This window comes from Burkholderia sp. AcTa6-5, assembly GCF_017815075.1.
Lineage (GTDB): Bacteria > Pseudomonadota > Gammaproteobacteria > Burkholderiales > Burkholderiaceae > Burkholderia > Burkholderia sola.
This window is the reverse complement of the sequence record NZ_JAGIQE010000024.1, coordinates 1-55,265: the sequence shown is the minus strand read 5'-3', so window position 1 is coordinate 55,265 and position 55,265 is coordinate 1. Positions and strand designations below refer to the sequence as shown.

58 protein-coding genes (1 of these 58 running past the window's edge) are annotated in these 55,265 nt (G+C 67.1%); 35 read left to right on the top strand and 23 right to left on the bottom strand.

Annotation, left to right across the window (positions count from 1 at the left end; translation table 11 throughout):
* From bamA to J8I33_RS26895, 8 genes are all read left to right on the top strand, one after another.
* Window positions 1–1,009, top strand: partial view of an outer membrane protein assembly factor BamA gene (gene bamA, locus J8I33_RS26930; RefSeq protein WP_050012897.1) — the 3' portion only. The gene continues 1,301 nt to the left of window position 1, outside the view; the window shows 1,009 of its 2,310 coding nt (coding positions 1,302–2,310); its start codon lies beyond the left edge, outside the window; the stop codon is at window positions 1,007–1,009.
* 64 nt (window positions 1,010–1,073) lie between these two features.
* The gene (locus J8I33_RS26925) at window positions 1,074–1,571 is read left to right on the top strand and encodes an OmpH family outer membrane protein (protein WP_048248617.1); all 498 of its coding nucleotides are present in this window, start codon (window positions 1,074–1,076) and stop codon (window positions 1,569–1,571) included.
* Window positions 1,572–1,587: 16 nt separating this feature from the next.
* Window positions 1,588–2,667 carry a UDP-3-O-(3-hydroxymyristoyl)glucosamine N-acyltransferase gene (gene lpxD / locus J8I33_RS26920; protein ID WP_124637760.1) on the top strand — a complete coding sequence of 360 codons (1,080 nt, stop codon included), beginning with the start codon at window positions 1,588–1,590 and terminating at the stop codon, window positions 2,665–2,667.
* A 129-nt stretch (window positions 2,668–2,796) separates the two neighbouring features.
* Complete coding sequence (fabZ, locus tag J8I33_RS26915) at window positions 2,797–3,264, top strand: 3-hydroxyacyl-ACP dehydratase FabZ (RefSeq protein ID WP_006495559.1); 468 nt, start codon at window positions 2,797–2,799, stop codon at window positions 3,262–3,264.
* Between the two features lie 67 nt (window positions 3,265–3,331).
* A complete protein-coding gene (lpxA, locus tag J8I33_RS26910) occupies window positions 3,332–4,120 on the top strand; it encodes an acyl-ACP--UDP-N-acetylglucosamine O-acyltransferase (RefSeq protein WP_050012895.1) in 789 nt (262 codons plus the stop codon).
* 3 nt (window positions 4,121–4,123) lie between these two features.
* Window positions 4,124–5,293 (top strand): lipid-A-disaccharide synthase, encoded by a 1,170-nt coding sequence (gene lpxB / locus J8I33_RS26905; protein WP_050012894.1) that lies wholly within the window; start codon window positions 4,124–4,126, stop codon window positions 5,291–5,293.
* The gene (gene rnhB / locus J8I33_RS26900; protein ID WP_050012893.1) at window positions 5,290–5,943 is read left to right on the top strand and encodes a ribonuclease HII; all 654 of its coding nucleotides are present in this window, start codon (window positions 5,290–5,292) and stop codon (window positions 5,941–5,943) included. Before lpxB ends, rnhB begins: the two co-directional genes overlap by 4 nt.
* Before the next feature lie 185 nt (window positions 5,944–6,128).
* Window positions 6,129–6,914: an RNA methyltransferase gene (locus tag J8I33_RS26895; protein WP_050012892.1), complete on the top strand. Its 786-nt coding sequence runs from the start codon at window positions 6,129–6,131 to the stop codon at window positions 6,912–6,914.
* A gap of 100 nt (window positions 6,915–7,014) precedes the next feature.
* Here the strand turns inward: J8I33_RS26895 and J8I33_RS26890 are convergent, their stop codons facing one another.
* The gene (locus J8I33_RS26890; RefSeq protein WP_006483812.1) at window positions 7,015–7,830 is read right to left on the bottom strand and encodes a pyruvate, water dikinase regulatory protein; all 816 of its coding nucleotides are present in this window, start codon (window positions 7,828–7,830) and stop codon (window positions 7,015–7,017) included.
* Between the two features lie 375 nt (window positions 7,831–8,205).
* Between J8I33_RS26890 and ppsA the strand changes: the two genes are divergently transcribed.
* The 3 genes from ppsA to J8I33_RS26875 all read left to right on the top strand — a co-directional run bounded on the left by ppsA (window position 8,206) and on the right by J8I33_RS26875 (window position 12,216).
* Complete coding sequence (gene ppsA / locus J8I33_RS26885) at window positions 8,206–10,605, top strand: phosphoenolpyruvate synthase (protein WP_050012891.1); 2,400 nt, start codon at window positions 8,206–8,208, stop codon at window positions 10,603–10,605.
* Between the two features lie 207 nt (window positions 10,606–10,812).
* Complete coding sequence (locus J8I33_RS26880) at window positions 10,813–11,247, top strand: NfeD family protein (protein WP_089488565.1); 435 nt, start codon at window positions 10,813–10,815, stop codon at window positions 11,245–11,247.
* Between the two features lie 33 nt (window positions 11,248–11,280).
* Window positions 11,281–12,216: an SPFH domain-containing protein gene (locus tag J8I33_RS26875; protein ID WP_050012889.1), complete on the top strand. Its 936-nt coding sequence runs from the start codon at window positions 11,281–11,283 to the stop codon at window positions 12,214–12,216.
* A gap of 151 nt (window positions 12,217–12,367) precedes the next feature.
* On the opposite strand, the gene smpB is transcribed toward J8I33_RS26875, so the two are convergent.
* Entirely contained in the window at window positions 12,368–12,814 is a 447-nt protein-coding gene (smpB, locus tag J8I33_RS26870) for an SsrA-binding protein SmpB (protein WP_050012888.1), read from the bottom strand.
* 99 nt (window positions 12,815–12,913) lie between these two features.
* Here smpB and J8I33_RS26865 point away from each other — a divergent pair, with 99 nt between their 5' ends.
* Together J8I33_RS26865 and J8I33_RS26860 are read left to right on the top strand one after the other, a co-directional pair.
* Window positions 12,914–13,351 carry a type II toxin-antitoxin system RatA family toxin gene (locus tag J8I33_RS26865; protein WP_006478512.1) on the top strand — a complete coding sequence of 146 codons (438 nt, stop codon included), beginning with the start codon at window positions 12,914–12,916 and terminating at the stop codon, window positions 13,349–13,351.
* 4 nt (window positions 13,352–13,355) lie between these two features.
* Entirely contained in the window at window positions 13,356–13,679 is a 324-nt protein-coding gene (locus J8I33_RS26860; protein ID WP_209939447.1) for an RnfH family protein, read from the top strand.
* Between the two features lie 42 nt (window positions 13,680–13,721).
* Here the strand turns inward: J8I33_RS26860 and J8I33_RS26855 are convergent, their stop codons facing one another.
* From J8I33_RS26855 to J8I33_RS26845, 3 genes are all read right to left on the bottom strand, one after another.
* Window positions 13,722–14,687: a DMT family transporter gene (locus J8I33_RS26855; RefSeq protein WP_124630805.1), complete on the bottom strand. Its 966-nt coding sequence runs from the start codon at window positions 14,685–14,687 to the stop codon at window positions 13,722–13,724.
* 112 nt (window positions 14,688–14,799) lie between these two features.
* Window positions 14,800–15,486: a glutamine cyclotransferase gene (locus J8I33_RS26850; protein WP_050013032.1), complete on the bottom strand. Its 687-nt coding sequence runs from the start codon at window positions 15,484–15,486 to the stop codon at window positions 14,800–14,802.
* 31 nt (window positions 15,487–15,517) lie between these two features.
* Complete coding sequence (locus J8I33_RS26845; protein ID WP_124680818.1) at window positions 15,518–16,738, bottom strand: HTH domain-containing protein; 1,221 nt, start codon at window positions 16,736–16,738, stop codon at window positions 15,518–15,520.
* A gap of 114 nt (window positions 16,739–16,852) precedes the next feature.
* On the opposite strand from J8I33_RS26845, the gene J8I33_RS26840 reads away from it, so the two are divergent.
* From J8I33_RS26840 to guaA, 5 genes are all read left to right on the top strand, one after another.
* Entirely contained in the window at window positions 16,853–17,617 is a 765-nt protein-coding gene (locus J8I33_RS26840; RefSeq protein ID WP_124637757.1) for a DUF899 domain-containing protein, read from the top strand.
* 28 nt (window positions 17,618–17,645) lie between these two features.
* Entirely contained in the window at window positions 17,646–18,512 is an 867-nt protein-coding gene (locus J8I33_RS26835; RefSeq protein WP_209939446.1) for a DUF2182 domain-containing protein, read from the top strand.
* Between the two features lie 279 nt (window positions 18,513–18,791).
* Window positions 18,792–20,252, top strand: coding sequence for an IMP dehydrogenase (gene guaB, locus J8I33_RS26830; RefSeq protein ID WP_050012882.1), 1,461 nt, complete (start codon window positions 18,792–18,794; stop codon window positions 20,250–20,252).
* Window positions 20,253–20,258: 6 nt separating this feature from the next.
* Complete coding sequence (locus tag J8I33_RS26825; RefSeq protein WP_089488562.1) at window positions 20,259–20,858, top strand: hypothetical protein; 600 nt, start codon at window positions 20,259–20,261, stop codon at window positions 20,856–20,858.
* A 107-nt stretch (window positions 20,859–20,965) separates the two neighbouring features.
* Window positions 20,966–22,585 (top strand): glutamine-hydrolyzing GMP synthase, encoded by a 1,620-nt coding sequence (guaA, locus tag J8I33_RS26820; RefSeq protein ID WP_050012880.1) that lies wholly within the window; start codon window positions 20,966–20,968, stop codon window positions 22,583–22,585.
* A gap of 215 nt (window positions 22,586–22,800) precedes the next feature.
* On the opposite strand, the gene J8I33_RS26815 is transcribed toward guaA, so the two are convergent.
* Complete coding sequence (locus tag J8I33_RS26815) at window positions 22,801–23,418, bottom strand: 3'-5' exonuclease (RefSeq protein WP_209927789.1); 618 nt, start codon at window positions 23,416–23,418, stop codon at window positions 22,801–22,803.
* 152 nt (window positions 23,419–23,570) lie between these two features.
* Between J8I33_RS26815 and J8I33_RS26810 the strand changes: the two genes are divergently transcribed.
* Window positions 23,571–24,158: a 2'-5' RNA ligase family protein gene (locus tag J8I33_RS26810; protein WP_348636027.1), complete on the top strand. Its 588-nt coding sequence runs from the start codon at window positions 23,571–23,573 to the stop codon at window positions 24,156–24,158.
* Between the two features lie 3 nt (window positions 24,159–24,161).
* Here the strand turns inward: J8I33_RS26810 and J8I33_RS26805 are convergent, their stop codons facing one another.
* The 8 genes from J8I33_RS26805 to J8I33_RS26770 all read right to left on the bottom strand — a co-directional run bounded on the left by J8I33_RS26805 (window position 24,162) and on the right by J8I33_RS26770 (window position 30,393).
* Window positions 24,162–24,611, bottom strand: coding sequence for an acetyltransferase (locus J8I33_RS26805; RefSeq protein ID WP_209939445.1), 450 nt, complete (start codon window positions 24,609–24,611; stop codon window positions 24,162–24,164).
* A 92-nt stretch (window positions 24,612–24,703) separates the two neighbouring features.
* Complete coding sequence (locus tag J8I33_RS26800) at window positions 24,704–25,177, bottom strand: NUDIX hydrolase (RefSeq protein WP_185624964.1); 474 nt, start codon at window positions 25,175–25,177, stop codon at window positions 24,704–24,706.
* A 49-nt stretch (window positions 25,178–25,226) separates the two neighbouring features.
* On the bottom strand, window positions 25,227–26,264 hold the full coding sequence (locus J8I33_RS26795; RefSeq protein ID WP_348636026.1) for an NAD(P)-dependent oxidoreductase: 1,038 nt from the start codon (window positions 26,262–26,264) through the stop codon (window positions 25,227–25,229).
* Window positions 26,218–26,496, bottom strand: coding sequence for a gamma-butyrobetaine hydroxylase-like domain-containing protein (locus J8I33_RS26790; protein WP_050013327.1), 279 nt, complete (start codon window positions 26,494–26,496; stop codon window positions 26,218–26,220). Before J8I33_RS26790 ends, J8I33_RS26795 begins: the two co-directional genes overlap by 47 nt.
* Window positions 26,493–27,497: a HEAT repeat domain-containing protein gene (locus J8I33_RS26785; RefSeq protein WP_124651537.1), complete on the bottom strand. Its 1,005-nt coding sequence runs from the start codon at window positions 27,495–27,497 to the stop codon at window positions 26,493–26,495. The genes J8I33_RS26790 and J8I33_RS26785 overlap by 4 nt, the downstream gene beginning before the upstream one ends.
* 132 nt (window positions 27,498–27,629) lie before the next feature.
* Window positions 27,630–27,875, bottom strand: a complete 246-nt coding sequence (locus tag J8I33_RS26780) for a ferredoxin family protein (RefSeq protein WP_050013325.1) — start codon at window positions 27,873–27,875, stop codon at window positions 27,630–27,632.
* Between the two features lie 11 nt (window positions 27,876–27,886).
* Window positions 27,887–29,626 carry a fumarate reductase/succinate dehydrogenase flavoprotein subunit gene (locus J8I33_RS26775; RefSeq protein ID WP_209927776.1) on the bottom strand — a complete coding sequence of 580 codons (1,740 nt, stop codon included), beginning with the start codon at window positions 29,624–29,626 and terminating at the stop codon, window positions 27,887–27,889.
* Window positions 29,623–30,393: a GntR family transcriptional regulator gene (locus J8I33_RS26770; protein WP_209939444.1), complete on the bottom strand. Its 771-nt coding sequence runs from the start codon at window positions 30,391–30,393 to the stop codon at window positions 29,623–29,625. Before J8I33_RS26770 ends, J8I33_RS26775 begins: the two co-directional genes overlap by 4 nt.
* Before the next feature lie 297 nt (window positions 30,394–30,690).
* Between J8I33_RS26770 and J8I33_RS26765 the strand changes: the two genes are divergently transcribed.
* The 13 genes from J8I33_RS26765 to J8I33_RS26705 all read left to right on the top strand — a co-directional run bounded on the left by J8I33_RS26765 (window position 30,691) and on the right by J8I33_RS26705 (window position 41,980).
* A complete protein-coding gene (locus tag J8I33_RS26765) occupies window positions 30,691–31,914 on the top strand; it encodes an MFS transporter (protein ID WP_209939451.1) in 1,224 nt (407 codons plus the stop codon).
* A 279-nt stretch (window positions 31,915–32,193) separates the two neighbouring features.
* Window positions 32,194–32,595 (top strand): DnaJ family domain-containing protein, encoded by a 402-nt coding sequence (locus tag J8I33_RS26760; protein WP_027784729.1) that lies wholly within the window; start codon window positions 32,194–32,196, stop codon window positions 32,593–32,595.
* Window positions 32,592–33,188 (top strand): tRNA adenosine(34) deaminase TadA, encoded by a 597-nt coding sequence (gene tadA / locus J8I33_RS26755; RefSeq protein WP_050013321.1) that lies wholly within the window; start codon window positions 32,592–32,594, stop codon window positions 33,186–33,188. The genes J8I33_RS26760 and tadA overlap by 4 nt, the downstream gene beginning before the upstream one ends.
* A 110-nt stretch (window positions 33,189–33,298) precedes the next feature.
* A complete protein-coding gene (gene ldcA / locus J8I33_RS26750; protein WP_124554628.1) occupies window positions 33,299–34,237 on the top strand; it encodes a muramoyltetrapeptide carboxypeptidase in 939 nt (312 codons plus the stop codon).
* A gap of 307 nt (window positions 34,238–34,544) precedes the next feature.
* Window positions 34,545–35,249, top strand: coding sequence for a GntR family transcriptional regulator (locus J8I33_RS26745; RefSeq protein WP_124637744.1), 705 nt, complete (start codon window positions 34,545–34,547; stop codon window positions 35,247–35,249).
* A 149-nt stretch (window positions 35,250–35,398) separates the two neighbouring features.
* Window positions 35,399–36,883: an NCS1 family nucleobase:cation symporter-1 gene (locus J8I33_RS26740; RefSeq protein WP_209939443.1), complete on the top strand. Its 1,485-nt coding sequence runs from the start codon at window positions 35,399–35,401 to the stop codon at window positions 36,881–36,883.
* Window positions 36,884–36,893: 10 nt separating this feature from the next.
* Window positions 36,894–37,685 carry an aspartate/glutamate racemase family protein gene (locus J8I33_RS26735; protein WP_209939442.1) on the top strand — a complete coding sequence of 264 codons (792 nt, stop codon included), beginning with the start codon at window positions 36,894–36,896 and terminating at the stop codon, window positions 37,683–37,685.
* A gap of 147 nt (window positions 37,686–37,832) precedes the next feature.
* Complete coding sequence (puuE, locus tag J8I33_RS26730; protein ID WP_050013317.1) at window positions 37,833–38,786, top strand: allantoinase PuuE; 954 nt, start codon at window positions 37,833–37,835, stop codon at window positions 38,784–38,786.
* Entirely contained in the window at window positions 38,783–39,304 is a 522-nt protein-coding gene (uraD, locus tag J8I33_RS26725; protein ID WP_050013316.1) for a 2-oxo-4-hydroxy-4-carboxy-5-ureidoimidazoline decarboxylase, read from the top strand. Before puuE ends, uraD begins: the two co-directional genes overlap by 4 nt.
* Before the next feature lie 75 nt (window positions 39,305–39,379).
* On the top strand, window positions 39,380–40,393 hold the full coding sequence (gene alc / locus J8I33_RS26720) for an allantoicase (RefSeq protein ID WP_089467694.1): 1,014 nt from the start codon (window positions 39,380–39,382) through the stop codon (window positions 40,391–40,393).
* Window positions 40,390–40,902 (top strand): ureidoglycolate lyase, encoded by a 513-nt coding sequence (locus tag J8I33_RS26715; protein WP_124630795.1) that lies wholly within the window; start codon window positions 40,390–40,392, stop codon window positions 40,900–40,902. Before alc ends, J8I33_RS26715 begins: the two co-directional genes overlap by 4 nt.
* A gap of 148 nt (window positions 40,903–41,050) precedes the next feature.
* Window positions 41,051–41,419: a Rid family hydrolase gene (locus tag J8I33_RS26710; protein WP_245172427.1), complete on the top strand. Its 369-nt coding sequence runs from the start codon at window positions 41,051–41,053 to the stop codon at window positions 41,417–41,419.
* 150 nt (window positions 41,420–41,569) lie between these two features.
* Complete coding sequence (locus J8I33_RS26705) at window positions 41,570–41,980, top strand: ACT domain-containing protein (protein WP_050013311.1); 411 nt, start codon at window positions 41,570–41,572, stop codon at window positions 41,978–41,980.
* Between the two features lie 108 nt (window positions 41,981–42,088).
* Here the strand turns inward: J8I33_RS26705 and J8I33_RS26700 are convergent, their stop codons facing one another.
* Entirely contained in the window at window positions 42,089–43,282 is a 1,194-nt protein-coding gene (locus tag J8I33_RS26700; RefSeq protein ID WP_124637739.1) for a urate hydroxylase PuuD, read from the bottom strand.
* A gap of 53 nt (window positions 43,283–43,335) precedes the next feature.
* Window positions 43,336–43,689 carry a hydroxyisourate hydrolase gene (gene uraH, locus J8I33_RS26695; RefSeq protein WP_089435183.1) on the bottom strand — a complete coding sequence of 118 codons (354 nt, stop codon included), beginning with the start codon at window positions 43,687–43,689 and terminating at the stop codon, window positions 43,336–43,338.
* Window positions 43,690–44,194: 505 nt separating this feature from the next.
* Between uraH and J8I33_RS26690 the strand changes: the two genes are divergently transcribed.
* Window positions 44,195–45,607, top strand: coding sequence for an 8-oxoguanine deaminase (locus J8I33_RS26690; RefSeq protein ID WP_209939441.1), 1,413 nt, complete (start codon window positions 44,195–44,197; stop codon window positions 45,605–45,607).
* A gap of 101 nt (window positions 45,608–45,708) precedes the next feature.
* Here J8I33_RS26690 and J8I33_RS26685 read toward each other — a convergent pair whose 3' ends face one another.
* Together J8I33_RS26685 and J8I33_RS26680 are read right to left on the bottom strand one after the other, a co-directional pair.
* Entirely contained in the window at window positions 45,709–46,638 is a 930-nt protein-coding gene (locus tag J8I33_RS26685; RefSeq protein WP_006478550.1) for a LysR substrate-binding domain-containing protein, read from the bottom strand.
* Window positions 46,639–46,859: 221 nt separating this feature from the next.
* Window positions 46,860–47,069, bottom strand: a complete 210-nt coding sequence (locus tag J8I33_RS26680; RefSeq protein WP_011549586.1) for a dodecin — start codon at window positions 47,067–47,069, stop codon at window positions 46,860–46,862.
* 146 nt (window positions 47,070–47,215) lie between these two features.
* On the opposite strand from J8I33_RS26680, the gene J8I33_RS26675 reads away from it, so the two are divergent.
* Window positions 47,216–48,109, top strand: coding sequence for an NAD(P)-dependent oxidoreductase (locus J8I33_RS26675; protein WP_124630793.1), 894 nt, complete (start codon window positions 47,216–47,218; stop codon window positions 48,107–48,109).
* Window positions 48,110–48,175: 66 nt separating this feature from the next.
* Here the strand turns inward: J8I33_RS26675 and J8I33_RS26670 are convergent, their stop codons facing one another.
* From J8I33_RS26670 to J8I33_RS26655, 4 genes are all read right to left on the bottom strand, one after another.
* Window positions 48,176–48,622 carry a hypothetical protein gene (locus tag J8I33_RS26670; RefSeq protein WP_006488003.1) on the bottom strand — a complete coding sequence of 149 codons (447 nt, stop codon included), beginning with the start codon at window positions 48,620–48,622 and terminating at the stop codon, window positions 48,176–48,178.
* A gap of 333 nt (window positions 48,623–48,955) precedes the next feature.
* The gene (gene mscL / locus J8I33_RS26665) at window positions 48,956–49,387 is read right to left on the bottom strand and encodes a large conductance mechanosensitive channel protein MscL (protein ID WP_050013307.1); all 432 of its coding nucleotides are present in this window, start codon (window positions 49,385–49,387) and stop codon (window positions 48,956–48,958) included.
* Window positions 49,388–49,628: 241 nt separating this feature from the next.
* Window positions 49,629–50,810, bottom strand: coding sequence for a tetratricopeptide repeat protein (locus J8I33_RS26660; protein WP_050013306.1), 1,182 nt, complete (start codon window positions 50,808–50,810; stop codon window positions 49,629–49,631).
* A gap of 90 nt (window positions 50,811–50,900) precedes the next feature.
* Window positions 50,901–51,581 carry a PspA/IM30 family protein gene (locus J8I33_RS26655; protein ID WP_050013305.1) on the bottom strand — a complete coding sequence of 227 codons (681 nt, stop codon included), beginning with the start codon at window positions 51,579–51,581 and terminating at the stop codon, window positions 50,901–50,903.
* A 453-nt stretch (window positions 51,582–52,034) separates the two neighbouring features.
* On the opposite strand from J8I33_RS26655, the gene J8I33_RS26650 reads away from it, so the two are divergent.
* Window positions 52,035–54,557: a penicillin-binding protein 1A gene (locus tag J8I33_RS26650; RefSeq protein WP_050013304.1), complete on the top strand. Its 2,523-nt coding sequence runs from the start codon at window positions 52,035–52,037 to the stop codon at window positions 54,555–54,557.
* Window positions 54,558–54,640: 83 nt separating this feature from the next.
* Here J8I33_RS26650 and J8I33_RS26645 read toward each other — a convergent pair whose 3' ends face one another.
* Window positions 54,641–55,174, bottom strand: a complete 534-nt coding sequence (locus J8I33_RS26645; protein ID WP_124637735.1) for a DUF3574 domain-containing protein — start codon at window positions 55,172–55,174, stop codon at window positions 54,641–54,643.
* Window positions 55,175–55,265: the final 91 nt, after the last annotated feature.

Below are 55,265 nucleotides of genomic sequence, written 5' to 3'. Positions count from 1 at the left end.
GCTGGGTGCCGGCTTCTCGTCGACGGACAAGGTCGTGCTGTCGGCCGGCGTGTCGCAGGACAACGTGTTCGGCTCCGGCACGAGCCTGTCGGTGAACGTCAACACCGCGAAGAGCTACCGCACGCTGACCGTCACGCAGGTCGACCCGTACTTCACGGTCGACGGCATCAAGCGGATCACGGACGTCTTCTACCGCACGTACCAGCCGCTCTACTATTCGACGAGTTCGAGCTTCCGGATCATCAGCGCGGGCGGCAACCTGAAGTTCGGCATTCCGTTCTCGGAAGTCGACACCGTTTACTTCGGCGCGGGCTTCGAGCAGAACCGCCTCGACGTCGATTCGAACACGCCGCAGAGCTACCAGGATTACGTGAACGAGTTCGGCCGCGTATCGAACACGGTGCCGCTGACGGTCGCATGGTCGCGCGACGCGCGTGACAGCGCGCTGATTCCGAGCCGCGGCTACTTCACGCAGGCGAACATGGAGTACGGCGTGCCGGTAGGCAAGATCCAGTACTACAAGGCCGACCTGCAGGCGCAGTACTACTATTCGTTCTCGCGCGGCTTCATCCTGGGCCTGAACCTGCAAGGCGGCTACGGTAACGGTATCGGCAACCCGTACCCGATCTTCAAGAACTACTACGCGGGCGGTATCGGCTCCGTGCGGGGCTACGAGCCGAGCTCGCTGGGCCCGCGTGACACGAAGACGAACGACCCGATCGGCGGCTCGAAGATGCTGGTCGGCAACATCGAGCTGACGTTCCCGCTGCCGGGCACCGGCTACGACCGCACGCTGCGCGTGTTCACGTTCCTCGACGGCGGTAACGTATGGGGCAACGCGCCGGGCGGCACGAGTACGGGCGCCAACGGCCTGCGCTACGGCTACGGTGTGGGTCTCGCGTGGATCTCGCCGATCGGCCCGCTGAAGCTGAGCCTCGGCTTCCCGCTGCAGAAGCATGAAGGCGACCAGTACCAGAAATTCCAGTTCCAGATCGGGACGGCGTTCTGACCGAACGCATGACAACAGCAACGAGAGGGTAATTTTGCTAACCGGTAAGTTTTCGAAACGAGTGATGTGCGCGCTGACCGTTGCGCTGGCCTTGGGCGCGGCAACGGTGCACGCACAGGACGTCGCCCGCATCGCGGCGGTCAATTCGGATCGGATCCTGCGCGAGTCGGCGCCCGCGAAGGCGGCGCAGACGAAGCTCGAAGCCGAGTTCGCGAAGCGTGACAAGGATCTGCAGGACCTCGCGGCGCGCCTGAAGTCGATGTCCGATTCGCTCGACAAGAACGGCACGTCGCTGTCGGCGGCCGATCGTGCGCAGAAGCAGCGCGATCTCGCGCAGCTCGACACCGACTTCCAGCGCAAGCAGCGCGAGTTCCGCGAAGACCTGAACCAGCGTCGCAACGAAGAGCTGGCGGCTGTGCTGGAACGGGCGAACAAGGTCATCAAGCAGATCGCCGAGCAGCAGAATTACGACCTGATCGTGCAGGAAGCCGTGTACGTCAGCCCGCGCATCGACATCACCGACAAGGTGCTCAAGGCGCTCGCGTCCGGCTCGACGAACTGAACGGAGCAGACGACGAATGGCATTGACGCTTGAGGCACTCGTAAAGCGGTTCGGCGGCGAGATCGCCGGCGACGCCCAGTGCACGGTCAGCGGCCTCGCGCCGCTCGACCAGGCCGGCCCTCAGCAGCTCGCGTTCCTCGCGAACCCGAAGTACCTGTCGCAGGTCGAGACGACCCGCGCCGGCGCGGTGCTGATCGCGCCGAAGGATCTGGAAAAGCTGGGCGCGGCCGCTGGTGGTCGCAACTTCATCGTGACGCCGAATCCGTACGCGTACTTCGCGCGCGTTGCGCAGATGTTCATCGATCTCGCCACGCCGCCGCGCGCGGCCGGCGTGCATCCGAGCGCGACGATCGATCCGGCCGCGCAGGTCGCCGCGACCGCGGTGATCGGCCCGCACGTGACGGTCGAGGCCGGCGCGGTGATCGAGGACGGCGTGCAGCTCGACGCGAACGTCTTCGTCGGCCGCGGCACGACGATCGGCGCCGGCTCGCATTTCTATCCGAACGCATCGGTGTACCACGGCTGCAAGATCGGCCCGCGCGCGATCGTCCATGCGGGCGCCGTGATCGGCTCCGACGGCTTCGGCTTCGCACCGGATTTCGTCGGCGACGGCGACGCGCGCACCGGAAGCTGGGTCAAGATCCCGCAGGTCGGCGGCGTGACGATCGGCCCGGACGTCGAAATCGGCGCGAACACGACGATCGATCGCGGCGCGATGGCGGATACCGTCATCGAGGAATGCGTGAAGATCGACAACCAGGTGCAGATCGGCCACAACTGCCGGATCGGCGCGTACACGGTGATCGCCGGCAGCGCCGGCATCGCCGGCAGCACGACGATCGGCCGCCACTGCATGATCGGCGGCGCGGCCGGGATCGCCGGCCACGTGACGCTCGGCGACTATGTGATCATCACCGCGAAGTCGGGCGTATCGAAGTCGCTGCCGAAGGCCGGCATCTATACCAGCGCGTTCCCGGCCGTCGACCACGGCGAATGGAACAAGAGCGCCGCGCTCGTGCGCAACCTCGACAAGCTGCGCGAGCGCATCAAGGCGCTCGAAGCCGCGCTCGCCGCCCAGGGCGGCGCGGGCGCCTGAGCGCGTCATGCGAGACCACGAACCGGGCACGGCCAGCGCAACCGGCCCGGTTTGCCAGACTGGGCCGCGCGGCGGCCCGCTTCAGCCTTTGCATCACCACCGCGCAGCCTCTGCGTGAGACGAACCATCATGAGCACTGAAAAAATCAATCTCGACATCCACAAGATCCTCACGCTGCTGCCGCATCGCTACCCGATTCTGCTCGTCGACCGCGTGCTCGAACTCGAGCCGCACAAAGGGATCAAAGCGCTGAAGAACGTGTCGATCAACGAGCCGTTCTTCCAGGGGCATTTCCCGAAGCGGCCGGTGATGCCGGGCGTGCTGATTCTCGAGGCGCTCGCCCAGGCCGCGGCGCTGCTGACGTTCGCGGAAGAGCAGCCGAAGGATCCGGAGAACACGCTGTATTACTTCGTCGGGATCGACGGCGCGCGCTTCAAGCGGGTGGTCGAGCCGGGCGACCAGCTGATCCTGAACGTGACGTTCGAGCGCTACATCCGCGGCATCTGGAAGTTCAAGGCGGTGGCGGAAGTGGACGGCAAGGTGGCGGCGGAAGCCGAACTGATGTGCACGGTCAAGACGGCCGACGCGGCGCCCTGAGCGACGCGGCACGCATGGATAACATAACGCGAGCAACGCGACACATCATATCGAGAGGCAACGGCGCATGACCAGGATTCATCCTACCGCGATCGTCGAGCCGGGCGCGCAGATCGACGAATCGGTCGAGATCGGCCCGTACGCGATCGTCGGCCCGCACGTCACGATTGGCGCGCGCACGACGATCGGCTCGCACAGCGTGATCGAGGGCCATACGACGCTCGGCGAGGACAACCGCATCGGCCATTACGCGTCGGTCGGCGGCCGTCCGCAGGACATGAAGTACAAGGACGAGCCGACGAAGCTCGTGATCGGTAACCGCAACACGATCCGCGAATTCACGACGATCCACACGGGCACCGTGCAGGACGTCGGCGTGACGACGCTCGGCGACGACAACTGGATCATGGCCTACGTGCACATCGGTCATGACTGCCGCGTCGGCAACAACGTGATCCTGTCGAGCAACGCGCAGATGGCCGGCCACGTCGAGATCGGCGATTTCGCGATCGTCGGCGGCATGTCGGGCGTGCACCAGTTCGTGCGCATCGGCGCGCATTCGATGCTGGGCGGCGCGTCGGCGCTCGTGCAGGACATCCCGCCGTTCGTGATCGCGGCGGGCAACAAGGCCGAGCCGCACGGGATCAACGTCGAAGGGCTGCGCCGGCGCGGCTTCTCGGCCGACGCGATCTCGGCGCTGCGCAGCGCGTACCGCTTGCTGTACAAGAACGGCCTGTCGCTCGAGGAAGCGAAGGTGCAACTGCGCGAGCTCGCGGAAGCGGGCGGTGACGGCGATGCACCGGTGAAGGCGCTCGTCGAGTTCATCGACGCGTCGCAACGCGGCATCATCCGCTAAGCGATGCCGCTCACCACCCATCAGCTCCGGCTCGCGATGGTGGCCGGCGAGCCGTCGGGCGACCTGCTCGCGGCGTCGCTGCTCGGCGGGCTGCGCGAGCGGCTGCCCGACGCGGCCCAGTATTACGGGATCGGCGGCCCGCGCATGATCGCGCAGGGCTTCGACTCGCACTGGCAGATGGACAAGCTGACCGTGCGCGGCTATGTCGAGGCGCTGGGCCAGATTCCCGAGATCCTGCGGATTCGCGGCGAACTGAAGCGCCAGCTGCTCGTCGAGCGGCCGGACGCGTTCATCGGCGTCGATGCACCCGATTTCAACTTCAGCGTCGAACAGGCGGCGCGCGACGCGGGCATTCCGTCGATCCACTTCGTATGCCCGTCGATCTGGGCGTGGCGCGGCGGCCGGATCAAGAAGATCGCGAAGTCCGTCGATCACATGCTGTGCCTGTTCCCGTTCGAACCGGCGATCCTCGACAAGGCCGGCGTCGCATCGACCTACGTCGGTCATCCGCTGGCCGACGACATTCCGCTCGAACCCGACACGCACGGCGCGCGCATCGCGCTGGGTCTGCCGGCCGACGGCCCCGTGATCGCGGTGCTGCCGGGCAGCCGGCGCTCGGAGATCGCGCTGATCGGCCCGACGTTCTTCGCGGCGATGGCGCTGATGCAGCAGCGCGAGCCCGGCGTGCGATTCGTGATGCCGGCCGCGACGCCCGCGCTGCGCGAACTGCTGCAGCCGCTCGTCGACGCCCATCCGCAGCTCGCGCTGACGATCACCGACGGCCGTTCGCAGGTCGCGATGACGGCCGCCGACGCGATCCTCGTGAAGAGCGGCACCGTCACGCTGGAAGCCGCGCTGCTGAAGAAGCCGATGGTGATCTCGTACAAGGTGCCCTGGCTGACCGGGCAGATCATGCGCCGGCAGGGCTACCTCCCGTATGTCGGCCTGCCGAACATCCTGGCGGGGCGCTTCGTCGTGCCGGAGCTGCTGCAGCATTTCGCGACGCCCGAGGCGCTCGCCGATGCGACGCTCACGCAACTGCGCGACGACGCGAACCGCCGTACGCTGACCGAAGTGTTTACCGAAATGCATCTGTCGCTGCGGCAGAACACGGCCGCGAAGGCGGCCGAGGCCGTCGTGCGCGTGCTCGAACAACGCAAGGGGCGCGCATGACGGCAGTCCGTGCACCGCGCCGCCGCGCGACCAGCGACGTGCAGGGCGGTTTCGATTTCAGCCGCCCGGACGAGATCGTCTGCGGCGTCGACGAAGCCGGCCGCGGCCCGCTCGCGGGGCCGGTGGTGGCCGCCGCGGTGATTCTCGATCCGGCGCAGCCGATCGACGGGCTCGACGATTCGAAAGCGCTGTCCGCGAAAAAGCGCGACATGCTGTACGACCTGATCGTCGCGCGTTCGCGCGCGTACTGCGTCGCGTCGGCGAGCGTCGACGAGATCGATACGCTGAACATCCTGCATGCGACGATGCTCGCGATGAAGCGGGCGGTCGAAGGGCTGTCGGTGCTGCCGACGCTCGCGCAGATCGACGGCAACCGTTGCCCGACGTTGATGGTGCGTGCCGAGGCGATCGTCAGCGGCGACGCGCTCGTGCCGAGCATCTCGGCCGCGTCGATCCTCGCGAAGGTCACGCGCGACCGGATGCTGGTCGACCTGCATGAGCGCTTTCCCGTGTATGGCTTCAACGTGCATGCCGGGTACGGCACGCCGAAACATCTTGCCGCGCTGCGCGAGCACGGCCCGTGCGAAGTGCATCGGCGTTCGTTTGCCCCCGTGCGCGAGGCGCTCGACCTGAGGGCCTGTTCCCGCTAATAACGGGCCCTTCTGGCGACCAGCCCCTGGAAAGGGATTTTTTAGTTTCGGGAACGTGTCTTGCCGGCCGCATTGCGGCGTCGCGCGTCACTTGTTTGGCTCGGGCAAACGGCGCTCCTTGCTTCTTGCACTGCGACCGGCGAGGCACGTTCGCAAGCCCGTTATTAGCGGGAACAGGCCCTTTGATGAAAAGCATTACTTCCCGCGACAACCCGCTGTACAAGCGCCTGAAGGCGCTCGCGGGTTCGACGCCCCAGCAGCGCCGCAGCGGCCAGGCGCTGCTCGAAGGTTTCCACCTCGCGAGCGCGTACCTCGATACGGGCGCGACGCCCGAATTGTGCGTGACGACCGAAGGCGCGCTCGGCCATGCCGAGGCGCAGGCGATCGTCGCGCGCATCGACGCGCAGCGGATCGTCACGCTGCCGGACGCGTTGTTCGGGCAGTTGTCGAATGTCGTCAACGGCGTCGGCTTCCTGCTGCTGGTCGATCGGCCGGCGCAACCGCTGCCCGAACGCGTGACGCACACGTCGGTCGTGCTCGACGGCGTGCAGGATGCCGGCAACGTCGGCTCGATCCTGCGCAGCGCGGCGGCGGCCGGCGTGCGTCACGTGTTCTGCGCGCCGGGGACGGCCTACGCGTGGTCGTCGAAGGTGCTGCGCTCGGGCATGGGCGCGCATTTCTTGTTGTCGATCCATGAGGACGTCGAAGCGGCGGCGCTGGCCGAACGCCTCGGCGTACCGGTCGCGCTGACCGACTCGCACGGCGCGCAGGCGGTCTACGACTGCGACCTGTCGGGGCCCGTCGCCTGGGTGTTCGGTAACGAAGGCGCCGGCGTGTCGGCGTTCTGGCGCGACGCGGCCACGCATCGGGTGACGATTCCGCAGCCGGGCGGGATGGAGTCGCTGAACGTTGCTGCTGCGACAGCGGTGTGCCTGTTCGAACAGGTACGGCAGCAGCGGCGGCCTGCGTGACGCCGCACGCGTTGCATGTGCGGTAAAACGAAACAAGGCCGCGTTCGACGCGGCCTTGTTGTTTTCGGCGACGGCCCGACGGCGGCCTGCGCTCTCGCGCTCAGTACGATTGCCGGTCGAGGCGGATTTCCTGCAGGATCGTCGTCGCGATTTCCTCGATCGACTTGTGCGTCGACGACAGCCACTTGATCCCTTCGCGGCGCATCATCGCCTCGGCCTCGTTGATCTCGTAGCGGCAGTTCTCGGGCGCCGCGTACTTGCTGCCCGGCCGGCGCTCGTTGCGGATCTCCGACAGGCGCTGCGGGTCGATCGACAGCCCGAACAGCTTCTCGCTGTACGGCGACAGCGCCGACGGCAGCTTGCCGCGTTCGAAATCCTCCGGAATCAGCGGATAGTTGGCCGCCTTCACGCCGTACTGCATCGCGAGGTACAGGCTCGTCGGCGTCTTGCCGCTGCGCGACACGCCGACGAGGATCACGTCGGCTTCCGACAGGTTGCGATTCGACTGGCCGTCGTCGTGCGCGAGCGAGAAGTTGATCGCCTCGATCCGCGTCTTGTATTCCTCGGTGTCCGCGTTCTGGTGGCCGCGGCCCATCGCGTGGCTCGACTTGAGCTCCAGTTCCTGCTCGAGCGGTTCGACGAAGCGCTGGAACATGTCGAGCACGAGCGCGTTCGAGCGCTTGACGATGTCGTTCGACTCGCTGTCGACGAGCGTCGTGAACACGATCGCGCGGCGGCCGTCGTGCACGGCGGCTTCGTTGATCTTCTCGACGGTCGCATAGGCCTTGTCGAGCGAGTCGACGAACGGCACGCGCACGAGGCGGAATTTCTGGTCGAACTGGGAGAGGATCGAGTGCGCGAAGGTTTCGGCAGTGATCCCGGTGCCGTCGGAGACGATGAATACGGTAGGCAGCATGAATCTGGACGTCGAGCGTGAAGGGCAGTTGCGCGGGCGGCTGGAGGCGTGCCTCCAGACCCAGTGACAAGGTCGCGCCACATCCGGCAGCCGGCACGGTAGAATAGCGGCAACCTGTTGGATAAGCAATTGCGGGGGCGGGGCGCGAACGGCGTCCGCGACTTGGCCGCGAGATTCAAGAATTCCCGGCAAGTCTGGCGATTTGTCTGCAAATATCGCCCTTCTGCCGGGATTTTTGCAAATCGGGTCGGAAGATTTTCGCCGCTGCGAGTGTTTATCTAACAGGTTGCGCAAGACGCGCCGCGCCTTTTTGCAAGCGCCCGCGTTCGAGCCCACTTGCGCGATCGAGCATTTTTTTCACACTTAGGGGCTTGTATGACTAACGCAGCAAACGTCGCAAAGGACCAGGCGTATGTAATTCCGTTCGAGCAGTTGCGGATGACCGATGTGGAGATCGTGGGCGGCAAGAATGCGTCGCTCGGCGAGATGATCAGCCAGCTTTCCGAAGCAGGCGTTCGCGTACCCACCGGTTTCGCCACGACCGCGCTCGCATTCCGCGATTTCCTCAAGCACAACGACCTCACCGATCGCATCGCCAAGCGTCTCGAGTCGCTCGACATCGACGACGTGAAGGCGCTCGCCGAAGCCGGTGCCGAAATCCGCAAGTGGATCGTCGACGCGCCGCTGCAGGAACGCCTCGAGCAGGAAATCCGCGCGCAGTTCGAAGTGCTGAAGAACGGCTCGCCGGCCGAACTGTCGTTCGCCGTGCGCTCGTCCGCGACCGCGGAAGACCTGCCCGACGCATCGTTCGCCGGCCAGCAGGAGTCGTATCTGAACGTCGTCGGCATCGACGACGTGCTCGACCGCATGAAGCACGTGTTCGCGTCGCTGTACAACGACCGCGCGATCTCGTACCGCGTGCACAAGGGCTTCACGCACGCCGAAGTCGCGCTGTCGGCCGGTGTGCAGCGCATGGTCCGCTCGGACGTCGGCGCGGCCGGCGTGATGTTCACGATCGATACCGAATCGGGCTTCAAGGACGCCGTGTTCATCACGTCGAGCTACGGCCTGGGCGAAACCGTCGTGCAGGGCGCGGTGAACCCGGACGAGTTCTACGTGTTCAAGACGACGCTCGCGCAGGACAAGTACCCGATCATCCGCCGCTCGATCGGCTCGAAGCTGATCAAGATGGAATTCACGCAGCCGGGCGAGCCGGGCCGCGTGAAGACGGTCGACGTGCCGCACGAGCAGCGCAACCGCTACTCGATCACCGATGAAGACGTGATCGAGCTGGCGAAGTACGCGGTCATCATCGAGAAGCACTACCAGCGTCCGATGGACATCGAGTGGGGCAAGGACGGCCGCGACGGCAAGATCTTCATCCTGCAGGCGCGTCCGGAAACGGTGAAGAGCCAGGCGAGCGGCAAGGCCGAGCAGCGCTTCAAGCTGAAGGGCCAGTCGCAGGTGCTCGCGACGGGTCGTGCGATCGGCCAGAAGATCGGCGCGGGCCCCGTGCGCGTGATCCAGGATCCGTCGGAAATGGAACGCGTGCAGCCGGGCGACGTGCTGGTGGCCGACATGACCGACCCGAACTGGGAGCCGGTGATGAAGCGGGCGGCGGCGATCGTCACGAACCGTGGCGGCCGTACCTGCCATGCGGCGATCATCGCGCGTGAGCTCGGCGTGCCGGCAGTCGTCGGCTGCGGCGATGCAACGGACGTGCTGAAGGACGGCGCGCTCGTCACCGTGTCGTGCGCGGAAGGCGACGAAGGCAAGATCTACGACGGGCTGCTCGAGACGGAAGTCACGGAAGTGCAGCGCGGCGAACTGCCGGAAATCCCGGTCAAGATCATGATGAACGTCGGCAACCCGCAGCTCGCGTTCGACTTCTCGCAACTGCCGAACGGCGGTGTGGGTCTCGCGCGTCTCGAGTTCATCATCAACAACAACATCGGCGTTCACCCGAAGGCGATTCTCGAGTACCCGAACATCGACCAGGACCTGAAGAAGGCGGTCGAGAGCGTCGCGCGCGGTCACGCGTCGCCGCGTCAGTTCTACGTCGACAAGCTGACGGAAGGCGTCGCGACGATCGCGGCGGCGTTCTATCCGAAGCCCGTGATCGTGCGTCTGTCCGACTTCAAGTCGAACGAGTACAAGAAGTTGATCGGCGGTTCGCGTTACGAGCCGGACGAGGAAAACCCGATGCTGGGCTTCCGCGGCGCATCGCGCTACATCGCCGAGGACTTCGCGCAGGCGTTCGAGATGGAATGCCGTGCACTGAAGCGCGTGCGTGACGAGATGGGTCTGACCAACGTCGAGATCATGGTGCCGTTCGTGCGGACCGTGAAGCAGGCGGAGCGCGTCGTCGGCCTGCTCGAGAAGTTCGGCCTGAAGCGCGGCGAAAACGGCCTGCGCCTCGTGATGATGTGCGAAGTCCCGACCAACGCGATCCTCGCCGAAGAGTTCCTGGAGCACTTCGACGGTTTCTCGATTGGCTCGAACGACCTCACGCAGCTCACGCTCGGCCTCGACCGCGATTCGGGCATGGAACTGCTGGCCGTCGACTTCGACGAACGCGACCCGGCCGTCAAGTTCCTGTTGAAGCGTGCGATCGATACCTGCCGCAAGATGGGCAAGTACGTCGGGATCTGCGGCCAGGGCCCGTCCGATCACCCGGACTTCGCGCAATGGCTGACCGACGAAGGCATCGTGTCGATCTCGCTGAACCCCGACACGATCATCGATACGTGGCAGGCGCTCGCCAACCGCAAGTAACGATCGGGCATGCAACTTCGGCGAAAGGGCGGTCCGCCGCGCTTTCGTTGAAGGCAAAATGCAAGGTTCGTGCTATAAACACCCCGGTAAGCACCGGGGTGTTTTTTTTCGTCGGTACGCGCGGCGATCTCGCGTGTGCCGAGCGCTGCGTGCAGTTGCGCACGCAGCGAATAGAGTGAGCATCGGGGCGTTTTTCTGGAGACCACAATGATGTCGGGGCATCTGTTCTGGTGGGTCGGGGTCGGCGTGCTGGTCGTCGCGGAGTTGCTGACGGGCACGTTCTATCTGCTGATGATCGCGCTCGGCTTTCTCGCGGGCGGTGTGTTGCAACTGGCCGGTTTCGCGCCGCACGTGCAGTTCGGCGCGGCGGCCGCGGTCGCGATCGTCGCGATGATCGCGCTGCGCCGCTCGGGGCTCGGCCGCAAGCAGAAGCGCGATACGTCGACGAATCCCGACGTCAATCTCGATATCGGCTCGACCGTCACGGTCGACGCGTGGCGTGACGGCCGCGCGCGCGTGCAGTATCGCGGCGCCGACTGGGACGTCGAGCTCGCGCACGGCGAGCGCGACGATGCGCACGTGTACCAAGTCAGCGCCGTGCGCGGCAATTGCCTCGTGGTCGTGGCGAAACCCGCGGGCTGATCGTCCGCTGATACAACAAGGAGAGAATATTTCATGGATTCGCTGATCATCTGGGTTGTCCTGCTCGTCATCGCGATCGTGATCGTGTCGAAGACGGTGAAGATCGTGCCGCAGCAGCATGCATGGGTGCTCGAGCGCTTCGGGCGCTACCACGCGACGCTGTCGCCCGGTCTCAATATCGTGCTGCCGTTCGTCGATCGCATCGCATACCGGCACGTGCTGAAGGAAATTCCGCTCGACGTGCCGAGCCAGGTCTGTATCACGCGCGACAACACGCAGTTGCAGGTCGACGGCGTGCTGTACTTCCAGGTGACCGATCCGATGAAGGCGTCCTACGGATCGAGCAACTTCGTGCTGGCGATCACGCAGCTCGCGCAAACGACGCTGCGCTCGGTGGTCGGCAAGCTCGAACTCGACAAGACGTTCGAGGAACGCGATTTCATCAACCACAACATCGTGTCGGCGCTCGATCAGGCAGCGGCGAACTGGGGCGTGAAAGTGCTGCGCTACGAGATCAAGGACCTGACGCCGCCGAAGGAAATCCTGCACGCGATGCAGGCGCAGATCACCGCGGAGCGTGAAAAACGCGCGCTGATCGCCGCATCCGAAGGCCGCAAGCAGGAACAGATCAACCTCGCGTCGGGTGCGCGTGAAGCCGCGATCCAGAAGTCCGAAGGCGAACGGCAGGCCGCGATCAACCAGGCGCAGGGCGAAGCCGCCGCGATTCTGGCGGTGGCCGAGGCGAACGCGCAGGCGATCCAGAAGATCGCGAGCGCGATCCAGTCGCAAGGCGGGATGGACGCGGTGAACCTGAAGGTCGCCGAGCAGTATGTCGGCGCGTTCGCGAATCTCGCGAAGCAGGGCAACACGCTGATCGTGCCGTCGAACCTGTCGGATCTCGGCACCGCGATCTCGTCGGCGCTGACGATCGTCAAGAACGCGGGGGCGGCGTCCGGCGCGAAGGGCTGAGCCCGATGCGATGCGCGCGCGGCTGCCGCGTGCGCATCGTCGTGCGACGAATCGTCGCGCAGTCGGGCAAACCGGACGCGCGATTCAGATAGTCAAAAGCGACACGGCCCGCTTCGAGCGGGCCGTGTCGTTTGCGTTGATGCCGTGCGCGTCAGGTGCCGGCGCGCATGATGCGCGCCTTCTCGCGTTCCCAGTCGCGTTTCTTCTCGGTTTCGCGCTTGTCGTGCAGCTTCTTGCCCTTCGCGAGCGCGATGTCGCATTTCACGCGGCCGCCCTTGTAGTGGAAGTTCAGCGGCACGAGCGTATAGCCGCGCTGCTCGACCTTGCCGATCAGCTTCTTGATTTCGTCGCGGTGCAGCAGCAGCTTGCGCGTGCGGACCGGGTCGGGCTTGATGTGCGTCGAGGCCTCGGGCAGCGGGCTGATATGGGTCCCGATCAGGAAGATCTCGGCGTTCTTCACCACGACGTAGCCTTCCTTGATCTGGCCGCGTCCGGCGCGCAGCGCCTTGACTTCCCAGCCCTCCAGCACGAGCCCCGCCTCGTAGCGTTCCTCGATGTGATAATCGAAGTGCGCTTTCCTGTTGTCGATGATGCTCATGAAAGGATCGGGCCAACTCGTTTAAAATCACGATTTTAGCAAAGCGGGGCGGGAATCGCCCGGCTTGGCGTTCCCACTTTAAGCGATGCCGCGCGATTTATGGCAGATGTCCAGAAAACCGTATTGATCCGTCACTCGGCGGAACAGATGTTCGACCTCGTCACCGACGTGGCCGACTACCCCAATTTCCTGCCCTGGTGCGGCGGTGTCGAGGTTCGCCGTCAGGACGAGAGCGGAATGGAAGCGCGCATCGACATCAACTTCAAGGGTATCAAGCAGCATTTCGCGACGCGCAACACGCAGCAGCGTCCGACACGGATCGACATGGAGTTCGCGGACGGGCCGTTCAAGAAGTTCACGGGTTCGTGGCGCTTCATCCCGCTGCGCGCCGACGCGTGCAAGATCGAATTCGCGCTGCACTACGAGTTTTCGAGCATCCTGCTCGAGAAGATCATCGGGCCGGTGTTCAGCCACATCGCGAACACGTTCGTCGATTCGTTCGTGAAGCGCGCGGACCAGCGCTACGGAAAGGGGTGACGCGATGCTGTCGATCGAAGTCTGCTATGCACTGCCGGACCGCCAGACGCTGATTCCGCTGTCGCTGCCCGAAGGCGCGACCGTGCGCTCGGCGATCCACGCGAGCGGCGTGCTCGCGCTGCACCCGGAGATCGATCTCGCGCACGCGAAGACGGGCGTCTACGGCAAGCTCGCGCCGCTCGATGCGCCGCTCGTCGACCACGATCGCGTCGAGATCTACCGTCCGCTGATCGTCGATCCGAAGCTCGCGCGCCAGCGGCGCGTCGACAAGTCCCGCCGCGACGGCTCGATCGAGGGCCGCAAGTGGATGCACAAGGACGCGCGCTGACGCGTCGTTCGCGCTGATGGGTCCGATCAAACGCCGCGGCGCTCAGTGGGCCGCGGCGTTTGCGTTTGTCGGCGCGCCGCCCGGCGTGTCGCCATGCTTTCGTACCGAGCCGTATACACCGGCGAGCAGCAGCACGAGCGCGGCGATCTCCAGCACATGCGGCATTCGCCGGTCGTACACGAACGCGTACAGCATCGCGAACACGGTTTCGAACACGATCAGCTGACCCGACAGCGTCAGCGGCAGCCGCTTCGACGCGGCGTTCCACAGCCCGTTGCCGAGCCACGACGCGCCGATCGCGAGCACGAGGTTCAGCAGCCAGAACAACTGCCAGCGCGATGCGGGCACGGCCGCCTGCACGGCGCCGGCCGGCAGCGCGAGGATCGCCACCCAGCAGAGCGCGCCGATCAGACCCGTCACGACACCCCACAGCACCGACCATTCGTTGCCGCCGAAATGGTGATGGCGCTGCAGGTATCGCGTATTTGCCACCGCATACCAGGTCCAGCTCGCGAGCGCGCCCGCCGCGCAGGCGATGCCCGCGAGCTTCTGGGCGAGCGTCGTCGCGTGCGCGGCTTCGGACGTAAACAGATCGACGTTGATGCAGACGATGCCCGCGATCACCAGCGCGAGCGGGGCGGCAAGCCGCCGCAGCGGCATCGCGCCTTGGTCGCCGAGGCCCGCGAGCGTGACGGTCACGGGCAGCACGCCGACGATCAGCGAACTCGGCGCGATGCCGATCAGGTGCACGGCGCCGGACAGCAGCATGTAGTACGCGACGTTGCCGATGACGGCGAGCCTCACGAGGGCGACGAGATCCTCGCGGGTCAGCCGGGCCAGCAGCGCGCGCGCGGCCGGCAGCGCGGCCACGAGCGACACGAGGCCGTACATCGTGTAGCGGCCGGCGCTCAGCAGCAGCGGCGAGAAATCGGTCAGCAGCCGCGGAACCAGAAACACCATGCCCCACATGGCGCCCGCCAGGACACCGTACACCACGCCGCGCTGCATCGACCGCTCCGAACAAAATGACCGAGGTGCGCGCATCTTAGCGATGCCGTCGCCGCGGCGTCTTGTTCATTCCTGCACTCGGGGCATGGAGTGGTTTCGACAGGGCGGCGAATCAATCCTCTGTCGAATCGGGCGTCGCCGCCGCGCCGTCGCCGGCGACACGCGCGCGCGCCGGGCGCCGCACGGCACGCAGCTTGCCGCTGTTGCCGCCGCCGCAGTAGAAGCGGTCGTGACCGTCGGATTCGAGCCCCGACACGCCGACGCCGGCCGGCATGTCGATCTGCTCGAGTACTTCCCCCGTGCGCGGATCGATGCGCCGCAGGTCGCTCCGGTCGGCTTCCCACGTGCCGTGCCACAGCTCGCCGTCGACCCATGTCACGCCGGTGACGAAGCGGTTCGATTCGATCGTGCGCAGCACGGCGCCCGACTGCGGATCCACCTGATGAATCTTGCGTTCGCTGTACTGGCCGACCCACAGCGTGCCTTCCGCCCACGCGAGCCCCGAATCGGCGCCGCCGCCGGGCGCCGGGATCGTCGCGAGCACGCGGCCCGATTCGGGGTCGATCTTCTCGATGCGGTCCTCGACGATCTGGAACAGGTGGCGGCCGTCGAATGCGGTGCCCGCGTGCGCGGCGACGTCGAGCGAACGGACGATCGTGCCGCGCTCGGGGTCGAGCGCATTCAGCTTGTCGCCGGACGCGTACCACACGTGCTGCCCGTCGAACGTGACGCCGTGCACGCCGTCGACGCCCGGAAACGGGCCGTATTCGTGAAGGATGTCTGCAGTGGAGCGTTTCATGTTCGTCACCTCGTGGTTCGATGAGGCCATCCTAATCGCCCGGCAGCGCAACCGGGAGTAACAAGGTCGTCGCGAATCCGGGCAGCGGCGGCGTCATCCAGCGGCGCGCGCGTGCGCGGCCGAGCGCCTGCACCTTGCCGGTTTCCGCGAGCGCATCGAGCGCGCGCTGCACGGTGCGCTGGCTGGTGCCGAGCGCGAGCGCCAGCGCGGAGCTCGACCACGCTTCGCCGTCGGCGAGGAGCGCGAGCAGGGCCGCGTGCCGATCGTCGACCGGGCGCGCGAGGACGACGGTGTCGCGCACGCCGAGCGGTTCGAGCGCGAAGCCGCGCGGTGTCGCGACGACGTTCGCGAGCGGGCGCAGCACCGCGCGCAGCCGGCCGATTTCGACACGCAGCCGCGCACGATGCGATTCGTCGGCCTGTTTCGCGCGGAACGCGGCGGCGACGAGCGCGTTTCTCGACACGTCGGCCGGCCACGCTTCGCCAAGCGCGCGGGCGAGCACGAACAGCACCGGACGCCGCGCGAGCGACACGGTCGTGCGCGCATCGCGCACCGTGTGGCGGCATGCGTCGACGACCAGCGAATTCGACTCGAACAGCGTCTCGACTTCGTCGAGCGACACGAGCCGCGACGTGCCGCGCGCGATGAGCCGCGCGGCCGGTGCGTCGAGTGCGAGCGCCGCGGTGTCGACCTCGGCCGTCAGCGCCGCGATGCCGGCGGCGCGCGCGGCTGTCCGCGCACGGTCGAGCGCCGCACGGGCCGCATGCGTGCGGATGCGGCGCATCGCGATGCCGGCTGCGATCAATTCATGGGCGGCGCGCGATGCGGGCGGCAGCGGCGCGGGATCGAGATGCGCAAGCAGCTGCTCGGCCTCGTCGAGATGGCCGATCAGCAGCAAGCGGCGCACGCCGAGATAGCGGGCATGCGCGACGTTCGCGTGGTCGCCGTGCGCGTCGAGCGTCGCGCAGGCCGCATCGAGCGCGCGCGTCGGCCAGTGCAGGTCGCGCGACGCGAGCGCGATCTCGGCTTCCGCGACGACGCAGCGCGCCCGCGCGACCGCTTCTTTCGCGCCGAATGCGCGTGCGGCGCCGCGCACGAGCGCGCGTGCACGGTCGAAATCGCCGAGCTGCGCGAGCGCGATCCCGCGCAGCGCGAGCGCCGGCGCATCGTCGCGCAGCGCGACGCGGTTCAGTGCGCCGAGCGCGTCACCGGCCGCGAGCGCGCGCGCGGCCGCCGTGATCAGCGAATCCATCCGAATCCCGACACACTTGTCACTCCCTCTGGCCCGATGCCGGCCACTAATCTAGCACCACGCACACGGCTCCGGATGCCGTGCCCGGATACCCATCGGAAGGAGGAACCTGCAATGACGACCCATCTCACCGGAACCCGCGACGAATGGCTGGCCGAACGTCGCGCGCTGCTCGACGCGGAAAAGGCGCTGACGCGGCAAAGCGACGAACTCGCGCGGCGGCGCCAGGCGCTGCCGTGGGTGCGCGTCGACAAGACTTACCGGTTCGATACCGAGGACGGGCAGGCGACGCTCGACGACCTGTTTCACGGCCGTTCGCAATTGCTCGTCTATCACTTCATGTTCGGCCCCGACTACAAGGCGGGCTGCCCGTCGTGCTCGGCGCTCGCCGACGGCTTCGACGGCTTCGCCGTGCATCTGGCGCACCACGACGTGACGCTCGCGGCCGTGTCGCGCGCGCCGCTCGCGAAACTGCTCGCATACCGGCAGCGGATGGGCTGGACGTTCCCGTGGGCGTCGTCGGTCGGCAGCGATTTCAACTTCGACTTCAACGTGTCGTTCACCGAAACGCAGCAGCGCGCGGGCGACGTCGAATACAACTATGCGCGGGCCGGCCATGCGATGGACATGGATCCGCCGCCGGCACCCGTCGTACAGTTCGCGGCCACGTGCGGCACCGACGCACGCACGTATTCGCTCGACCGGCCGGGAATGAGCGCATTCGTGCGCGAGGACGGCGCCGTCTATCACACGTATTCGACTTACGCGCGCGGCCTCGACGGGTTGTGGGGGATGTACCAGTGGCTCGATCGCGCGCCGCTCGGTCGCAACGAGGCCGGCCCATGGTGGCGCCGTCACGACGAGTACGCGCGCGGTTGAGCGGGGTGGCCACGGGCGGGAGCGCGTGATGACACGAACGACGACCGGGCCGGCAACCGGGCCGGCAACCGGGCCGAAAACTGGGCCGAAAACTGGGCCGACGACCGGCGAGACGGCCTCCGATCGGCGGGCGTTCGGCGCGGCGGCCGTGGCCGTGTTCGCGGTCGCCGCGATGGCGTTGCTGGCGCAGCACGCGTCGATGGCGGCGATGGGCGGCGAACCGATGCCCGGCGGCTGGATGGCGTCGGCCGCCTGGCTGCGGCCGTGCGGGCAGGGTGCCGGACGCGCGTTCGTGGCGTTCGTTGAAATGTGGGGCGCGATGACGGTGACGATGATGCTGCCCGTGCTCGCGCCGATGCTCTGGGGTTACCGGCAGCGCATCGGTCCGCGGACGGCGAGGTCGGCCTGGCTCGTCGTCGTCGCGGGGGCCGGATATTTCTCGGTCTGGATTGCGCTCGGGGCGCTCGTGTTTCCGATTGGCGCCGCACTGACGATGGCCGCCGCCCGGCTGCCGGCGTTCGCCCGGGCGATCCCGTTCGCGGCCGGCGCCGTCGTGCTGGCCGCGGGCGCGTTGCAATTCTCCGGGTGGAAGGCGCGCCGGCTCGCGTGCTGCCGGCACGCGGCGGCGCACGATGGGCATGTGCCGCGGGCTGCGGTCGTCACGGCATGGCGGTACGGCCTGCGCGCCGCGATCCGATGCGGCGCGTGTTGCGGGAACCTGATGGCGGTCGCGCTGGCGGCCGGCATGATGGATCTGCGCGTGATGGCCGCCGTCGCGGTGGCGATCGCCGCCGAACGCGTGGCGCCGGCCGGCGGGCGCGTCGCGCGGATCGTCGGGTACGCGGTGGTGGCGGCCGGCATCGCGATGGTGGCCCGCGCGGCCGGGCTGGCGTGAGGCGGGCAGGCAAGCCGCTTCGGCGGGTGTGTCGCCGGGCCGTGCGCGGACGCTGTCGTCGCGCCCGTGTAGCCCCGCCGCAACACGCGCACCTGCCGCCCGGCCTGATTGCGCGAATGGTTCGACGCGCCCGTAAAACGAAAAGCGATCGAAAACGAACCGAACGGCGATCCGAACGATTCGGCCCCCGAGCGGCCGAAACCGGCTAAGCCGTTGTTCGTGTTGTGAAAATTCGCGGCGCTTCGCGTATAATTCGCTTTTGCGCCCATAGGATTTGCCATGCGTCTGATCCAAAAAGCACTCACTTTCGATGACGTGCTCCTCGTTCCCGCCTTCTCCGACGTTCTCCCGCGCGACACCAGCCTCAAGACCAAGCTGACCCGCAACATCTCCCTGAACATGCCGCTCGTGTCCGCCGCGATGGACACGGTCACCGAAGGTCGCCTCGCGATCGCGATGGCGCAGCAGGGGGGCGTCGGTATCGTCCACAAGAACCTGACGCCGGCCGAACAGGCCCGCGAAGTCGCCAAGGTCAAGCGTTTCGAGTCGGGCGTCGTCCGCGACCCGATCACGGTGCCGCCGCAAATGAAGGTGCGCGACGTGATCGCGCTGTCGCGCCAGCATGGCATCTCGGGCTTCCCGGTCGTCGAAGGCCCGCAGCTCGTCGGTATCGTCACGAACCGCGACCTGCGTTTCGAAACGCGCCTCGACGAGCCGGTCAAGTCGATCATGACGCCGCGCGAGCGCCTCGTCACGGTCAAGGAAGGCACGCCGCTCGCCGAGGCGAAGGCGCTGATGCACAGCCACCGCCTCGAGCGCGTGCTGGTCGTCAACGACGCGTTCGAACTGCGCGGCCTGATGACCGTCAAGGACATCACGAAGCAGACCGAGCACCCGGACGCGTGCAAGGACGAACACGGCAAGCTGCGCGCAGGCGCGGCGGTCGGCGTCGGTCCGGACAACGAAGAACGCGTCGAGCTGCTGGTGCAGGCCGGCGTCGACGTGATCGTCGTCGATACCGCGCACGGTCACAGCAAGGGCGTGCTCGAGCGTGTGCGCTGGGTCAAGCAGAACTTCCCGCACGTCGAGGTGATCGGCGGCAACATCGCGACGGCCGCCGCCGCGAAGGCGCTCGTCGAATACGGCGCGGACGCGGTCAAGGTCGGCATCGGCCCGGGCTCGATCTGCACGACGCGGATCGTCGCGGGTGTCGGCGTGCCGCAGATCAGCGCGATCGCGAACGTCGCGGAAGCACTGAAGGGCACCGGCGTGCCGTGCATCGCCGACGGCGGCGTGCGCTTCTCGGGCGACGTGTCGAAGGCCCTCGCGGCCGGCGCGAACGCCGTGATGATGGGCAGCATGCTCGCGGGCACCGAAGAGGCGCCGGGCGACGTGTTCCTGTACCAGGGCCGCCAGTACAAGTCGTATCGCGGCATGGGCTCGGTCGGTGCGATGAAGGACGGCGCGGCGGACCGCTACTTCCAGGACAACTCGGCGAACATCGACAAGCTCGTGCCGGAAGGCATCGAAGGCCGCGTCGCGTACAAGGGTTCGGTCAACGCGATCCTGTTCCAGCTGGTCGGCGGCGTGCGCGCGAGCATGGGCTACTGCGGCTGCAAGACGATCGACGAGCTGCACGAGAAGGCCGAATTCGTCCAGATCACCGCGGCGGGCATGCGCGAGTCGCACGTGCACGACGTGCAGATCACGAAGGAAGCGCCGAACTACCACGTGGACTGATCGCCGATGAAACCGCTGCTGCGAGCCGTGCTGATCGTCGATGCCGTGCTGCTGCTGGCGTTCGGCGTGCTGTTCGTGCTGACGCCCTGGCAGGCGCTGTTCAACGCGCTGCAACTGGCGAACATCCAGCCGGCGATGCTCGGCCAGGCGTTCGGCATCGCGCTGCTCGGGCTCGCGTGGCTCGCGTTTCATGCGGCGTTCAACGGCGACCTCACGGCGCCCGTCGCGCGCGCGGTCGGCCATGTCAACTGGCTGACCGGCGTGCTGACGGTCGTGTGGTCGCTCGGCACCGGCAGCGGCCCCGCGCTCGCGGCCGCCGGCCGGGTGTTGTCGGCGGTGGCCGGAGTCGCGTTGATCCTGCTCGGCCTCGGCGGCGTGCGCCTCGCATCGGCCGTGCGCCGGCGCGAGAAAGCGCAGGCGCTCGAGGGCCGGGACGCGCAGCGTCCGGTCGAACCGGCGCGGGCTTCCGCCGTGCAGCCGCGGGTCGAGCCGGTCGTCAGCCGTCCGGTGGCGCCTTCGGCGCCGGCCGCGGCAGCCCCATCGGCCGCCTCCGAGCGCGCGTCAGGCAGCGTCGCGTTCGACGCGCGCCCGCCGTCGCAGGATTGACCGGCGATGCGTCGCGCGAGCCGCCTGCCGCCCGACGCCGCTATCCATGCTTTTGACGCAGCGCTTCGTGCGCTGCTTTTCTTATTCTCTTCATCCCGTCCGCAGCCATGCACGACAAAATCCTGATTCTCGACTTCGGTTCGCAAGTCACCCAACTGATCGCGCGCCGCGTGCGTGAAGCGCACGTCTACTGCGAAATCCATCCGAACGATGTGTCCGACGAATTCGTCCGCGAGTTCGCGCCGAAGGCGGTGATCCTGTCGGGCAGCCACGCGAGCACGTACGAAGACCATCAACTGCGCGCGCCGCAGGCCGTGTGGGATCTCGGCGTGCCGGTGCTCGGCATCTGCTACGGCATGCAGACGATGGCCGTGCAGCTCGGCGGCAAGGTCGAGTGGAGCGACCATCGCGAATTCGGCTACGCGGAAATGCGTGCGCACGGCCATACGCGCCTGCTCGACGGCATCGAGGATTTCACGACGGCCGAAGGCCACGGGATGCTGAAGGTCTGGATGAGCCACGGCGACAAGGTGGCCGAGCTGCCGCCGGGCTTCGCGCTGATGGCGTCGACGCCGAGCTGCCCGATCGCCGGCATGGCCGACGAGGCGCGCGGCTACTACGCGGTGCAGTTCCATCCGGAAGTCACGCACACGGTGAAGGGCCGCCAGATCATCGAACGCTTCGTGCTGCAAATCGCCGGCGCGAAGCCCGACTGGATCATGAAGAACCACATCGAGGAAGCCGTCGCGAAGATCCGCGAGCAGGTCGGTGACGAGGAAGTGATTCTCGGCCTGTCGGGCGGTGTCGATTCGAGCGTCGCGGCCGCGCTGATCCATCGCGCGATCGGCGATCAGCTGACCTGCGTGTTCGTCGATCACGGCCTGCTGCGCCTGAACGAAGGCAAGATGGTGCTCGACATGTTCGAGGGCCGGCTGCATGCGAAGGTCGTGCACGTCGACGCGTCCGACCAGTTCCTCGGCCACCTGGCCGGCGTGACCGATCCGGAAGCGAAGCGCAAGATCATCGGCCGCGAGTTCGTCGAGGTGTTCCAGGCTGAAGCGCAGAAGCTGTCGAAGGCGAAGTGGCTCGCGCAGGGCACGATCTACCCGGACGTGGTCGAATCGGGCGGCACGAAGACGAAGAAGGCGACGACGATCAAGAGCCACCACAACGTCGGCGGCCTGCCGGAAACGCTCGGCCTGAAGCTGCTCGAGCCGCTGCGCGACCTGTTCAAGGACGAAGTGCGCGAGCTGGGTGTCGCGCTCGGCCTGCCGCCGGAGATGGTGTACCGCCATCCGTTCCCGGGCCCGGGCCTCGGCGTGCGGATTCTCGGCGAAGTGAAGCGCGAGTATGCGGACCTGCTGCGCCGTGCGGACGCGATCTTCATCGAGGAGCTGCGTGGCACGACCGCGACCGCGCAGGATGCGGCTGCGGGGCTGTGCGGCGAGGGCGATGTCGGCAAGAGCTGGTACGACCTGACGAGCCAGGCGTTCGCGGTGTTCCTGCCGGTCAAGTCGGTGGGCGTGATGGGCGATGGGCGCACATACGACTATGTGACGTCGCTGCGCGCGGTGCAGACGACCGACTTCATGACCGCGCATTGGGCGCATCTGCCGTATGCGTTGCTCGGCCGTGCGTCGAACCGGATCATCAACGAGGTGCGCGGGATCAACCGGGTCGTGTACGACATCTCGGGGAAGCCGCCGGCGACGATCGAGTGGGAGTGAGCATTCCGACTGAATCGCCGTTCGATTCCGCTTGTGCCGTTGCGCATCGTTTGATGTCGCGATAGTTCGCAAGCGGGAGGGCTGGTTCGGTTGGCGTGCTGCCCCGGCTCACGAGGAGCAAGAAGCGGCCTGGCAATTCAATTGCCAGGTCGTTTTGCGTTAACGCGTGCAGTCAGCCAGCGAGCGAGGTGTTTTCCGTTCCGGCATCGGATGCGTCACGTACACGCCCGCCCGAGCGACCGCAAATACATCGGCACCTTCGCCTTGGTCGTCGCCTGCACCCGCGACATCAACGCGTGATCGATCCGATCCAGTCCATAAGTCCGCGAAATTTCCTGCTGCAACCGGCACCAAAGATGCCCGGCCATCTCGGCATCGACCATCGCCCGGTGCGCACGGCCCGTTTGCGGCAGCCGCAGCATCTCGGCCAGGCTCGACAGGCGGTGACTCCGGGCGTCGGGATAGATCCGCCTCGCCACCAGCATCGTGCACGCAAACGGATGGTCGGCCGACATGCCGAGCATCCCCAGTTCCGACTGCCAGAAGCGCTTGTCGAAGCCGGCGTTGTGGGCGACGACCGCATGCTTGCCGACGAACGCCGCCGCTTCCTTCATGACTTCGGACGCGGGCGGCGCCGCCGCGATCATGTCGTTCGTGATGCCGGTGAGCGCAACGACATCGGACGGGATGCGTCGGCCGGCATTCATCAAGCTCTGGAAACGGTCGACGACCTGCCCGTCGCGCAGCAGGATGACGGCAATTTCGGTTGCGCGGTCGCCCAGATTCGGCGACAGCCCGGTGGTTTCGAAATCCAGTACCGCGACGGTTTGCATGGTTGAATTCAGGTGCGTCATCAGAGGGTGTCGAGTGTGGCCAAGAGGGTAGCATCTTCGGGCGCGCGAACGGCGGATTCGTCGAGCGGGAGCGAGCAGGCTACCGATTGACGATAATCAAATCTCGCTCCAGGCCAGATGGAGATGCTGCCGTGACTCAACTGACGCTACCCGGATTCGATGCGCCGCCGCCGGTTCCCGTGCACCGCTTCTTTTTCGCCGTGATGCCGGACCTGGCCACGGCGGCGCGCATTACTGGCCTTGTCGAAAGCATGCGGCTGGAGAAGGACAGCATGGTGGGCATCGAGCGTCTGCACATTACGCTGGGTTCTCTGGGCGACTTCGCCTATGTGCCGGGCGCTACCCTTGTACGGGCACGTGCGGTGGCGGACCGCATCGACGTGCCATCTTTCTCCGTGACGTTCGACACGATCATCAGCTTCAACCGGCGGTCCGGTCGTCAGCCGCTGGTGCTGACGGGGAAGGCCGGTCTGGAAGACTTGATCGATTTTCGACGGCAGTTGCGAGACGCGTTGAAACGGGCAGGTGTGCCTGTTTTTCCGTCGAGTTTTACCCCGCACGTGACGCTGCTGTATGGTGCACAGAGGCCCGATGAGCACCGGATCGAGCCGATTACCTGGACCGTGTTCGACTTCGCCCTGATCGATAGCTGGCTCGGCAAGTCGCACTACGACGTTTTGGGGCGCTGGCCGCTGACGACCGGTAGCCCGCCGGGATGATCTTCAGTCCCGATCGCCACCGCGATAACGAAGGTGAATCAGCGGATACGGGCGCCCCTGTCCATCCAGCTCCGATCGCCCGCAGCGCTCGAATCCGAGCCGTTCATAGAATCCCGCCGCCGCTTCGTTCTGTTCGTTGACGTCGGTCGACAGGTCGGGATGGCGTTTGAGCGCCTCTTCGACGAGCAACCGCCCGACTCCCGCGCGATGGTGCGCGGGATCGACGAACAGCGCTTCCATGTGGCTGCCGTCGAGCAGCATGAAGCCGATCGCGCGATTGCGCTCGTCGACGGCCAGATCGAGCGGTGCGCCCGGCAGAAATGCGACGACTTCGGACTCGATTGAACGACGATCGTCGTCGCTCAGGAAGTGATGCGTGGCGTCGACGGCATGGCGCCAGATATCCAGCACACGTGTGCCGTCGGCCTCGGTGGATTGTCGAATTCTGAGCATGGTTTGATGTGTGATGATTCGGCGCTCGGAGGCTAGTCGGCTCCATGACGGAGCGAACGCGTCGCGCCGATGCGCAAGCGACAGCGGAAGTGTCAGGCGAATGGCGGACGCGCGCGGCCCAGCATCGCCGCCCGCTCCATCGCCCGTCGCGCGACGTCCCGCACGCCCGCGCTCATCGGCAAATCGTCGCGGTCGAGTTCGTCGATGCCGAACCAGCGCGCGTCGAGCGCATCGTCGCCGGCGGCCGGCGTGCCGCGCAGCCACCTGCACAGCACCGCGATCATGACGAAATGCTGGCGCACGGCGCCGTGCGCATCGTAATCGAACGCATCCAGCGCGGTAAAGGTGTCGAGCGCTTCGACGTCGATCATCGTTTCTTCCGCGATTTCTCGCACGACCGCGTCTGCGAGCGGCTCGCCCGACTCGATCTTGCCGCCGGGAAAGCCCCAGCAGCCTGCGTCGGGCGGATTCGCGCGGCGCACGAGCAACACATCGCGTTCGCGCAGCACGATGCCGATCACGGCGGGAACGGGGCGCAAGCAAGCAGCGTTGTCGGTTGCGGACATGGTTGCTCCTACCCGTCGATGGGAACGAACGCGTGCACGTGCACACCGCTCATCTCGCGTCCCCGGTACGCCGTTCGATCGCACGAATCACGGCGACCATGTCGGCCGCACCATGTCCGGCCTGCTCGGTCTCGCCGTAAAGCGCGTGGCAGATGTCCAGCAGCGGCGACGCGATGCCGATGCCGCGCGCGGATTCGGCGACGAGGCGCGCATTCTTCAGCACGTCGGTGATCGCGGCCTGCACCGAGAAATCACCCGCGACGAGCTTGCCGAGCTTCACGCGCGACACGTCGCTGGCCATCGGGCCGGCATTCAGCACGTCGGCGAAGCGCGCGAGGTCGATACCATGGCGTTGCGCGAAGTGCGTGGCTTCGGCGAGACCGGTGACCATCGTGATCAGGAACAGGTTGACGGCGAGCTTCATCGTCAGCGCCGACGGCACGTCGCCGCACACGAAGCTGTCGCGGCACAGCGGCTTCACGAGCGCGCGGACGGCATCGACGTCGGTCGGCGCGCCGGCCAGCATCACGACGAGCTGCCCGGCTTCGGCCGGCTTGCGCGAGCCCGACACCGGCGCCTCGACGTAGCGGCCCGACGCGGCGGCGATGTCATCGGCGAGCGCGCGCGAATATTCGGGCGCATTCGTGCCCATGTTGACGATCGTGTGGCCGCCGACCCGGGCGGCAAAACCGGGCGTGCCGCGCGCGAGGGTGGCGTCGATTGCCGCGTCGTTCGCGAGCATCAGAATCACCGTGCGACAGGACGTGAACACTTCGTCGACGTTTTCGGCCACGCGTGCGCCGGCGTCGCGCAGTGCATCGTCGTTGCCGTGCGAGCGGCTCCACGCGACGAGCGGCGTGCCGGCCCGCGCGAGATTGAGCGCCATCGGCGTGCCCATCACGCCGAGACCGATGAATCCGACTGCGGTTTGCATGGTGCTGCTCCCACGGTAGCTGGCGACGATCGTGGGCGTCAGTATCGCAGCGTTTTCGCTTGCTGGCCATGTGGTCCGCGCGAGCGTGGAAGTCGCATCGTCGCCCCTACGTGAGGTCCGCCAGATACGGCCACGGATAAATGCCGCGTGCATGGCCGTCGCCGAACAGGAAGCGTACGCCGTAGCCGAGCGCTTCCATGCCGTCGAGTGTCAGGCCCGGCCGCGCGTCGATGTGGCCGCCGTCGAGCCGGACCTTTCGGCATTCCGCACACGGGCAATCGCTGCGCAACCGCGCATAGCCGATACGTTGCGTGGCGCCGTCGGGCCAGCGCAGCGTCAATGCGCGCGCCGGGTGATCGAGCGCGATGTCGGTCGGCGCGATCATCGCGATGCGTCGTCGATCTGTCCGATCGCGATCCGCACGGCCTTGCGGACGTCGGGGTCGCGATCGTCGAGTGCGTCGTGCAGCGCGGGCAGTGTCGCCCGGTCGCGCAATTCGCCGAGCGCGAGCGCGGCTTCCTTGCGCAGATTGCTGATCGCATGCGGGAGCAGCGCGACGACGGCCGATGCCGCGGCCGCATCGCGCAATTGCCCGAGCGCACGCACGGCGCGCACGCGCACTTGCCAGTAATCGTCGTCGAGCACGGCGACGAGCGGGTCGCGCGCAACGGCGGCGCGCAGCTTGCCGAGCGTGGCCGCCGCTTCCTCGCGCACCTGCCATTCAGTGTCACGCAGCGCCGCGAGCAACGCGGTGACGACCGCGGTATCGTCGGCCGCCGCAAACCCGATCGCGCTGACCGCGGCGCGCCGCACGTCCGCATCCGTGTCCGTGGTCGCGATGCGCGCGAGCGGCGACAGCGCGCGGCCGTCCTTGAGCCAGCCGAGCACGACGACCGCCTCGGTGCGTACGGCAGCGGCGCTCGCGTCGAGCGCGCGCAGCGCGGGCGCGAACGCGTCGGGGTCGCGCAACTCGCGCAAGCCGCGCAGCGCGGCGGCGCGCACGAACGGCTCGGGCCGGTCGGCCCACCGGCACAGCACGGCGCCCGATGCCGCGTCCTTCAGTTCGGACAGGCTTTGCGCGGCGGTCGCGCGCACGCCGTCGTCCGGATCGAGCAGCGCGTGGCACAGCGCGTCGACGACATCGGGCTGCTCCCACGCGTCGAGCACGCGTGCGGCCTCGCTGCGCACGTCGGCCGACGGGTCGCTGCGCAGCGCCGCGACGAACGACGGCACGAGTTCGGGCGCTTCGAGATCGGCGAGTTCGAGCAGCGCGATGCGACGCACCGACGCATCGGCTGCGGCGAGGCGCGCGACGAGCGCGGCATGATCGGCGTGATCGACGGTTGGCACGCCGGGCAGCGGGAAAGCGGAGGAAGAAGCGGTCATGGAGAAAAGTCGGTGCGGTGAATGGGCAATTGCGCTCAGGCCGCGTCGCGCAGCAGCGCGAGACAGCGGCGCTTGATGTCGATGAACACGGGCCCGGTCGTGCTGTCGTCGGTGCGCAGGTGGCGCGCCGTGTCAGCGCAGCAGGTAAGGGATGTCGACCTTGACCGCGCCGGTCGGGCAGTCGCGTTCGCACGGCATGCAGTACCAGCATTCGTCGAACTGCATGTACGCCTTGCCCTTGGAGACGTCGATCGCGAGCAGGTCGAGCGGGCACACGTCGACGCAGACGGTGCAGCCCTTGTCGGCGATGCACAGCGACTCGTCGATCGTCACGGGCGCGCTGCTGCGCTGGAAGGTGTCGTGCGGGGTATGGGGCATGGCAAGGTTCCTCACAGGGCGGCCGCGGGCGCGGCCGGTTCGCGGATGCGCAACTGCGCGTAGGCGCCGCGTTCGTCGTCGGCAAGCGGCACGACGTACGGTTCGACCGGCCGCTTCTCGCTGCGCATCGCGCCGGCGGCGTCCTTGCGCAGCCACGTGTGGCAGAACCATTCGGCATCGTCGCGGTGCGGAAAATCGACGCGATGGTGGTACAGCCCCCAGCGGCTCTCGGTGCGGAACAGCGATGCGCGCGCGGCCATTTCCGCGCAATCGCGGATCGCGCGCACTTCGGCCGCGCGCATCAGTTCGTGCGGGTTGTTCGCCTTGATTTCTTCGATATCCTCAGTGATTCCGTCAAAGCGTTGCAACCCGATTTCCATCTTGCGCGTCACTTTCGGCGGTTGCAGGTAGTCGTTCACCATGCGGCGCAGCTTGTACTCGACCTGCGCCGGCGCCAGGCCGCGCTCGCGCAGCAGCGGCGCGAGCGCGCGGGTGCGCTCGGCATCGACCTGTTCGTCGTCCACCGGCGCGTGTTCGCGGCCGGCCACGTAGTCGGCCGCGTGTTGCCCGGCGAACCAGCCGTACGTAAACGCGCCGAGCATGTAGTTGTGCGGGACGGCCGCCATGTCGCCGGCTGCGTACAACCCCGGCACGGTCGTCTCCGCACGTGCGTTCACGTACACGCCCGATGCGCTGTGGCCGCTGCAGAAGCCGATCTCGGAGATGTGCATCTCGACCATCTGGCTGCGGTAGTCGGTGCCGCGCCCCGCATGGAAGCGGCCGCGGCTCGGCCGCTCGTTGGTATGCAGGATCTGCTCGATGGTCCGGATCGTTTCCTCCGCGAGATGGTCGAGCTTCAGGAACACGGGACCGTTGCCGCTCTGCAGTTCCTGGTAGAACTCCCACATCATCTGGCCGCTCCAGTAGTCGCATTCGATGAAGCGTTCGCCCTTGCCGTTCGCGGTGAAGCCGCCCAAGGGGCCCGTCACGTACGCGCACGCCGGGCCGTTGTAATCCTTGATCAGCGGATTGATCTGGAAGCATTCGAGGTTCGCGAGCGCGGCGCCCGCGTGATAGGCCATCGCGTAGCCGTCGCCCGCGTTGGTCGGGTTCTCGTACGTGCCCATCAGGTAGCCCGACGCCGGCAGGCCGAGACGGCCGGCCGCGCCGCAGCACAGGATCACGGCCTTCGCGCGGATCACGTGGAAATCGGCGGTGCGGCAGTCGAAGCCGAGCACGCCGCTCGCGCGACCCTGTGCGTCGGTCAGCACGCGCGTCGCGACGATCCGGTTCGTGATCGCGATGCGGGCGCGCTTCAGTTGCCGGTACAGCACCTTCTTGATGTCGTGGCCTTCCGGCATCGGCAGCACGTACGAGCCCATGTGGTGGACCTTCTTCACCGCGTAGTCGCCGGTGCCGTCCTTCTCGAACTTCACGCCCCAGCGGTCGAGTTGCTCGATCGTCGCGAAGCTGTGCGTCGCGTACGCGTACACGGCTTCCTGGTCGACGATCCCGTCGTTGGCGATCGTGATCTCGCGCGTGTACTGCTCGGGCGTCGCATGGCCGGGAATCACCGCGTTGTTCAGGCCGTCCATCCCCATCGAGATCGCGCCGCTGCGTTTGACGTTGGCCTTCTCGAGCAGCAGCACGCGCAGCGACGGATCGCGCTCCTTCGCCTTGATGGCCGCCATCGGGCCGGCCGTGCCGCCGCCGACCACGACGATGTCGTATTCATGCACATGGGTATTCATCGCGGGTTCCTTGCAGGTTTGCGCGCCTTCTGCCGGTCGACGCGCAACCGGTACTGGAAGGCGTCGCCGCGGAAGTAGAGGTATTCGTAGTCGAGCGGCGCGCCCGACGCGTCGTGCGTGAGGCGTTCGATACGCAGCACCGGGCTGCTTTCCTCGACGTGCAGCGCGTCGACGATGTCGTCGTCCGCGAGGATCGCGTCGATCGACACGTCGGCATGGCCGAGCGGGATGCCGCAGTCGTTCTCCAGGATCAGGAAGATGTCGCGGGTTGCGAGATCGGCGCCGGCGAGACGCTTGCCGAGCGCTTCCGGCACCCAGGTCTGTTCGAGCGACACGGGTTCGCGGTTCAGCAGCCGCACGCGATGGATCTCGACGAGCGGCGCGCCTTCGGGCACGTTCAGCTTCGTCGCGAGATGGCGATCGGCCTTCACCGTGCGCAGGCTGCGCAACTGGTTGACGATCTCGTAGCCCATCGACGACATCGCCTCCGCGAAGCCCTGCAGCGACGTCACGTTCTGGAACGCCTTCGGCTTCGACACGAACGTGCCCTTGCCGTGCAGCTTGAACAGCAGGCCTTCCTTCTGCAGGTCGCCGAGCGCCTGGCGCACCGTGATGCGGCTGACGTCGAACATCGCGCAGAGCGCGTGCTCGGACGGCATCCGGCTGTGCGGCGCGTAGGTGCCGTCGAGAATGCGCGCGCGCAGCGTGTCCTTGATCTGCACGTAGAGCGGGGCCGCGGACAGCGGCACGACGTTGGGTGGGGGCATCGGTCAACTTGTTATGACAAGATGGGGCGAGTGTAGCCAGCGCGAGTGCGTGCCCCAACCAACGATTTCTGATTTCGAATTTCCCGTTGAGGAAAAGTGGGGCGCGCGATCCGACCCTTGCGAGCCGAGCGGATTCGCCCAAAATGAAAAATTCGCGACCCATGCGGCGCGCATGTCGATTTCCCGATGTGCCGCCCGTCGTATCGATATCGACCGGGCATTGCGCCGCGCCATGCGGCCGGCAGCCGGTTGCCGCAAATGGCGCAACGAACGAGGAGAAGCCACATGACACGCCACATGCCGGATTCCCGATACCGCTGGGTGATCGTCGCCGCGGGCGGCCTGATGGGCTGCGTCGCGATCGGCGCGATGTTTTCGTTGCCGGTGTTCCTGCGGGCTATCGCGCGCGATACGGGCTGGTCGATGACCGGCATCTCCGCCGCGATGACGCTCGGCTTCATCGCGATGGCCTTCGCGAGCCTGGCGTGGGGCAGCCTGTCGGACCGCGTCGGCACGCGGCCGGTCGTCATCGCGGGCGCCGTACTGCTGTCGGCGAGCCTCGCGCTGGCGAGCCGCGCGCCGTCGCTGCTCGCGTTCCAGCTGACCTTCGGCCTGGCCGTCGGCGGTGCGACGGCCGCGATATTCGCGCCGATGATGGCGTGCGTGACCGGCTGGTTCGACACGCACCGCAGCCTCGCGGTCTCGCTCGTGTCGGCCGGCATGGGGATGGCGCCGATGACGATGGCGCCGCTCGCTGCGTGGCTCGTGTCGGTGCGCGACTGGCGCACGTCGATGCTGCTGATCGCCGCGCTGGCGGCCGTCGTGATGATTCCGGTGTCGCTGCTGGTGCGCCGGGCGCCCGCGCTCGATCCCGAATCCGCGCACGCGGCGGCTGCGCCGGCGTCCGCCGGCGCGCCCGCCGCGATGTCGGTCGCGGATGCGCTGCGCTCGCCGCAGTTCATGGTGCTCGTGCTGACCAACTTCTTCTGCTGCGCGACGCATTCGGGCCCGATCTTCCATACGGTCAGCTACGCGGTGACCTGCGGGATTCCGCTGATCGTCGCGGTGTCGATCTACAGCGTCGAAGGACTCGCGGGCATGGGCGGCCGGATCGCGTTCGGGATCCTCGGCGACCGGCTCGGCGCGAAGCGCATGCTGGTGGCGGGGCTGCTCGCGCAGGCGCTCGGCGCGCTCGGCTACTACTTCGTGCGCACGCTCGACGGCTTCTACGCGGTCGCGACGCTGTTCGGTTTCATCTATGCGGGCGTGATGCCGCTGTATTCCGTGCTCGCGCGCGAGAATTTCCCGCTGCGGATGATGGGCACCGTGATCGGCGGCTGCGCGATGGCCGGCAGCCTCGGGATGGCCGCGGGCCCGGTCGCCGGCGGCCTGATCGTCGATGCGTTCGGCAGCTATGGCCGGCTGTACCTCGGCTCGTTCGCGATCGGGATCGGCGCGTTCCTGATCGCGACGATGTTCCGCCCGTTCGCGAAGGCGCGGCCGGAAACCGCGGCTGCGTAATCGGGCAGCGGAAGCGACGCGCGTCGCATTTTCACGCGATCGACGGCGGCCGGCCGCATCGACGCGGATAAAAAATGGGCCCGGATACGCGTTCCATTTGCACGCGTCCAAACCGCGCTCAGCCTGCTGCTGCGCAGCAGAGCGGCAACTGACGGCGATCGGCGCGCATGCGCGGCGATTCGGCCCCTAAAACCACAATATCGAGCATGTATTCGAAGGGCCTGTCATACCGGCGTCACCCTGCTAGAATTCGCCCTGCCGCATTGTTCCGATTGACTGATGAGACTGCTTGACGCCCTGGTCGAACAACGTATTGCCGCCGCCGCCGCGCGGGGCGAGTTCGACGATTTGCCGGGTACCGGCGCGCCGCAGGCGCTGGATGACGACCTGCTCGTGCCCGAGGAGGTGCGGGTGGCCAACCGTATCCTGAAGAACGCGGGCTTCGTGCCGCCGGCCGTCGAGCAACTGCGCGCGCTGCGCAACCTGCACGACGAAGTGCAGGCGGTCAGCGACCGTGCCGCGCGTTGCCGGCTGCAGGCGAAGATCCTCGCGCTCGACATGGCGCTCGAATCGCTGCGCGGCGGCCCGATGGTGATGCCGCGCGACTACTGCCGGCGCATCGCGGAACGCCTGTGCGAGCGCGGGCTCGACGACGCGCCCGCCGAAGCGGGGACGATGTGACGTCCGACGCGCTGCACGACGCAGCACGCTCTGCAGCCGCCGCGGCCGCTGACCCCGCCGCCGATTCTCCCGTTCACGAAACCGCGCCCGTCGCGGCGCGCGACCTCCATTTCATGCGTCTTGCGCAGGCTGCCGCCGAAGAGGCGCGCGCGGCCGGTGAAGTGCCGGTCGGCGCGGTGCTCGTGCGCGGCGACGAAGTGATCGCCCGCGGCTTCAACCATCCGATCGGCGGGCACGACCCGTCCGCGCATGCCGAAATGGCCGCGCTGCGCATGGCCGCGCAGCAGCTGCAGAATTACCGGATGCCCGGCTGCGAGCTGTACGTGACGCTCGAGCCGTGCCTGATGTGCGCAGGCGCGATCATGCACGCGCGCATCGCGCGGGTCGTCTACGGCGCGGCCGACCCGAAGACGGGCGCGTGCGGCAGCGTGATCGATGCCTTCGCGAATCCGCAACTGAATCACCATACCGAAGTGACCGGCGGCGTGCTCGCCGACGAGTGCGGCGCCGCGCTGAAGTCGTTCTTCGCCGAGCGCCGTCGCGCGCTGCGCGAAGCGCGGCTTGCCCGCGACGCCGAATCCGGCGCGTCATAGGCCGCCGCTCGCCGCTCGCCGCGCCCGGCGTCCCGGGCGTGCACGGTTTTCGTGAACCGGACACGGTTCGGTCCCTCTAAGCAGGTTTGACGATCCCGACACCTTTCGCCATGTCCTTCCAGCCCGCCGCGTCCTACACCATCCGCCTGCTGGCGCCGTCCGGCTATCCGCACGACCCCGACGCGATCAACCGCGCGCTCGAGCGCCTCAGCACCGCGCAGCAGCGCATCGAGAACATCGAGGCGACGCAGCGGCGCTTCCAGCGTTTCGGCGGCACCGACGGCGAGCGGGCAGGCGACCTGAACCGCCTCGCCGATCCGGAGCGGCCGCTGCCGGACATCGCGCTCGCGGTGCGCGGCGGCTACGGCGCCGCGCGCATCCTGCACGGGCTCGACTATCGCGGGCTCGAACGCCGGTTGCGCGACCAGCCGGTCGCGCTCGTCGGTCACAGCGACTTCACGGCGATTCAACTGGCGCTGTACGCGAAGGCGCGCATCAAGACGTTCGGCGGCCCGATGCTGTCGGCCGACTTCGGCGCGGAAACGCCCAGCGACTTCACGATGCAGCATTTCTGGCAGACGCTGACGCAGTCGAGCACGACGATCGTCGCCGACGCACCGCAGGTGCAGACGGTGAACGTGACGGGCACGCTGTGGGGCGGCAACCTCGCGATCCTCACGTCGCTGGTCGGCACGCCGTACATGCCCGACATCGAAGGCGGCATCCTGTTCATCGAAGACGTCAACGAGCAGCCGTTCCGGATCGAGCGGATGATCTATCAACTGCACCTGTCGGGGCTGCTCGCGCGGCAGCAGGCGCTCGTGCTCGGCCAGTTCACCGGCGCGCGGCCGTTCGAGTACGACAACGGCTACGACATGCAGGCGATGATCGATCAGGTGCGCGCGGTGGTGGGCATTCCGGTCATCACGGGGCTCCAGTTCGGTCACGTGCCCGACCTGTTGACGCTGCCGTTCGGGGCACAGGCGCAACTGGTCGCGAATGCGCACGGGTTCCGGCTCACGTTGTCCGACTATCCGCATCTCGGCTGATGCCGGCGCGATCGATCGAAAGGCGGGTTTCCCGCCTTTTTCTTTATGTAGATACGCAACTAACGGTCCGCGTTTTTCGTCGACACCAACACGATCGTCACGCGTTTTTGCACCATTTTTGTCAACAAAATGACCGGGCGGGTATACGACGAGAACGGCCCCCGTCTTGCCTGTCAGGACTGCCATGCATGGATTTCGTGCGCACTGCACCGAATGGAGACGCCCCGGCGCACGCCGATTGTGCGAAATCCTGAAAAAGAATTGTTGACAATCTTTATGTCCACCCTAGGATGAGGACCATCACACGATGCCGATCATGAACGAGCCCGATTCCTCTCCGTCCGGTGCGGCCAGCCCCGAAGCGATCGCCGAGCGGATCCGCACCGCGATCCTCGAGCATCGGCTCGCGCCCGGCGCGAAGCTGACGGAGGCGCAGCTCTGCGACGTGTTCGGCGTGAAGCGCGGGACGATCCGCCAGGCGCTCGCGCAGCTCGCGACCGACAAGCTGGTCGATCTGGAGCCGAACCGCGGCGCATTCGTCGCGAGCCCGACGCTGCAGGACGTGCACGAAGTGTTCGAGATGCGCCGGATCATCGAGCTGGCCGTGGTCGAGCGGCTCGCGACCGGCCCCGGCGCCAGGCGGCTGAAGGGCGTCGCGGCGCTGATCGACAAGGAACGCAAGGCGTTCGAGCGGCACGACTTCGCGGCATGGATCCGGTTGTCGGGCGAATTCCATACGGCGCTCGCGACGCTGATGGGCAATGCGACGCTCAGCGAGTGCCTCGAAGGGCTCGTCGCACGCTCGACGCTGATGTCGGCACTGTACGAATCGCACGGGCGCAGCCCGTGCTCGTGCGACGACCACGACGAGATCCTCGCCGCGCTGGAGGCGGGCGATCCGAAGCAGGCGGTGACGCTGATGGCGCGCCACCTGCAGCATGTCGAACTGAAGATGCTGGACCGGCCCGCGCAAGGGCAGGTCGATTTGCGCGAAGTGTTCGGCGGCGCCTGAGCGGCGACGCGAACCCGGCCGCGCGCCACAGAACGAGCGAAATGCAGGCCCGCGGTGTTTGCCGCGGGCCGCGGGTCCGACTCCGGGCGACGATCCGGAGCGATATCGATGACGGTGGAGCGGCCTTGCGGCCGCGTCAAGGAGAAGTCATGGCTCAGTTCAGTGTGGCGCACGACAGCGCCTATCCGGCGGAAGAAGGCGGCGAGGGCGGCGGTCCGGCACTGCCGGACGGTTACAGCGAACGTTTGTACAACGAAGATTTGGCACCCCTGAAGAATCAGACATGGGGCTCTTACAACATCTTCGCGTTCTGGATGTCGGACGTGCACAGCGTCGGCGGCTACGTGTTCGCGGGCAGCCTGTTCGCGCTCGGGCTGACAAGCTGGCAGGTGCTGATCGCGCTGATCGTCGGCATCGGCCTCGTGAACGCGCTGTGCAACCTGATCGCGCGGCCGAGCCAGCAGATCGGCGTGCCGTATCCGGTCGCGTGCCGCGCGACGTTCGGCGTGCTCGGCGCGAACGTGCCGGCCGTGATCCGCGGGCTGATCGCGATCGCGTGGTACGGCATCCAGACCTATCTCGCGTCGAGCGCGCTCGTGATCGTCGTGCTGAAATTCTTCCCGCAATGGCTGCCGTATGCGGACGTTCATCGCTACGGCTTCCTCGGGCTGTCGGCGGTCGGCTGGGCCGGCTTCATGCTGCTGTGGGTGCTGCAGGCGTTCGTGTTCTGGAACGGGATGGAGACGATCAAGAAGTTCATCGACTTCGCGGGCCCGGCCGTCTATGTCGTGATGTTCATCCTCGCCGGATACATGGTATGGCGCGCGGGTTGGCGCAACATCGGCATCAATCTCGGCGGCGTCAAGTATCACGGCGCGGAAGTGATTCCGGTGATGATCACCGCCGTGTCGCTCGTCGTGTCGTACTTCTCCGGGCCGATGCTGAACTTCGGCGATTTCTCGCGCTACTGCCGCTCGTTCGGCGACGTGAAGCGCGGCAATTTCTGGGGGCTGCCCATCAACTTTCTCGCGTTCTCGCTCGTCACGGTGATCACTACCGCCGCGACGCTGCCGGTGTTCGGCGAACTGATCACCGACCCGGTCGCGACGGTCGGCCGCATCGACCATCCGACCGCGGTGATCCTCGGTGCGCTGACCTTCACGATCGCGACGATCGGCATCAACATCGTCGCGAACTTCGTGTCGCCGGCGTTCGACTTCTCGAACGTCGCGCCGCGCCTGATCAGTTGGCGCGCGGGCGGGATGCTCGCGGCGGTCGCATCGATCTTCATCACGCCGTGGAATCTGTTCAACAATCCGGCCGTGATCCACTACACGCTCGACGTGCTCGGCGCGTTCATCGGCCCGCTGTACGGCGTGCTGATCGCCGATTTCTACCTCGTCAAGCGCGGCCGCCTCGTGCGCGACGACCTGTACACGATGTCGGAAAGCGGCGCCTACTGGTACACGGGCGGCGTGAACCACCGTGCGCTGGCCGCGCTGTTGCCGGCCGCGGTGATCGCGGTTGTCTGCGTGATGGTGCCGGGCTGGCAGGCCCTCGCGAATTTCTCGTGGTTCATCGGCGCGGGGCTCGGCTTCGTGTTCTATCGGCTGCTCGCGAGCGCGAAGGCGTAAGGAGCATGCGATGAAGATCCGACTGATCAATCCGAATACGACGCAGCGGATGACCGATGCGATGGGCCGCTGCGCACGCGAGGTCGCGGCTGCCGGCACGGAGATCGTGGCCGTGAGTCCGCCGATGGGGCCGCCGTCGATCGAAGGCTATTACGACGAGGCGCTCGCGACGCCTGGCCTGCTTGCCGAGGTCGCGCGTGGCGAGCGCGACGGCTGCGACGCATACGTGATCGCGTGTTTCGGCGATCCGGGCCTCTACGCGGCGCGCGAGCTTGCGCGCGGGCCGGTGATCGGCATCGCCGAGGCCGCGATGCATGCGGCGAGCGTGCTCGCGCCGGGCTTCTCGGTCGTCACGACGCTCGCGCGCACCTGCGGGATGGCATGGCACCTCGCGGAGCGCTACGGGATGAAGCGGTTCTGCCGCAACGTGCGCGCGACCGACGTCGCGGTGCTCGAACTCGACCGGCCCGGCTCGGCCGCGCGCCGGATCATCGTCGACGAATGCCGGCTCGCGCTCGACGAGGACGGCGCCGACGCGATCGTGCTCGGCTGCGCGGGGATGGCCGAATTCGCGCACGAGATCGAGCAGCAGATCGGCGCGCCGGTGGTCGAGGGCGTCACGGCGGCCGTGAAGTGGGCCGAGGCGCTCGTTGCGCTGCGACTCGCAACCGCGAAGCGCGGCGATTATGCGCGGCCGCTGCCGAAGCGCTACGACGGCGAATTCGCACGCTTCAGCCCGCCGGGCGGGGATGCGGCGGAGCCTCCGCCGAATTTGCCGCAACCGCACATACACACCGTCTGACATGCACTATCTGCGCCGCTGTATGGGCGCGTATCAACGTTTTCGCTACACTGGGCCGTCATCGCATCGGCTCGCGCGGCCGGCCCACGGCACCGCGCGGTCGATGCGAACCCATTATTCCAGCCCGCTCTCGTTGCATTCCGAACCATGTCACTCGATCCCAACTATCCTCGCGACCTGATCGGCTACGGCCGCCATCCCGTGCAGGCGAACTGGCCGGGGCGCGCCCGCGTCGCCGTGCAATTCGTGCTGAACTACGAGGAGGGCGGCGAGAACTGCGTGTTGCACGGCGATCCGGGCTCCGAGCAGTTCCTGTCCGAAATCGTCGGCGCGGCCGCGTATCCGGACCGCCACATGAGCATGGAGTCGATCTACGAATACGGGTCGCGGGCCGGCGTGTGGCGCATCCTGCGCGAATTCGAGAAGCGCGGGCTGCCGCTGACGGTATTCGGCGTCGGCATGGCGATCGAGCGTCATCCGGAGCTCGCGCGGGCATTCGTCGAGCTCGGCCATGAAATCGCGTGCCACGGCTGGCGCTGGATTCACTACCAGAGCATGACGCCGGAACTCGAAGCCGAGCACATGCGCCTCGGGATGGAAGCGATCGAGCGCGTGACGGGCGAGCGTCCGCTCGGCTGGTACACGGGCCGCGACAGCCCCAACACGCATCGCCTCGTCGCCGAATACGGCGGCTTCCTGTACGACTCGGACAACTACGGCGACGACCTGCCGTTCTGGATGGACGTCGAGGTGTCGGGCGGCCGCACGTCGCCGCAACTGATCGTGCCGTACACGCTCGACACGAACGACATGCGCTTCGCGACGCCGCAGGGCTTCAACACCGGCGACCACTTCTTCCAGTACCTGCGCGACGCGTTCGACGTGCTGTACGCGGAGGGCGACGAAGCGCCGAAGATGCTGTCGATCGGCATGCATTGCCGGCTGCTCGGCCGGCCGGGCCGGTTCCGCGGGCTGCAGCGGTTCCTCGATCACATCGAGCAGCACGATCGCGTATGGGTGACGCGCCGTGTCGATATCGCGCGTCACTGGCGTGAACATCATCCGTATCAGCCCAATCATCGAAACGAAGGGAAAGCATGAAGGCGATGCGCTACACGTTGGAACAACTGAATACGATGGCGCCGAGCGCATTCGTCGCGGCGCTGTCGGGGATCTTCGAACATTCGCCGTGGGTGGCCGAGGTCGCCGCGGGCAAGCGGCCGTTCGCGAGCATCGACGCGCTGCACGAGACGATGTCGGACGCGGTGGAAACCGGCGGCGAAGCGCGCCAGCTCGCGCTGATCAACGCCCACCCGGAGCTGGCCGGCAAGGCCGCCGTGCGCGGCGAGCTGACGGCCGAATCGACCCGCGAGCAGAGCGGCGCGGGCCTCGACCAGTGCACGCAGGAAGAATTCGACAAGCTGCTGACGCTGAACCGCACGTATCGCGAGAAATTCGGCTTCCCGTTCATCCTCGCGGTGCGCGGCTATGACCGCCACGGCATCATCGCAAACTTCGAGTCGCGCGTGAATCATTCGCGCGACGACGAGCTGCGTGCGAGCCTTGACCAGATCTACCGGATCGCGCGCTTTCGCCTCGACGACCTGATCGACGCCTGACACCGCCGCCTGACACCGCAATACGGCCCGCTGCGTCGCGGCGGTCCGATCGTCTCACTGAAACAAGGAAACATCATGGCTGTTCCGCTTCTCGATCCGAACGCACCCGATTTCACGCGGCGCTACGTGAATCTTGCCGACCCGCGTCTCGGTGCGCAGGCGCTCGAGGCCAGCGACGATTTCTTCGCGCCGAAGGACCGGATGCTGAACCCCGAGCCGGCCGTCTTCATCCCCGGCAAGTATGACGACCACGGCAAGTGGATGGACGGCTGGGAAACGCGCCGCAAGCGCACGACCGGCTATGACTGGTGCATCGTCAAGCTTGCGCGCCCGGGCGTGATCAAGGGCTTCGACATCGACACGAGCCACTTCACCGGCAACTTCCCGCCGGCCGCATCGATCGAGGCCGCGTTCGTGGCCGACGGCGCGCCGACGCACGCGACCGAGTGGGTCGAAATCGTCCCGTCGACGACGCTGCAAGGCAACAGCCATCACTACGTCGAAGCGAGCGACGCGCGCGCGTTCACGCATCTGCGCGTGAACATCTATCCGGACGGCGGCATCGCGCGCCTGCGCGTGTACGGCCAGCCGCAGCTCGACTGGGCCGGCGCGAGCGCGACCGAGCAGTTCGACCTCGCGGCGATGGAAAACGGCGGTTACGTGGTGGCGGCGAACAACCAGCACTTCGGCGTCGCGTCGAACCTGCTGCTGCCGGGCCGCGGCGTGAACATGGGCGACGGCTGGGAAACCCGCCGCCGCCGCGAGCCGGGCAACGACTGGGCGATCATCGCGCTCGCGCAGCCGGGCGTGATCCGCAAGATCGAAGTCGATACCGCGTTCTTCAAGGGCAACTACCCGGATCGCTGCTCGATCCAGGCCGCGTATGTATCGGGCGGCACCGACAGCTCGCTGATCACGCAGTCGATGTTCTGGCCGGTGCTGCTCGGCGAACAGAAGCTGCAGATGGACAAGCAGCACTACTTCGAACAGGAGATCGCGTCGCTCGGTCCCGTCACGCACGTGCGACTGAACATCATTCCGGACGGCGGCGTGTCGCGCCTGCGTCTGTGGGGGACGCTCGACAAATGAAGACGCTTGTCATCGAACCGCTGACCAGGGAAGCGTTTGCGCCGTTCGGCGACGTGATCGAAACGGCAGGGGCGAAGCAGATCCCGATCAACCTTGGCACGACGATCCGCTTTCACGATCTCGCGAAAGTCGACGTGACCGATGAGGGCGGCCGCCCGCTCGTCAACCTGTTCCGCGGCCAGCCGCGCACGCTGCCGTTCGAAGTGAAGATGCTGGAGCGGCATCCGCTCGGCAGCCAGGCGTTCGTGCCGCTGAACGACCGGCCGTATCTCGTCGTCGTCGCGCCCGCGGGCGAGCTCGATCCGGCGAAGATCCGCGCGTTCGTGACGAGCGGCTGGCAGGGCGTGAACTATGCGAAGGGCGTGTGGCATCACCCGCTGATCGCGTTGGGTGGCGTCAGCGATTTCATCGTCGTCGATCGCGGCGGGGACGGGCTGAACCTGAACGAGCAGGATCTGCAGGAGTCGCTGTGGCTCACCGAGGATGCGCTCGATGCGGTGACGGCCTGAGTCAGGCTGATCGTCCGTCTGTCGAAACCCGCGCGGCCTGCGCGGTTTTTTTATATGCACTCGTTGGCTCGCTCGCGAATCAGGTTGCCGCGACCTTGCGCATATTGCGCGAACCGTTGCCGCCGCGCTGCCGATTCGCGACCGGCGCATGCTGCGCCATCAGCTCGGCGACCCAGTCGACGAACACGCGCAGCTTCGCGCTGACGTGCCGGTTCGGCGGGAACGCAGCCGCGAGGACGGCTCGCCCGAGCCGGAACTGGGCGCGCAGGTTCGTCGCGCGTTCGACAACCTGAATGCGGTGCTGCGCGCGGCCGGCTGCACGTTCGACGATGTCGTCGACGTGACGGTGTTCCTCGTCGACCCCGAAGCGACGTTCGAGCGGGTCTGGGAGATCGTCCCCGAATACTGGGGCGACGCACCGCATCCGACGCTGACCGCCGTCGGCGTGACCTGGCTGTACGGGTTTCAGTTCGAGATCAAGGCGATCGCGCGGTTGCCGGAGGCGGTCGACGGGTGAGCGGGGCGCCTCGTGCGACCGTTCGACGTGAGCGTCGACGTGGCGCCCGCGCCGGCGCTCGCGGACGAAGTCGCGATGGTGCACGTGTAGCGCGTGCTATCGTGCCCGCATCGCCACCACATGACGTCCGGTTCCCGGCGCGATCTTCCGATGAGCCAGCCTGAAAACGACCTCGCGGTCCTGCTGCGCACGATGCAGCCCGAACTGCATCCGGGTGCATTCGCATTCATCGCGCTACCGCACGCCGCAGACGTATCGTTATCCGAAGTGATTGCGACGTTCCGCGAAGCGGAGGGGGTGACGGTCGTGGTCGACGAGGAGACGGCCGCGCGCCGCGGCTGGCCGGTGCTGTTCCGCGCCGCGTGGATCACGCTGACCGTGCATTCCGACCTCGCGGCCGTCGGCCTCACGGCCGCGTTCGCGCGGGCGCTCGGCGCGGCCGGCATCAGCTGCAACGTGATGGCCGCCGCTTACCACGATCACATCTTCGTGCCGTTCGTCGACGGCCCGCGTGCACGCGATGTACTCGTCGCACTGCAGCGCGACGCGATGCGCGGCTGACATGCGAAAGGCATTCCTCCGCGTGGGCAAAAAAACGGGCCCGTGTGACCGGGCCCGCGAACGGAGAGAATGGCGCCGGCGAATGACTTCCGGCGCCCGGCGGGCGGCTTACTTGACCGCGCCGCCCTCGAACCAGGCGGCGAGCTTCGTCCGCTCGTCGTCGGTCATGTGCGTGACGTTGCCGATCGGCATCGCCTTCAGGCGCACGGCCTGGTCGTAGATGCGCTGCGCGTTCTTCGACACTTCGTCCGGCGTATCGAACATCACGCCCGCCGGTGCGCTGCCCATCAGCGTCGGCTTGGCCGAGTGACACTCGACGCAGCGTTGCTGCAGGATCGGCATGATGTCGTGAATCGCGATCTTCGGTGCGTTGGCCGCTTGCGCTTCCGGCGCGACCGGCTTCGGCATCGTCCATACCAGCGCGCCCGACAGCAGCGCGACGCCGCCGATCGGCAAATACCACAGCTGCTTGCCGCGGTGACGCATCACGAAGAACTGGCGGATCAGCGCGCCGGCCAGCATGATCAGCACGAGCACGACCCAGTTGAACTTGTTCGTGTACGTCATCGCATAGTGGTTCGACAGCATCGCGAACACGACCGGCAGCGTGAAGTACGTGTTGTGCACCGAACGCTGCTTGCCGCGCTTGCCGTAGATCGGGTTCGGTTCTTCGCCCTTGAGCATCTTGTCGACCATCTTGCGCTGGCCCGGGATGATCACGAAGAACACGTTCGCCGACATGATCGTCGCGAGCATCGCGCCGACGATCAGGTAGGCGGCTCGGCCCGAGAAGATGTGGCACGCGAGGTACGCGGCGGCGACGACGTACAGGCCGACGCAGATGCCGAGCACGCGGTCGTTGGTGCCGAGCAGGCGACACAACGAGTCGTACACGATCCAGCCGGCCGCGAGGAAGCCGAGTGCGGACGCGACGGCGACGACCGGGCCCATGTCGAGCACGTTCTTGTCGATCAGGTACGTGTTCGGCGCAAGCAGGTACAGCACGAAGAACAGCGTGAAGCCCGACAGCCACGTCGTGTACGACGGCCACTTCGACCAGTGCAGGTCATCGGGCATTTCCGGTGGCGCGACCGTGTATTTCTGCATGTTGTAGAAACCGCCGCCGTGGACGTGCCACAGCTCGCCGAACACCCCGCGCTTGCGCTGGTTCGGGTCGGTCGGCGGTTTCAGGCTGTTGTCGAGCGCGACGAAATAGAACGACTCGCCGATCCACGCAATGGCGACGATGACGTGCAGCCATCGCAGTGCGAGGTTCAGCCAGTCGGTGATGAAGCCTTCCATGAAACTCCTCCAGACTCAGATCGTTTGTCTTGATGCAGGCGCTGATTCGAATGTCAGCTGCCGCGATAAGTGCTGTACGACCACGGCGACACGAGCAGCGGCACGTGGTAGTGCGAGCCGACGTCGGCGATGCCGAAGCGCAGCACGACGCGGTCGACGAAGCGGGGTTCGGGCACCTTGACGCCGAGCGCCGCGAAGTAGTCGCCGGCATGGAACACGAGTTCGTATTCGCCGGCGGCGAGTGCCGCGCCTTCGAGCAGCGGTTCGTCGCAGCGGCCGTCGCTATTGGTCAGCACGGTCTTGATCGCGCGGCGCGATTCGCCGTCCAGCGCGTAGAGGTCCACCTTGATGGCGGCGCCGGGGCGACCGTGCGCCGTATCGAGTACGTGGGTAGTGAGCTTTCCCATTCGTTGTTCCTTGTGTGAATGCGAGGTTCGGCGGCGACTCGATCCATGACTGTGCGGCGGATCGAGGCTCCACGTCACGTGGCTACATACCCGTCGGCGAGCGTGAAGCGAGCGCCGTGCAGGCATTGTAAAAAGGTTCCCCGTGCAAATACGTGCGCGATATCGAAGATAATGCGCCGCGCATGAGCGGCTGTCGACGGCCCGCCGGACAGGGCCGAGCGCACCGATGCCGGGCACGCGCGGGCCGTCGGGCGGCGTACCATACCGAATCCCTGAAGCACGGTATTCGCGATCGTGTATTGTGTGCGGCGCGCGCTTGGGCGATCCTCCCGCCGTGCGCGTCGGCCGGTGGCCGCGCGTACCCCGAAGACGGCGAGCACGCCGGGTAACCGGGCCAGGGCGTTCGAACGGACGCAGGCACCGGGGCGTGCCGCGATTCAGCGTTCGAACGGCTGTGTGACCGCTTCCAGGACAGCCCCTGGAGGCAGACCGACGCGGAGAACGCATGAATCTCGAGCAGCACGCCGGCGCACGCGCGCCGACCCCTTCCTCATCCCGCCCGACGACCCTGCTGGTCAAGCACGCCGACGTGCTCGTGACCATGGACGACACGCGCCGCGAACTGCGCGACGCGGGGCTCTACATCGAAGACAACCGGATCGTCGCGGTCGGCCCGAGCGCCGAGCTGCCCGACACGGCCGACGAAGTGCTCGACCTGCGCGGCCACCTCGTGATCCCGGGGCTCGTGAACACGCACCATCACATGTACCAGAGCCTCACGCGCGCGGTGCCGGCCGCGCAGAACGCCGAACTGTTCGGCTGGCTGACGAACCTGTACCGGATCTGGGCGCACCTGACGCCCGAGATGATCGAGGTGTCGACGCTCACCGCGATGGCCGAGCTGCTGCAGTCGGGCTGCACGACGTCGAGCGACCATCTGTACATCTACCCGAACGGCAGCCGGCTCGACGACAGCATCGGCGCCGCGCAGCGGATCGGCATGCGCTTTCATGCGAGCCGCGGCGCGATGAGCGTCGGCCAGCGCGACGGCGGGCTGCCGCCCGATTCGGTCGTCGAGCGCGAGCCCGACATCCTGCGCGACGCGCAGCGCCTGATCGAGACCTATCACGACGACGGCCGCTACGCGATGCTGCGCGTGGTGGTCGCGCCGTGCTCGCCGTTCTCGGTGAGCCGCGAGCTGATGCGCGACGCGGCCGTGCTCGCGCGCGAATACGGCGTGTCGCTGCACACGCACCTCGCGGAGAACGTCAACGATATCGCGTACAGCCGCGAGAAGTTCGGGATGACGCCCGCCGAATATGCGGAAGATCTCGGCTGGGTCGGCCACGACGTGTGGCATGCGCACTGCGTGCAGCTCGACGATGCGGGCATCGGCCTGTTCGCGCGCACCGGCACGGGGGTCGCGCATTGCCCGTGCTCGAACATGCGGTTGGCGTCCGGCATCGCGCCGGTGAAGAAGATGCGGCTCGCGGGCGTGCCGGTCGGGCTTGGCGTCGACGGTTCCGCGTCGAACGACGGCGCGCAGATGGTGGCCGAGGTACGCCAGGCGCTGCTGCTGCAACGGGTCGGTTTCGGGCCCGACGCGATGACTGCGCGCGAAGCGCTCGAGATCGCGACGCTCGGCGGTGCGAAGGTGCTGAACCGCGACGACATCGGCGCGTTGAAGCCGGGCATGGCCGCGGATTTCGCCGCGTTCGACCTGCGTCAGCCGCTGTTCGCGGGCGCGCTGCACGATCCGGTCGCGGCGCTCGTGTTCTGCGCGCCGTCGCAGACGGCGTACACGGTGGTGAACGGGAAGGTGGTGGTGCGGGAAGGGCGCCTTGCGACGCTCGATCTGCCGCCGGTGATCGAGCGTCACAACGCGCTGGCGCAAGCACTCGTGGAAGCGTCGCGCTGACGCGTCGGCGGGGAGGTCGCGCCGCACGTTGCGCGGCCGTTGCCGTCACACCCGCCGCGCAACGGCGTGCCCGGCGCGCGCGTGGCGCGCGCCGTATGCGATTACGCCTCGATCAGCGTGCGGGTGGCCTCGGCGACGAGGCTGCGCAGCCAGCGCACTTCGTCGGAGTAATGGCAGCGCTCGTGCCACAGCTGGTAGTACTGCATCGGCGGGAAGTCGAGCGGCGCCGGCACGACGGACAGCGGCAGGAACTTCGCGTAGTGATCGGCGAACAGCCGCGTGGTCGTGAAGATCAGGTCCGACTTCACGAGCACGTAAGGCGCGAGGTTGAAGTACGGCAGCGTGACGACCACGTGGCGCTTGAGCCGTTCGCGCGCGAGATGCACATCGATCGCGCCGCGCTGGCCGACCGAGTACGGCGTCGGCGCGAGATGCGGCGCGTTCAGGTACTGGTCGAGCGTGAGCCCGCCGCGCTTCGCGAACGGGTGCGTGTTGCTCATCAGGCAGACGATTTCGTCGACGAACAGGTTCGACAGGTGCAGCTGCTCGGGCGGTTCGGGCCAGTTGCCGACGACGATGTCGAGCTTGCCGTCTTCCAGCGCGAGCTCGTAGTCGAACGCGGGGCCGAGCGAATGGAACTCGAGCGTCGCATTCGGCGCGGCCAGGCGGAAGCGTTCGACGACGGTCGGTACGAACAGCACGTTCAGGTAGTCGGGGCAGCCGATCCGGTAGCAGCGGATCGACGTGGCCGGGTCGAAGTTGTGCTGCTGGAACTTGATGCGCTCGATTTCGCGCAGCGCGTTCTGCACGGGCTCGAGCAGGCGCAGCCCGTATTCGGTCGGCACCATGCCGGATTTGCCGCGCACCAGCAGCGGATCGCCGGTGATGTCGCGCAGGCGGCGCAGCGCGGCGCTGATCGCCGGTTGCGATTGGTTCAGTTTGACGGCCGCGCGCGTGACGCTGCGCTCCATCAACAAGGTGTGCAAGACGCGCAAGAGGTACGTGTCGATCGCCTCGCGTTGCTGACTCATGTTATCTCCGGTTTATATGGCTGGGCTGATCGAGGGATGGGATGGGTATATCGTTTTTAATATGAACGAAAATCAGCGTCAAGAGATGGATACCCGCGGCTACCCGCCGGCCGGGCCTCGACAAGGGGCCGGAACGGGGCGAAATGCAGGCGAGCGCGGCGCCGCACGGATGCGCATTGCACGCATCCGGTGGTGGGGCGTCGCGTGGCGCGTGCGGCGCGTCAGTCGTCGATACGCATGCCGACCTTCAGCGTGACCTGCCAGTGCACGACCTGGTCGCCTTCGATGTGGCCGCGCGTTTCGGTCACCTGGAACCAGTGCAGGTTGTGCAGCGTCTTGCCGGCTTTCGAGATCGCGTTGCGGATCGCGTCGTCGCTCGATTGCTGCGACGAACCGGTCAGTTCGATCAGCTTGTACACGTGGTCGCTCATGATGCGCTCCCTGGGATATCGGTCTGTATTGCCGGGGCAACGCGCGGTCCCGAAGCGGTTCCGCTACGGTTCCGTGCATGCCCGGCTTCTTGAGTGATAGGTATGATGGGCGGCAACTGCAACCCATATCGGAGATGAGGCGCATCGTGGAAGTCGGATTTTGCGGACCAGGATTGATGGGCGCGCCGATGATTCGGCATTTGCTGGCGGCCGGGCATCGCGTGAGCGTATGGAATCGCTCGCGCGACAAGGCCGACGCGCTGGTGAAGGACGGCGCGCAGGTGGCGGGCACGCCGCACGAGCTGGCCGAGCGCATCGAGACGGTGTTCGTGTGCGTGCTCGACGGCCGGGCGGTCGGCGACGTCGTGTTCGGCGAGCACGGGCTGCTTTCCGGCGACGCGAACGCGCGCCGCCTGCGACGCATCGTCGATCATTCGAGCATTCCGCCCGCCGCCACGCGCGACTACGCGGCGCGCGCGGCCGCGCTCGGGGTCGGCTGGGTCGATGCGCCGGTGTCCGGCGGCGTGCCGGGCGCGCAGGCCGGCACGCTCGCGGTGATGGCCGGCGGCCGCGCGGCCGATCTCGACGCGGTGCGCGCGCTGATCGACACGTACGCGTCGCGCATCACGCACATGGGCGATGCCGGCGCGGGCCAGACGGCGAAGCTGTGCAACCAGGCGATCGTCACCGCGACGGTCACCGCGATCGCCGAGGCGGTCGGCCTCGCGCAGGCGAGCGGCATCGACGCCGCGCGTCTGGCCGAGGCGCTGGCCGGCGGCTGGGCCGATTCGGTGCTGCTGCAGACGTTCGTGCCGCGCATGACGTCGGGCGGTCATCCGCCGATCGGCGCGCTCAGTACGTTCCAGAAGGATGTCGATGCCATCGCCGACGCCGCGCGCGACACCGGCGCGGTGATGCCCGTGTCGGCCACCGTGCAGCAGGTGCTCAGGCTCGGCGCCGCGCAGGGACTCGCCGGCGCAGATTTCGCCGCGTTCATCGACATCGTGCGGCCGGGCAACGGCCGCCAGCAGGCGTCGTGACGGGCAAGCGGGGCGTGTGAATGGCAGATGGGCCGCCCGGAGGCGGCCCATCGAATGACTGGCGGATCAGCCGAGCGAGCGGGGTGTCGTGTCGCCCGCGTTCTGACGGCCGAGGCCGCCGCGCAGGCTCGCCTTCGTGCCTGCACCAAACTCGGGCAGGATGCGCGCCCGCGCCCGGCTGGCGAACACGAGGAAGCCGAAGCCGTTCGCTTCGTACCAGTATCCGCCGTTCTCGAGGCCGTCGAGCGGCTGCTCGAGCGCATTCGCGATCGATTCGATGCAGCGCTTGCGCAGCTCGGCGATGGCCGGATAGGGCGGCTGCGCGCCGCGCACGCTGCACAGAAGCACGTCGAGGCCCGGCAGCACGTGCGCATAGAGGACGGGTTCGTCCTGCGCGCGAGCGCGGGCAATCTTGGTGTCGAGCTGGGCAAACGGCTTCGAGTGGCGCAAGACCGCGAGGAACGACTCCTGGCCATCCTGCGGCGCACGCCGACGTTTTTTCGGGAAGGACATAAACACTCGCCTCAAAAACAATTGCAAGAAATGCGGCACTTTCATGCGACCCACTCCCGGCTATGTACGCCGCATGTCGATCCTTTATAGCACACGAAAATGCTGCATTCGTGCAGTACGACGATCAATGTCTCCCGTCGACCTGCTCGCCATGATCGACACAGCCAGCGTCTTGGCGCCCGTACTGTCGTTTAGTCTCCATCATAGACCTGCTTTTCCCGCGCGTGCATTCGCTCGTCACAAAAAAGTGAGATACGCCGCATGCGGCGGTGCATCGCATGCGCAATAAAAAGGCCCGCGCGGGGCGGGCCTGGCTGGCGGAGCGTGTCGCGGTCAGCGCTGCTTGAGCGAATCGCGGATCTCGCGCAGCAGCACGATGTCTTCCGGCGTCGCGGCCGGCGCGGCTTCGTCCGGCTTGCGCAGCTTGTTGATGAATTTCACCATCAGGAAAATGATGAACGCAAGGATCACGAAATTGATCGCCACGGTGATGAACGAGCCGTAGCCGAATGCGGCGACGCCCGCGGCCTGCAGGTCCTTGAACGAATCGGGATTACCCTTGAACGACGGCGGGATGGTGCCGAGCAGAACGAACTTGTTCGAGAAATCCAGGCCGCCGGTCAGCACGCCGATGACCGGCATGATGAGGTCCTTCACGACCGAGTCGACGATCTTCGAGAACGCGCCACCGATGATCACGCCGACGGCGAGATCCATCACGTTGCCCTTGACGGCGAACTCCTTGAATTCCTTGATGATGCTCATGAGCGGCTTTCTCCTGGTTGGGGCGGGGGGAGGCGTGCCGCGACGCGCAGGATTGCTTTGCGTCGAATGAAGGTCGGTGGCACGCCGATGGCCGCATGATAGCGAACGTGCCCTATTGCCGGTAGCCCATCTTGAAATGATTGACAAATCCGCGCGTCGGCGCGGCCGGTCATGCCGCAGCGCGTGGCGTGCGTGGCCGAGCGTCGACATGCAGGTCGACACCCGGTGCACCCGTACTCACTCAGGTGTTGTCGTCGGTCCAGCCGTCGTCGTTGCTGCCGAGATCCATCCCGCTGCCGCCGCTGTTGCCGTCGCTCCAGCTCGAATCGTCGCCGCGGCCGAGGTCGAAGCCCGGATCGGTGTCCTGCCGACGGTTTTCGCCGTCGACGATCACGTCGCGTTCGACCACGCGCTCGCGGCCGCCGGACATCGCTTCGCCGAGCAGCACGCCGGTCAGGAGCCCGCCCATTCCGCCGCCGAAACCGCCACCTTGCTGGATCACGACGGGCGGCTGCTGTTGCGGATACGGTGGTTGCGGCGGGTAGGGCTGCTGCTGATACGGCTGACCCTGGGCGCCCGTCATGCGGTCGGCTTCCTGCGCGTACACCGAGCCGCTGCCGTTCGCTGGCGCCGTGGGCTGCGCGGCCGGGTCGGGGCGGCCTTCGACGCGCGCCTTCACGCTCGCGTGGCGCTGTTCGAGTTCATCGACGCGATACGGCGGCACCGGATTCTTGCCGTTCGACAGCGTCTCGACGAGCGTGCGCGCGTCGTTCTCGATCGCTTCGAGTTCGCCGGTCAGCGCCGCGGCGCCGGGCGCCGTCGACAGTTTCGCATCGAGCTTCAGCGGCCGGATGTCGTTCAGCACGTCGGTCGCGCGCTTGAGCTGCGTGCGGCGTTCGTCGTCGGCACGGCCGTTGTCGGCCGTGCGCGCGCGCCGCAGCGTCCAGCGCAGCACCAGCGCGATCACGGCGACGATCAGCCCGAGGCCGATCCACATGCCGGTCGACGGGCCGTGTTTTTCGGCCGGCGCGACGGCGGGGGCGAGCCCCGGCTGCAGCGTGCCGGCCTGCGTGGCCGACGGCGTGTTGCCGCTCACGCGCGCGGCGTCGGCGCGAATGCGCGACTCCGTCTGCGCGAAGCGCGACGCGTCGGTGAACTTCAATTGCGGATCGAGCGATTTCGCGCGCTGCAGTTGCGCGAGCGCGTCGGACGCGCGGCCTTCGCGGTCCAGCACCTGCGCGTACAGATAGCGCGCATGCGCGTTGTTCGGATGGGCGTCGATGACTTGCGACAGCTGCGTGTCGGCTTGCTGCCAGTTGCGCTGCGCGATCGACTGCTCGACCTGCTGAAGCGACGGGACCGCAAACGCGGCGGACGACAGCAACATCAGCGACAGGCCGAGTGCGGCGAGAGATTTCTTCATGGTCGAACCGGGCGCATGCGCCCGTCTCCTGACGATCGGTTCGCGCCGCGCGCCCGGGCCGGGGCGCGGCGCGGTGGCCCGCGGCGGCGGTTACTGCGCGGGCGTATCGAGCTGCTTCTTCAGCGCGGCGAGGCGATCTTCCACCGACGGGCCCTTGTTCAGCGCGGCGAGCTTGTCGTCGAGCGCCTTGCCGCTCGACGTGTCGGCCGAATTGAGACGCGCGTCCGAGCGGGCGTTCTGCAGCGCGACCTTGTCCTCGAGCTTCTGGAAATCCTCGGACAGGTTCTTGCCGCCGATGCCGCCCAGCGCGCTGGCGGCCACGTCCTTCGCCTGCGCGATTTCCTGCTTCGCCTGCAGGATGTTCGAGCGCGCATTCAGGTCGTTGCGGCGCTGACGCATGTCGGCGATCTGCCCCTTCAGCTTGTCGACCGACGGCTCGAGCGTCGCCAGCTCGGCCGCGAGCGCATCGCGCTCGGCTTCCGCGTTCGACTGGGCCGCGAGCGCCTCGCGGGCGAGCGCTTCGTCGCCGCCTTGCAGCGCGCGCTTCGCGCCGTCCTCGTACTTCTTCACCTTGTCGTCGGCCGCATCGCGCTTGCTGCGCTGGGTTGCGACCTGTGCCTCGATCTCGATCAGCGAATTCTCGGCACGGCCGATGCTGTCGTCGAGCTCCCGCACGATCTGCCGTGCGTCGCGCGACGGATCCTGTACCGAATCGGCCGCATCGTTCAGCAGGCCTTTGATCGTGCGCGAAATAGAGTCGAAAAGCGACATGAAATCCTCCGTGGTTGAAAGGCGCCGCGTGACCGCGGCAATGCCCGTCGCGAGCCGGTCCCGCTTCGGTTCCGGCCCGCGTGAGCCGGCGGATATTACACCACCGGTTCACTTAAATACGGCTTAAACGCGCGAGTTCAAGCGGCTCGCGCATCGGGACGCCAACCTTTCGCGACTGAAAGAAAATCGCCTGCGTGCGCCGTATTGCGTGTCCATCATAGGCCGAGGATGCCGACAATACGTGCCGCAAATCACGGCATTGCGGGAATTTTTACAAAAAATCGCGAAGGCACCCGGTCGATTTCATTAAAATGCGCTGTCACGTCGCGGGAACGGATCGCCGCGCGGCGGGGTCTGTCGACGTGACAGCCGCATCTCGATGCACCCACTCTGATTCATCCGCTTGCATTTCCGCATGCGTCCGAGGGCGCCACGTACGCCCGCCATTCCGACATGCCAATTATCAAACGACCGCCTTCTTCTTCCGACAGGAACGAACCCCACTACACGCTGCGCCGTTCGCCGTCCGGGGCCTATTACCCCGATGACGACGATCGCGACGACGGCCGCCGCGCGCAGCAGCGCGGTGGCGGTGGCGGAGGGCGCCGCCGCACGTTCGGCTCGCGCGTCGCGCTGTGGTTCGTCGGCTTGTTCGCGACGCTGGCCGTCGTCGGCGCGCTGATCGTCGGCTACGCGCTGGTCGTGATGGCGCCGCAACTGCCGTCGCTCGATGCGCTGACCCATTACCAGCCGAAGGTGCCGCTGCGCGTCTTCACCGCCGATCACGTGCTGATCGGCGAGTTCGGCGAGGAGCGCCGCAGCCTCGTGCGCTTCCAGGACATTCCCGACGTGATGAAGAAGGCCGTGCTCGCGATCGAGGACTACCGCTTCTACGAGCACGGCGGCGTCGATTTCCTCGGCATTCTGCGCGCGGGCGTGGCCGACCTGATGCACGGCGGCGCGCGCCAGGGTGCGAGCACGATCACGATGCAGGTCGCGCGCAACTTCTTCCTGTCGAGCGAGAAGACCTACACGCGCAAGATCTACGAGATGCTGCTCGCGTACAAGATCGAGAAGGCCCTGACGAAGGACCAGATCCTCGAGCTGTACATGAACCAGATCTATCTCGGCCAGCGCTCGTACGGCTTCGCGGCCGCGGCGCGCGTGTACTTCGGCAAGGACCTGAAGGACATCACGGTCGCCGAAGCGGCGATGCTCGCGGGGCTGCCGAAGGCGCCGTCCGCGTACAACCCGGTCGTCAATCCGAAGCGCGCGAAGGTGCGTCAGGAATACATCCTGAAGCGCATGCTCGACATCGGCTACATCACGCAGCCGCAGTACGACCAGGCGATCAAGGAAGAGATTCACGTGCGCACGCCGGGCAACCAGTACGCGGTGCACGGCGAGTACGTCGCCGAGATGGTGCGGCAGATGATGTACGAGCAATACAAGGACGAAACCTATACGCGCGGGCTGACCGTTACGACGACGATCAATTCGGCCGACCAGGAAGCCGCGTATCAGGCCGTGCGTCGCGGCATTCTCGACTACGAGCGCCGTCACGGCTATCGCGGCCCCGAAGCGTCGATCAACTTGCCCGCGGCCGGCGACGAGCGCGACGAGGCGATCGACGACGCGCTCGCCGACCACCCGGACAACGGCGACCTGCAATCGGCGGTCGTGCTGTCGGCATCGCCGAACGCGGTCGAGGTGCAGTTCGTCGGCGGCGCGACCACGACGATCGGCCCGGCCGGGCTGCGCTTCGTGTCGGCCGCGCTGAGCCCGCGCGCGAACAACGCGCTGCGGATCAAGCCGGGCTCGGTCGTGCGCGTGCTGAAGGACGGCAAGACGGGCTGGCAGGTCGTGCAACTGCCGCAGGTCGAGGGCGCGCTCGTCGCGATCGCGCCGCAGGACGGTGCGATCCGCTCGCTCGTCGGCGGCTTCGACTTCAACAAGAGCAAGTTCAACCACGTGACGCAGGCGTGGCGGCAGCCGGGCTCGTCGTTCAAGCCGTTCATCTACTCGGCGTCGCTCGACAAGGGGCTCGGACCGGCGACGATGATCAACGACGCGCCGCTGTACTTCCCGCCGAGCGTGCCGGGCGGCACCGCGTGGGAGCCGAAGGACGACGACCAGCCGGACGGCCCGATGACGATGCGCACCGGCCTGCAGCGGTCGAAGAACCTGGTGTCGATCCGGATCCTCGCGTCGATCGGCACGCAGTATGCGCAGCAGTACGTGACGCAGCGCTTCGGCTTCGATCCGGCGAAGACGCCGCCGTACCTGCCGATGGCGCTCGGCGCGGGCCTCGTGACGCCGCTGCAGCTCGCGACCGGCTACGCGGTGTTCGCGAACGGCGGTTACAAGGTCGATCCGTACCTGATCGCCGAAGTCGACGACGCGCGCGGCCAGCCGCTGCAGAAGTCGCAGCCGGTGGTCGCGGGCGGCACGGCGCCGCGCACGATCGAAGGCCGCAACGCATACGTGATGAACAGCCTGCTGCATTCGGTCGCGACGGGCGGCACGGGCGCGGGCACCAACGCGCTGGGCCGCAACGACCTGCAGGGCAAGACGGGTACCACGAACGACGCGAAGGACGGCTGGTTCGCCGGCTATCAGCAATCGCTCGTCGCGGTCGCGTGGATGGGCTTCGACCAGCCGAAGAGCCTCGGCAGCCGCGAATTCGGCGCACAGCTCGCGTTGCCGATCTGGGTGAACTACATGCGCACCGCGCTGAACGGCGTGCCCGAGCAGCAGATGCCGATGCCGGACGGCCTGACGACGATCGACGGCGAGCTGTACTACGCCGATCGCACGCCGGGCAACGGCTTCGTCGCGAACGTCGACATCAACCCGGCCGAGAACGCGATCAGCGCGAACGACGCACTCGGTTCGGCCGGCGCGGCCGGGCTGGCGCCGCCGCCCGTCACGCCGCAGGAGAAGCAGCAGATCATGGACATGTTCGAGAGCAAATAAGCGGGACGCTGGGCTTCAGCCATGCGACGGGCGCCTTCGGGTGCCCGTTTTTTTGCGCGCGGCCGCCAGCGGAAGACGGTGAATCAGAACGACGCGCAGGCCGGCACGACGGTCATGCCGACCGATTGCTGGTGAAATCGCTCGACGTACGCTTGCCGGATCGCGGCGAGCCGCGTGCGCGTGTCGCGCGTATCGTCGGCGATGATACGGAGCACGAAGCTGTCTTCGCGCGTGATCGCGCCGCTCGAGCGGTCGCGCCACTGGCCGTGCGTGTCCCAGTAGGTGAGGCCGTCGGGGAAGCGCGGCGTGACCGTGTCGGCGAGGAAGGCCGCGCGTTCGGCATCGGTGACGGGGCCGCGGCCGGCGACGTCGCGCCCGAACAGCAGGTCGGCCTGCAGCATGCGGCTTTCGCCCGGTTGCGTGCAGGCCGCAGGTTGCGCGTGGGAGGTGGGCGAGGGCGGTGCCGCGCAACCGGCGAGCAGCGCGAATGCTATCGAGCATGCGGCCAGCCGCCGCGTCTGCCCATTTCGTGACGATCGACCTTCGCGCGCGCAAAACGCTGCGCGCTCAACCACTTGCGTGCGGGTCCGGCGGGTTATCAACAGGGCTGTCAACATAATCTGGGGATAACCCTAGCAGGCTGTTGAATTTGGGAACGGTGTAAACGGGCTTTGCGGGCGGTGCGTTAGAGATATCGTGTTCATGACC

Coding starts and splice junctions, on each gene's coding strand:
- J8I33_RS26875 (WP_050012889.1), top strand. CDS start 11,281: ATGGATTCGCTGATCATCTGGGTTGTCCTGCTCGTCATCGCGATCGTG.
- ppsA (WP_050012891.1), top strand. CDS start 8,206: ATGACTAACGCAGCAAACGTCGCAAAGGACCAGGCGTATGTAATTCCG.
- J8I33_RS26815 (WP_209927789.1), bottom strand. CDS start 23,418: ATGCAAACCGTCGCGGTACTGGATTTCGAAACCACCGGGCTGTCGCCG.
- J8I33_RS26685 (WP_006478550.1), bottom strand. CDS start 46,638: ATGAGTCAGCAACGCGAGGCGATCGACACGTACCTCTTGCGCGTCTTG.
- J8I33_RS26735 (WP_209939442.1), top strand. CDS start 36,894: ATGAAGATCCGACTGATCAATCCGAATACGACGCAGCGGATGACCGAT.
- J8I33_RS26740 (WP_209939443.1), top strand. CDS start 35,399: ATGGCTCAGTTCAGTGTGGCGCACGACAGCGCCTATCCGGCGGAAGAA.
- J8I33_RS26700 (WP_124637739.1), bottom strand. CDS start 43,282: ATGGAAGGCTTCATCACCGACTGGCTGAACCTCGCACTGCGATGGCTG.
- uraD (WP_050013316.1), top strand. CDS start 38,783: ATGAAGGCGATGCGCTACACGTTGGAACAACTGAATACGATGGCGCCG.
- mscL (WP_050013307.1), bottom strand. CDS start 49,387: ATGAGCATCATCAAGGAATTCAAGGAGTTCGCCGTCAAGGGCAACGTG.
- J8I33_RS26845 (WP_124680818.1), bottom strand. CDS start 16,738: ATGGATTCGCTGATCACGGCGGCCGCGCGCGCGCTCGCGGCCGGTGAC.
- J8I33_RS26865 (WP_006478512.1), top strand. CDS start 12,914: ATGGCAGATGTCCAGAAAACCGTATTGATCCGTCACTCGGCGGAACAG.
- J8I33_RS26805 (WP_209939445.1), bottom strand. CDS start 24,611: ATGCTCAGAATTCGACAATCCACCGAGGCCGACGGCACACGTGTGCTG.
- J8I33_RS26880 (WP_089488565.1), top strand. CDS start 10,813: ATGATGTCGGGGCATCTGTTCTGGTGGGTCGGGGTCGGCGTGCTGGTC.
- J8I33_RS26670 (WP_006488003.1), bottom strand. CDS start 48,622: ATGTCCTTCCCGAAAAAACGTCGGCGTGCGCCGCAGGATGGCCAGGAG.
- J8I33_RS26775 (WP_209927776.1), bottom strand. CDS start 29,626: ATGAATACCCATGTGCATGAATACGACATCGTCGTGGTCGGCGGCGGC.
- lpxD (WP_124637760.1), top strand. CDS start 1,588: ATGGCATTGACGCTTGAGGCACTCGTAAAGCGGTTCGGCGGCGAGATC.
- J8I33_RS26840 (WP_124637757.1), top strand. CDS start 16,853: ATGACGACCCATCTCACCGGAACCCGCGACGAATGGCTGGCCGAACGT.
- J8I33_RS26800 (WP_185624964.1), bottom strand. CDS start 25,177: ATGTCCGCAACCGACAACGCTGCTTGCTTGCGCCCCGTTCCCGCCGTG.
- J8I33_RS26785 (WP_124651537.1), bottom strand. CDS start 27,497: ATGACCGCTTCTTCCTCCGCTTTCCCGCTGCCCGGCGTGCCAACCGTC.
- rnhB (WP_050012893.1), top strand. CDS start 5,290: ATGACGGCAGTCCGTGCACCGCGCCGCCGCGCGACCAGCGACGTGCAG.
- fabZ (WP_006495559.1), top strand. CDS start 2,797: ATGAGCACTGAAAAAATCAATCTCGACATCCACAAGATCCTCACGCTG.
- lpxB (WP_050012894.1), top strand. CDS start 4,124: ATGCCGCTCACCACCCATCAGCTCCGGCTCGCGATGGTGGCCGGCGAG.
- J8I33_RS26770 (WP_209939444.1), bottom strand. CDS start 30,393: ATGCCCCCACCCAACGTCGTGCCGCTGTCCGCGGCCCCGCTCTACGTG.
- smpB (WP_050012888.1), bottom strand. CDS start 12,814: ATGAGCATCATCGACAACAGGAAAGCGCACTTCGATTATCACATCGAG.
- J8I33_RS26765 (WP_209939451.1), top strand. CDS start 30,691: ATGCCGGATTCCCGATACCGCTGGGTGATCGTCGCCGCGGGCGGCCTG.
- J8I33_RS26825 (WP_089488562.1), top strand. CDS start 20,259: ATGAAACCGCTGCTGCGAGCCGTGCTGATCGTCGATGCCGTGCTGCTG.
- J8I33_RS26745 (WP_124637744.1), top strand. CDS start 34,545: ATGCCGATCATGAACGAGCCCGATTCCTCTCCGTCCGGTGCGGCCAGC.
- J8I33_RS26795 (WP_348636026.1), bottom strand. CDS start 26,264: ATGCACGCGGCATTTATCCGTGGCCGTATCTGGCGGACCTCACGTAGG.
- J8I33_RS26760 (WP_027784729.1), top strand. CDS start 32,194: ATGAGACTGCTTGACGCCCTGGTCGAACAACGTATTGCCGCCGCCGCC.
- uraH (WP_089435183.1), bottom strand. CDS start 43,689: ATGGGAAAGCTCACTACCCACGTACTCGATACGGCGCACGGTCGCCCC.
- puuE (WP_050013317.1), top strand. CDS start 37,833: ATGTCACTCGATCCCAACTATCCTCGCGACCTGATCGGCTACGGCCGC.
- J8I33_RS26715 (WP_124630795.1), top strand. CDS start 40,390: ATGAAGACGCTTGTCATCGAACCGCTGACCAGGGAAGCGTTTGCGCCG.
- J8I33_RS26895 (WP_050012892.1), top strand. CDS start 6,129: ATGAAAAGCATTACTTCCCGCGACAACCCGCTGTACAAGCGCCTGAAG.
- J8I33_RS26850 (WP_050013032.1), bottom strand. CDS start 15,486: ATGAAACGCTCCACTGCAGACATCCTTCACGAATACGGCCCGTTTCCG.
- J8I33_RS26680 (WP_011549586.1), bottom strand. CDS start 47,069: ATGAGCGACCACGTGTACAAGCTGATCGAACTGACCGGTTCGTCGCAG.
- J8I33_RS26645 (WP_124637735.1), bottom strand. CDS start 55,174: ATGTTGACAGCCCTGTTGATAACCCGCCGGACCCGCACGCAAGTGGTT.
- guaA (WP_050012880.1), top strand. CDS start 20,966: ATGCACGACAAAATCCTGATTCTCGACTTCGGTTCGCAAGTCACCCAA.
- J8I33_RS26690 (WP_209939441.1), top strand. CDS start 44,195: ATGAATCTCGAGCAGCACGCCGGCGCACGCGCGCCGACCCCTTCCTCA.
- J8I33_RS26790 (WP_050013327.1), bottom strand. CDS start 26,496: ATGATCGCGCCGACCGACATCGCGCTCGATCACCCGGCGCGCGCATTG.
- lpxA (WP_050012895.1), top strand. CDS start 3,332: ATGACCAGGATTCATCCTACCGCGATCGTCGAGCCGGGCGCGCAGATC.
- J8I33_RS26710 (WP_245172427.1), top strand. CDS start 41,051: ATGCTGCGCCATCAGCTCGGCGACCCAGTCGACGAACACGCGCAGCTT.
- alc (WP_089467694.1), top strand. CDS start 39,380: ATGGCTGTTCCGCTTCTCGATCCGAACGCACCCGATTTCACGCGGCGC.
- guaB (WP_050012882.1), top strand. CDS start 18,792: ATGCGTCTGATCCAAAAAGCACTCACTTTCGATGACGTGCTCCTCGTT.
- J8I33_RS26660 (WP_050013306.1), bottom strand. CDS start 50,810: ATGAAGAAATCTCTCGCCGCACTCGGCCTGTCGCTGATGTTGCTGTCG.
- J8I33_RS26655 (WP_050013305.1), bottom strand. CDS start 51,581: ATGTCGCTTTTCGACTCTATTTCGCGCACGATCAAAGGCCTGCTGAAC.
- J8I33_RS26855 (WP_124630805.1), bottom strand. CDS start 14,687: ATGCAGCGCGGCGTGGTGTACGGTGTCCTGGCGGGCGCCATGTGGGGC.
- J8I33_RS26650 (WP_050013304.1), top strand. CDS start 52,035: ATGCCAATTATCAAACGACCGCCTTCTTCTTCCGACAGGAACGAACCC.
- J8I33_RS26835 (WP_209939446.1), top strand. CDS start 17,646: ATGACACGAACGACGACCGGGCCGGCAACCGGGCCGGCAACCGGGCCG.
- J8I33_RS26860 (WP_209939447.1), top strand. CDS start 13,356: ATGCTGTCGATCGAAGTCTGCTATGCACTGCCGGACCGCCAGACGCTG.
- J8I33_RS26925 (WP_048248617.1), top strand. CDS start 1,074: ATGTGCGCGCTGACCGTTGCGCTGGCCTTGGGCGCGGCAACGGTGCAC.
- ldcA (WP_124554628.1), top strand. CDS start 33,299: ATGTCCTTCCAGCCCGCCGCGTCCTACACCATCCGCCTGCTGGCGCCG.
- J8I33_RS26780 (WP_050013325.1), bottom strand. CDS start 27,875: ATGCCCCATACCCCGCACGACACCTTCCAGCGCAGCAGCGCGCCCGTG.
- J8I33_RS26705 (WP_050013311.1), top strand. CDS start 41,570: ATGAGCCAGCCTGAAAACGACCTCGCGGTCCTGCTGCGCACGATGCAG.
- J8I33_RS26890 (WP_006483812.1), bottom strand. CDS start 7,830: ATGCTGCCTACCGTATTCATCGTCTCCGACGGCACCGGGATCACTGCC.